General features: G+C 43.0%; 57 protein-coding genes and 1 pseudogene (2 of these 58 cut by a window edge). 21 read left to right on the forward strand and 37 right to left on the reverse strand.

From position 1 onward, the window contains the following. Nucleotides 1-37: the 3' portion of an endonuclease/exonuclease/phosphatase family protein gene (locus tag ACHZC4_RS11255; RefSeq protein WP_394753941.1), read on the forward strand. Its footprint begins 794 nt before the window's first position; only the last 37 of its 831 coding nucleotides appear in the window; its start codon lies off the left edge, out of view; its stop codon occupies nt 35-37. Further along, nucleotides 34-438 carry a hypothetical protein gene (locus tag ACHZC4_RS11260; RefSeq protein WP_394753942.1) on the forward strand — a complete coding sequence of 135 codons (405 nt, stop codon included), beginning with the start codon at nt 34-36 and terminating at the stop codon, nt 436-438. Before ACHZC4_RS11255 ends, ACHZC4_RS11260 begins: the two co-directional genes overlap by 4 nt. A gap of 295 nt (nt 439-733) precedes the next feature. On the opposite strand, the gene ACHZC4_RS11265 is transcribed toward ACHZC4_RS11260, so the two are convergent. Genes ACHZC4_RS11265 through cutA form a run of 3 tightly spaced genes read right to left on the reverse strand, consistent with a single transcriptional unit; the run spans nt 734 to nt 3428 of the window. Next, nucleotides 734-1252: a TlpA family protein disulfide reductase gene (locus ACHZC4_RS11265; RefSeq protein ID WP_394753943.1), complete on the reverse strand. Its 519-nt coding sequence runs from the start codon at nt 1250-1252 to the stop codon at nt 734-736. Next, on the reverse strand, nt 1249-3120 hold the full coding sequence (gene dsbD / locus ACHZC4_RS11270) for a protein-disulfide reductase DsbD (protein WP_394753944.1): 1872 nt from the start codon (nt 3118-3120) through the stop codon (nt 1249-1251). The genes ACHZC4_RS11265 and dsbD overlap by 4 nt, the downstream gene beginning before the upstream one ends. After that, nucleotides 3105-3428 (reverse strand): divalent-cation tolerance protein CutA, encoded by a 324-nt coding sequence (cutA, locus tag ACHZC4_RS11275; RefSeq protein ID WP_394753945.1) that lies wholly within the window; start codon nt 3426-3428, stop codon nt 3105-3107. Before cutA ends, dsbD begins: the two co-directional genes overlap by 16 nt. Before the next feature lie 100 nt (nt 3429-3528). Here cutA and ACHZC4_RS11280 point away from each other — a divergent pair, with 100 nt between their 5' ends. Then, nucleotides 3529-3966 carry an FxsA family protein gene (locus tag ACHZC4_RS11280; RefSeq protein ID WP_394753946.1) on the forward strand — a complete coding sequence of 146 codons (438 nt, stop codon included), beginning with the start codon at nt 3529-3531 and terminating at the stop codon, nt 3964-3966. 20 nt (nt 3967-3986) lie between these two features. Here the strand turns inward: ACHZC4_RS11280 and ACHZC4_RS11285 are convergent, their stop codons facing one another. Next, nucleotides 3987-4208: a DUF2892 domain-containing protein gene (locus ACHZC4_RS11285; protein ID WP_394753947.1), complete on the reverse strand. Its 222-nt coding sequence runs from the start codon at nt 4206-4208 to the stop codon at nt 3987-3989. A 329-nt stretch (nt 4209-4537) separates the two neighbouring features. Here ACHZC4_RS11285 and ACHZC4_RS11290 point away from each other — a divergent pair, with 329 nt between their 5' ends. After that, on the forward strand, nt 4538-7672 hold the full coding sequence (locus tag ACHZC4_RS11290; protein WP_394753948.1) for an efflux RND transporter permease subunit: 3135 nt from the start codon (nt 4538-4540) through the stop codon (nt 7670-7672). Nucleotides 7673-7974: 302 nt separating this feature from the next. Here ACHZC4_RS11290 and yeiP read toward each other — a convergent pair whose 3' ends face one another. After that, a complete protein-coding gene (gene yeiP, locus ACHZC4_RS11295; protein WP_394753949.1) occupies nt 7975-8541 on the reverse strand; it encodes an elongation factor P-like protein YeiP in 567 nt (188 codons plus the stop codon). Nucleotides 8542-8838: 297 nt separating this feature from the next. Between yeiP and ACHZC4_RS11300 the strand changes: the two genes are divergently transcribed. Then, a complete protein-coding gene (locus ACHZC4_RS11300) occupies nt 8839-9423 on the forward strand; it encodes a hypothetical protein (protein ID WP_394753950.1) in 585 nt (194 codons plus the stop codon). 44 nt (nt 9424-9467) lie between these two features. Here the strand turns inward: ACHZC4_RS11300 and waaA are convergent, their stop codons facing one another. The 7 genes from waaA to ACHZC4_RS11335 all read right to left on the reverse strand — a co-directional run bounded on the left by waaA (nt 9468) and on the right by ACHZC4_RS11335 (nt 14764). After that, nucleotides 9468-10742, reverse strand: coding sequence for a lipid IV(A) 3-deoxy-D-manno-octulosonic acid transferase (gene waaA / locus ACHZC4_RS11305; protein WP_394753951.1), 1275 nt, complete (start codon nt 10740-10742; stop codon nt 9468-9470). A 141-nt stretch (nt 10743-10883) separates the two neighbouring features. Then, complete coding sequence (rplI, locus tag ACHZC4_RS11310) at nt 10884-11330, reverse strand: 50S ribosomal protein L9 (RefSeq protein WP_394753952.1); 447 nt, start codon at nt 11328-11330, stop codon at nt 10884-10886. 44 nt (nt 11331-11374) lie between these two features. Continuing rightward, nucleotides 11375-12271 (reverse strand): hypothetical protein, encoded by an 897-nt coding sequence (locus tag ACHZC4_RS11315; protein WP_394753953.1) that lies wholly within the window; start codon nt 12269-12271, stop codon nt 11375-11377. A gap of 21 nt (nt 12272-12292) precedes the next feature. Next, complete coding sequence (gene rpsR / locus ACHZC4_RS11320; protein WP_087146867.1) at nt 12293-12520, reverse strand: 30S ribosomal protein S18; 228 nt, start codon at nt 12518-12520, stop codon at nt 12293-12295. Nucleotides 12521-12552: 32 nt separating this feature from the next. Beyond that, a complete protein-coding gene (rpsF, locus tag ACHZC4_RS11325) occupies nt 12553-13032 on the reverse strand; it encodes a 30S ribosomal protein S6 (protein WP_394753954.1) in 480 nt (159 codons plus the stop codon). A 196-nt stretch (nt 13033-13228) separates the two neighbouring features. After that, a complete protein-coding gene (locus ACHZC4_RS11330; protein ID WP_394753955.1) occupies nt 13229-14176 on the reverse strand; it encodes a hypothetical protein in 948 nt (315 codons plus the stop codon). 81 nt (nt 14177-14257) lie between these two features. Further along, entirely contained in the window at nt 14258-14764 is a 507-nt protein-coding gene (locus ACHZC4_RS11335) for a TlpA family protein disulfide reductase (protein ID WP_394753956.1), read from the reverse strand. A 550-nt stretch (nt 14765-15314) separates the two neighbouring features. Between ACHZC4_RS11335 and ACHZC4_RS11340 the strand changes: the two genes are divergently transcribed. Then, nucleotides 15315-15719, forward strand: coding sequence for a 6-pyruvoyl trahydropterin synthase family protein (locus ACHZC4_RS11340; protein WP_394753957.1), 405 nt, complete (start codon nt 15315-15317; stop codon nt 15717-15719). A gap of 41 nt (nt 15720-15760) precedes the next feature. Here ACHZC4_RS11340 and ACHZC4_RS11345 read toward each other — a convergent pair whose 3' ends face one another. From ACHZC4_RS11345 to ACHZC4_RS11365, 5 genes are all read right to left on the reverse strand, one after another. After that, nucleotides 15761-16381 carry a hypothetical protein gene (locus ACHZC4_RS11345; protein WP_394753958.1) on the reverse strand — a complete coding sequence of 207 codons (621 nt, stop codon included), beginning with the start codon at nt 16379-16381 and terminating at the stop codon, nt 15761-15763. A gap of 485 nt (nt 16382-16866) precedes the next feature. Next, nucleotides 16867-19296 carry an acyl-CoA dehydrogenase gene (locus ACHZC4_RS11350; RefSeq protein ID WP_394753959.1) on the reverse strand — a complete coding sequence of 810 codons (2430 nt, stop codon included), beginning with the start codon at nt 19294-19296 and terminating at the stop codon, nt 16867-16869. A 139-nt stretch (nt 19297-19435) separates the two neighbouring features. Beyond that, the gene (locus ACHZC4_RS11355; RefSeq protein WP_394753960.1) at nt 19436-21730 is read right to left on the reverse strand and encodes a 3-hydroxyacyl-CoA dehydrogenase NAD-binding domain-containing protein; all 2295 of its coding nucleotides are present in this window, start codon (nt 21728-21730) and stop codon (nt 19436-19438) included. Further along, on the reverse strand, nt 21730-22854 hold the full coding sequence (locus tag ACHZC4_RS11360) for a thiolase family protein (protein ID WP_394753961.1): 1125 nt from the start codon (nt 22852-22854) through the stop codon (nt 21730-21732). The genes ACHZC4_RS11355 and ACHZC4_RS11360 overlap by 1 nt, the downstream gene beginning before the upstream one ends. Nucleotides 22855-23091: 237 nt before the next feature. Beyond that, nucleotides 23092-23601 carry a Smr/MutS family protein gene (locus ACHZC4_RS11365; RefSeq protein WP_394753962.1) on the reverse strand — a complete coding sequence of 170 codons (510 nt, stop codon included), beginning with the start codon at nt 23599-23601 and terminating at the stop codon, nt 23092-23094. Nucleotides 23602-23736: 135 nt separating this feature from the next. Between ACHZC4_RS11365 and surE the strand changes: the two genes are divergently transcribed. From surE to ACHZC4_RS11380, 3 genes are all read left to right on the forward strand, one after another. Next, on the forward strand, nt 23737-24492 hold the full coding sequence (gene surE / locus ACHZC4_RS11370) for a 5'/3'-nucleotidase SurE (RefSeq protein ID WP_394753963.1): 756 nt from the start codon (nt 23737-23739) through the stop codon (nt 24490-24492). After that, complete coding sequence (locus ACHZC4_RS11375) at nt 24489-25148, forward strand: protein-L-isoaspartate(D-aspartate) O-methyltransferase (protein ID WP_394753965.1); 660 nt, start codon at nt 24489-24491, stop codon at nt 25146-25148. Before surE ends, ACHZC4_RS11375 begins: the two co-directional genes overlap by 4 nt. A gap of 402 nt (nt 25149-25550) precedes the next feature. After that, nucleotides 25551-27353: a hypothetical protein gene (locus ACHZC4_RS11380; RefSeq protein ID WP_394753966.1), complete on the forward strand. Its 1803-nt coding sequence runs from the start codon at nt 25551-25553 to the stop codon at nt 27351-27353. A 39-nt stretch (nt 27354-27392) separates the two neighbouring features. On the opposite strand, the gene glgA is transcribed toward ACHZC4_RS11380, so the two are convergent. Next, nucleotides 27393-28832 (reverse strand): glycogen synthase GlgA, encoded by a 1440-nt coding sequence (glgA, locus tag ACHZC4_RS11385; RefSeq protein ID WP_394753967.1) that lies wholly within the window; start codon nt 28830-28832, stop codon nt 27393-27395. 275 nt (nt 28833-29107) lie between these two features. Between glgA and glgX the strand changes: the two genes are divergently transcribed. The 5 genes from glgX to ACHZC4_RS11410 all read left to right on the forward strand — a co-directional run bounded on the left by glgX (nt 29108) and on the right by ACHZC4_RS11410 (nt 35864). Continuing rightward, complete coding sequence (gene glgX / locus ACHZC4_RS11390) at nt 29108-31195, forward strand: glycogen debranching protein GlgX (protein ID WP_394753969.1); 2088 nt, start codon at nt 29108-29110, stop codon at nt 31193-31195. Nucleotides 31196-31497: 302 nt separating this feature from the next. Beyond that, nucleotides 31498-32049 (forward strand): thioredoxin family protein, encoded by a 552-nt coding sequence (locus tag ACHZC4_RS11395; RefSeq protein WP_394753970.1) that lies wholly within the window; start codon nt 31498-31500, stop codon nt 32047-32049. Nucleotides 32050-32116: 67 nt separating this feature from the next. After that, the gene (locus ACHZC4_RS11400; RefSeq protein WP_394753971.1) at nt 32117-33289 is read left to right on the forward strand and encodes a phosphoglycerate kinase; all 1173 of its coding nucleotides are present in this window, start codon (nt 32117-32119) and stop codon (nt 33287-33289) included. Between the two features lie 154 nt (nt 33290-33443). Then, nucleotides 33444-33683 carry a DNA-directed RNA polymerase subunit omega gene (gene rpoZ / locus ACHZC4_RS11405; RefSeq protein WP_087143800.1) on the forward strand — a complete coding sequence of 80 codons (240 nt, stop codon included), beginning with the start codon at nt 33444-33446 and terminating at the stop codon, nt 33681-33683. Nucleotides 33684-33695: 12 nt separating this feature from the next. Next, complete coding sequence (locus tag ACHZC4_RS11410; protein WP_394753972.1) at nt 33696-35864, forward strand: RelA/SpoT family protein; 2169 nt, start codon at nt 33696-33698, stop codon at nt 35862-35864. 8 nt (nt 35865-35872) lie between these two features. On the opposite strand, the gene ACHZC4_RS11415 is transcribed toward ACHZC4_RS11410, so the two are convergent. From ACHZC4_RS11415 to ACHZC4_RS11445, 7 genes are all read right to left on the reverse strand, one after another. Then, nucleotides 35873-37345, reverse strand: coding sequence for a RimK family protein (locus tag ACHZC4_RS11415; RefSeq protein WP_394753973.1), 1473 nt, complete (start codon nt 37343-37345; stop codon nt 35873-35875). Nucleotides 37346-37458: 113 nt separating this feature from the next. Continuing rightward, a complete protein-coding gene (locus ACHZC4_RS11420; RefSeq protein WP_394753974.1) occupies nt 37459-37770 on the reverse strand; it encodes a hypothetical protein in 312 nt (103 codons plus the stop codon). A gap of 182 nt (nt 37771-37952) precedes the next feature. Beyond that, nucleotides 37953-38450 (reverse strand): hypothetical protein, encoded by a 498-nt coding sequence (locus ACHZC4_RS11425; protein WP_394753975.1) that lies wholly within the window; start codon nt 38448-38450, stop codon nt 37953-37955. Nucleotides 38451-38474: 24 nt separating this feature from the next. Beyond that, nucleotides 38475-39086 carry a hypothetical protein gene (locus tag ACHZC4_RS11430; RefSeq protein WP_394753976.1) on the reverse strand — a complete coding sequence of 204 codons (612 nt, stop codon included), beginning with the start codon at nt 39084-39086 and terminating at the stop codon, nt 38475-38477. A gap of 23 nt (nt 39087-39109) precedes the next feature. Beyond that, nucleotides 39110-39484 (reverse strand): copper resistance protein CopC, encoded by a 375-nt coding sequence (locus ACHZC4_RS11435; protein ID WP_394753977.1) that lies wholly within the window; start codon nt 39482-39484, stop codon nt 39110-39112. Nucleotides 39485-39635: 151 nt separating this feature from the next. Continuing rightward, complete coding sequence (locus ACHZC4_RS11440; protein ID WP_394753978.1) at nt 39636-40091, reverse strand: hypothetical protein; 456 nt, start codon at nt 40089-40091, stop codon at nt 39636-39638. 11 nt (nt 40092-40102) lie between these two features. Next, the gene (locus ACHZC4_RS11445) at nt 40103-40780 is read right to left on the reverse strand and encodes a hypothetical protein (protein WP_394753979.1); all 678 of its coding nucleotides are present in this window, start codon (nt 40778-40780) and stop codon (nt 40103-40105) included. Between the two features lie 242 nt (nt 40781-41022). Between ACHZC4_RS11445 and ACHZC4_RS11450 the strand changes: the two genes are divergently transcribed. Continuing rightward, the gene (locus tag ACHZC4_RS11450) at nt 41023-41478 is read left to right on the forward strand and encodes a hypothetical protein (protein ID WP_394753980.1); all 456 of its coding nucleotides are present in this window, start codon (nt 41023-41025) and stop codon (nt 41476-41478) included. A 26-nt stretch (nt 41479-41504) separates the two neighbouring features. Here ACHZC4_RS11450 and ACHZC4_RS11455 read toward each other — a convergent pair whose 3' ends face one another. From ACHZC4_RS11455 to ACHZC4_RS11470, 4 genes are all read right to left on the reverse strand, one after another. Then, nucleotides 41505-42797 (reverse strand): S8 family peptidase, encoded by a 1293-nt coding sequence (locus ACHZC4_RS11455; RefSeq protein ID WP_394753981.1) that lies wholly within the window; start codon nt 42795-42797, stop codon nt 41505-41507. Then, entirely contained in the window at nt 42794-43513 is a 720-nt protein-coding gene (locus tag ACHZC4_RS11460; RefSeq protein ID WP_394753982.1) for a hypothetical protein, read from the reverse strand. Before ACHZC4_RS11460 ends, ACHZC4_RS11455 begins: the two co-directional genes overlap by 4 nt. An 18-nt stretch (nt 43514-43531) precedes the next feature. Next, entirely contained in the window at nt 43532-44116 is a 585-nt protein-coding gene (locus ACHZC4_RS11465; protein ID WP_394753983.1) for an RNA polymerase sigma factor, read from the reverse strand. Nucleotides 44117-44243: 127 nt separating this feature from the next. Then, nucleotides 44244-44975, reverse strand: coding sequence for a TorF family putative porin (locus ACHZC4_RS11470; RefSeq protein ID WP_394753984.1), 732 nt, complete (start codon nt 44973-44975; stop codon nt 44244-44246). A gap of 403 nt (nt 44976-45378) precedes the next feature. On the opposite strand from ACHZC4_RS11470, the gene ACHZC4_RS11475 reads away from it, so the two are divergent. Continuing rightward, nucleotides 45379-45774, forward strand: a complete 396-nt coding sequence (locus ACHZC4_RS11475; protein WP_394753985.1) for a hypothetical protein — start codon at nt 45379-45381, stop codon at nt 45772-45774. A gap of 135 nt (nt 45775-45909) precedes the next feature. Here ACHZC4_RS11475 and ACHZC4_RS11480 read toward each other — a convergent pair whose 3' ends face one another. The 4 genes from ACHZC4_RS11480 to ACHZC4_RS11495 all read right to left on the reverse strand — a co-directional run bounded on the left by ACHZC4_RS11480 (nt 45910) and on the right by ACHZC4_RS11495 (nt 48426). Then, nucleotides 45910-46065, reverse strand: coding sequence for a topoisomerase DNA-binding C4 zinc finger domain-containing protein (locus tag ACHZC4_RS11480; protein ID WP_394753986.1), 156 nt, complete (start codon nt 46063-46065; stop codon nt 45910-45912). A gap of 155 nt (nt 46066-46220) precedes the next feature. Next, nucleotides 46221-46799 (reverse strand): DUF1566 domain-containing protein, encoded by a 579-nt coding sequence (locus ACHZC4_RS11485; protein WP_394753987.1) that lies wholly within the window; start codon nt 46797-46799, stop codon nt 46221-46223. Nucleotides 46800-47253: 454 nt separating this feature from the next. Then, entirely contained in the window at nt 47254-47886 is a 633-nt protein-coding gene (gene ycaC, locus ACHZC4_RS11490) for an isochorismate family cysteine hydrolase YcaC (RefSeq protein WP_394753988.1), read from the reverse strand. Nucleotides 47887-48042: 156 nt separating this feature from the next. Then, entirely contained in the window at nt 48043-48426 is a 384-nt protein-coding gene (locus ACHZC4_RS11495; RefSeq protein ID WP_394753989.1) for a DUF6632 domain-containing protein, read from the reverse strand. A 411-nt stretch (nt 48427-48837) separates the two neighbouring features. Here ACHZC4_RS11495 and ACHZC4_RS11500 point away from each other — a divergent pair. After that, nucleotides 48838-49609, forward strand: a pseudogene (locus ACHZC4_RS11500) (ion channel). Nucleotides 49610-49729: 120 nt separating this feature from the next. Here the strand turns inward: ACHZC4_RS11500 and ubiD are convergent. Genes ubiD through ACHZC4_RS11520 form a run of 4 tightly spaced genes read right to left on the reverse strand, consistent with a single transcriptional unit; the run spans nt 49730 to nt 53926 of the window. Beyond that, nucleotides 49730-51193 (reverse strand): 4-hydroxy-3-polyprenylbenzoate decarboxylase, encoded by a 1464-nt coding sequence (gene ubiD, locus ACHZC4_RS11505; protein ID WP_394753990.1) that lies wholly within the window; start codon nt 51191-51193, stop codon nt 49730-49732. Continuing rightward, nucleotides 51190-53229, reverse strand: a complete 2040-nt coding sequence (gene prlC / locus ACHZC4_RS11510; RefSeq protein ID WP_394753991.1) for an oligopeptidase A — start codon at nt 53227-53229, stop codon at nt 51190-51192. The genes ubiD and prlC overlap by 4 nt, the downstream gene beginning before the upstream one ends. Nucleotides 53230-53281: 52 nt before the next feature. Beyond that, the gene (locus tag ACHZC4_RS11515) at nt 53282-53746 is read right to left on the reverse strand and encodes an RDD family protein (protein ID WP_394753992.1); all 465 of its coding nucleotides are present in this window, start codon (nt 53744-53746) and stop codon (nt 53282-53284) included. Beyond that, entirely contained in the window at nt 53747-53926 is a 180-nt protein-coding gene (locus ACHZC4_RS11520; RefSeq protein ID WP_394753993.1) for a hypothetical protein, read from the reverse strand. It abuts the gene before it with no gap. A gap of 253 nt (nt 53927-54179) precedes the next feature. On the opposite strand from ACHZC4_RS11520, the gene pcnB reads away from it, so the two are divergent. The 4 genes in view from pcnB to panC are tightly spaced (at most 10 nt apart) and all read left to right on the forward strand, a layout consistent with a single transcriptional unit that may run on beyond the window. After that, on the forward strand, nt 54180-55544 hold the full coding sequence (gene pcnB, locus ACHZC4_RS11525) for a polynucleotide adenylyltransferase PcnB (protein WP_394753994.1): 1365 nt from the start codon (nt 54180-54182) through the stop codon (nt 55542-55544). Continuing rightward, on the forward strand, nt 55544-56056 hold the full coding sequence (folK, locus tag ACHZC4_RS11530; protein ID WP_394753995.1) for a 2-amino-4-hydroxy-6-hydroxymethyldihydropteridine diphosphokinase: 513 nt from the start codon (nt 55544-55546) through the stop codon (nt 56054-56056). The genes pcnB and folK overlap by 1 nt, the downstream gene beginning before the upstream one ends. A gap of 10 nt (nt 56057-56066) precedes the next feature. Then, on the forward strand, nt 56067-56858 hold the full coding sequence (panB, locus tag ACHZC4_RS11535) for a 3-methyl-2-oxobutanoate hydroxymethyltransferase (RefSeq protein WP_394753996.1): 792 nt from the start codon (nt 56067-56069) through the stop codon (nt 56856-56858). A gap of 5 nt (nt 56859-56863) precedes the next feature. Beyond that, nucleotides 56864-57312 carry the 5' portion of a pantoate--beta-alanine ligase gene (panC, locus tag ACHZC4_RS11540; protein WP_394753997.1) on the forward strand. The gene runs 394 nt beyond the window's last position, so only the first 449 of its 843 coding nucleotides appear in the window; its start codon is at nt 56864-56866; the stop codon falls past the right edge of the window.

The raw sequence follows: 57312 nt of genomic DNA on the forward strand, positions 1-57312 counted from the left end.
TAAAGTATCACAATTAAATTTGGAGAATGTGTCGTGACAATTAAAAATTTATGGGGGGAGATTAATAATCTGCCTAAAGTCAAAGCACCTGTAGCAGTTTTAAATGAACAAGCGCAATTTTTGTCAGACCTAACAGGGGGATTGTTAACAGGTGAGATTTCTCAGGTAGAACGATCTGGTGATCGCTTTATATATTCTTTTTATATACACGCCTCTTCATTAAATAATTATTACTATTTTGTTTTACGAATAGATCATGATATACATTTATACCCTCTAAATCTAACGACCGATAAAGATGATTCTCCTTGGGCTTCGTCTTCTGGAACGATATGCAATGATGTCAATGAATTTGAAATCGAACTCGGTAAAATATTTTCATCTTCAGTTGTACAGCGAGTAATTTCAGGTTTGTTATCCCAAATTCAAACGGCGTAAATTACTTTTATTCGGATGGTTCTGAATACGATTAAGTCTAATAATAAAATTATATGAGCTGAATTGACTGGTTAGCTATTTAAAATTGCCCACGATATAAGAGAAAAACATGATTGCCGCCTTACAAAACTGAACAGCTAAAGTCGCTTTGAATTTAACATATAAAACCTGTAACGGTGAAGAAAACATGATACTTTATTGCTAAACCACAATTGCCGAAGAAATCGTTAATATTTATGCACTGGATATTCTGACTACCGTGAAGCAAATTTCCAGTGCATTTTTGCACTTTATCTTATTGAACAAGCAACCCATCAATCGCTTCTTGCAACTGCACCTTAGTAATCTCCCCTGAATGCTGGAAAACCACATTGTTTTCTTTATCGACAATAATGGTATAAGGAATGGCACTGGCAAAATTGCCTAAATTAAAAGCCAGTTCAATACCGCCTTGTCCTGCTATTAACATCGGGTAATTAACCGGCAGTTTTTTGAGAAACTCTGCAACTGGCTCGGCATCATCAATAGCTATACCCAAAATTTGCACATTTTTATCGGCATAGTGTTTTTGTAATTCTACAAAAAGTGGCAGTTCCTCGCGACAAGGCGGACACCAGGTCGCCCAAAAATTAATGACGCGTAACTTATCCTTCCATTCGGAAATAGCGCGTTGTTTGCCAGTGTTATCTGGCAAACTGAATTCCGCTACCGGAATATATTTGGATTTGTTTAACACGGATACCGCTTTTTGTACGCCAAAACCTGTTGCCAGCGTGACTAAGCCAATAACAATAATAAGTAAGATTTTTTTCATAAGGTAACGCGATTTAAGGTTTTAAGAAATAGTTCGGCTTTTTGGTAGCCAATCACACGCAGAGCTGTTTGTTCCTGTTGATCCGTGCCAAAAAATAGCACACCGGGCGGACCCACCAGATTAAATTGGGCTAATAAGGCTTTATCATCTTCAGAATTTTTTGTGACATCGGCCTGAAGTAGCACGAAATCTTTTAATGCACTTTTAACTTGTGGGTCGGTAAAGGTATAAGCCTCCATCTCTTTACAAGATATGCACCAGTCGGCATAAAAATCCAGCATGACTTTCTGCTTACGGCTACTGGCCTGTTGCAAACGTTGCTCCAGTGCCTTAATAGACGTTATTTTCTCAAAAATAATGCCGTGCTCTTTGCCTTGCGCAATGTTTAGAGCCGAACCCTGCAAAGGCTTTAAGGGGTTGGTGTTGCCTAAACTAAAACCTAGCAACAATAATAAGCCGTAAGCCAGCATGATAAGGCCAACACCTTTCCACAGCTTACGCCATCCTGAACAGATTTCCGGTAACGAATCGGTAGCGTGTAAATAAACCGCAGAGATAATTAGCAATATTCCCCATAATAATAAAGGCATATCGGGCGGTAAAATGCGGCTTAGCATCCATACCGCAACGCCTAACATAAGCACCCCAAAAACAGCCTTAGTGGTGTGTAGCCAGTCGCCGGCTTTAGGTAATAATTTACCCGCCGAAGCGCCCAGGATTAACAAGGGAACCCCCATGCCTAAACCCATGACAAATAAAGCGCTGCCGCCCAAAATAACATTGCCGGTTTGGCCTATGTAAATCAACGCGCCCGCCAAAGGGGCTGCAACGCAAGGCCCCACAATAAGTGATGACAGCGCCCCCATAATCGCCGCACCCCACAACGAGCCATCACGGTATTTTTCGCTGGAATTATGCAGTTTGGCTTGCAGTGATTTAGGGACTTCCAAGTGGTAAAAATCAAACATAGACAGCGCTAACATTACAAATATTGCGCTAAAAGTAATGATAATCCAGGGTTGCTGAAAAGTGCTTTGTAAGTTACTACCAAATACAGCCGCCAATACGCCAAATACGGTATAGGTTGCCGCCGAAGCCAGCACGTAACACAGTGACATTAAAAAACTACGGGAAGCCGGAATATCTTTGCCACGCCCGACAATAAGCCCTGATAAAATCGGGATCATAGGAAATATGCACGGCGTGAGTGACAGCAAAAAGCCAAAGCCAAAGAAGCTCAGTAACGTCCCAAAAAGACTATCTTGGTGTAATGATTGTACAATTTTGTCCTGTTCAGAAAGTTCGGGTGCTGCTGCCAAAGGTTCGGAACTAAGGTTGGTTTGCATTTGCTCTGCTACCGGCAATACCAAATCCAGTTTTTTAATCATGGGTGGATAACACACGCCACGATCTGCACAGCCCTGGTATTGCGCTTCTAAAGTAATTTTATGCGCGGCTTTGCTGGTACGGATCAATGGCACATTAAAATCTAATACGTCATAAAAAATCTCAACATTGCCAAACGCTTCATCATGTTTAGGTTTGCCATGGGGGAGGGTGTACGCTCCTAACTTAGCATGGGCATTATCTGCAACACTGAGCTGTATTTTTTCCCGGTACAAATAATAGCCTTTAGCAAGCTTCCAATTCACATGTAGCGTATGGGCATCTTTAACCTCAGCCGAAAATTGAAACGCCTGATCTGGCGGCAATAGCTCATCTTGGCTGGCGCTAGATTGTAAGCCTGGGATACCTTTGAGTAATTGGCTAAGCGGATTGGGCTTGGTCGGCACTTGAGTGCTTTCCAGTGCCCATATCGCCTGATTAATCAATACCAAGAAACAGAAAAATATTATTTTGCAGGGCATGAGTTAATCCAATTTAAATAGTCAGGTAAACCCTGTTGCACAGAGATAGCAATAATTTCAGGGAGATCATAAGGATGGTGTTTGCATATTGCAGTTTCAATGGCAGGGTAATTATCCTGGCGTGCTTTAATTAATAACAGGCATTCCTCGGCACTTTCAATCTGTCCTTGCCAGCTATAAATAGAGATTAGGTTAGGCGCAATATTAACACAGGCGGCTAAACCTTCGCTTACCAACAGCCGTGCGATAGTTTCTGCGCTGTTACGATCCGGGCAGGTGCAAAGAATGAGTTGAACAGCGTCCGGCATTATTTAGGCCATTAAAATGTAAACTATGAATATTATCCTAGAAATTAAAAGCAATTACCCTTATATTTAGATCATTGTCTTTAACGCAGGTTTTGATTACATGAAAACTTTTCAGATTTTTTTTATTATGGTGCTTATTATACCGTTTGCAGAGATTTATCTTCTGTTGCAAGTCGGCGGTATGATTGGCGCATTTCCGACTATTTTTTTAGTGGTATTTACCGCTGTGCTAGGTTCCTGGCTATTAAAACAGCAGGGCTTTGCTACGCTACAACGTTTTCAGGCAAGTTTGGCGCAAGGTACATTACCCGCGTATGAACTTTTGGAAGGCGTATTGATTTTATTGGGCGGCGCATTATTAATAACGCCTGGTTTTATTACTGATACCATCGGCTTTGCCTGCCTAATACCGCAGATACGCGGCAAGATAGCCAAGTATGTTGTCGACAAAAAATTGATTCAGACAATACACCCTTTTCAACGAGCCAAAGCGGCTGAAAAAGATGTATTGGAAGGCGAATTCCGTAAAGAAGATTGAAGGTGTTCGCTTAGCAGTAATTAACTAATCACATCGTTGCTATTTTTGTTAAGCCCTGAATAAACCGGACACCAGCCGGAATAACCGGTGGCTACTAATGCTAAGCCCACCAGCAACAAAGTGATTTCAGCAGTAAATACGGAAATTACCAGCAACGCAGCGCCTCCATAAAGGCGATATTTTTTTTCTTTTTCGCCAACATTGTGTTCAAATTGCATCATGCGTTTAAAATCAAAACTCATCTCAATTTCCTCTTGTTAGTTGTTATTATTAGGTAAAAACATTAACTCGGTCTCATCTGACAGAGCTATCAACAATATACACAGATCGATAAAAGTGCAAGCGTTAAAGATGCAAAAGCTGTTTTTTATATGTACAGAAATCTGTTGTTAGCAAGATTTAAGGCTCAAACTTTATGATGCTGCTTATAACATACTGTTTTGTATGGGCTGTCACAACGTTTTTTCGTGTCTTTCGTGCTTTTCGTGGACAATTTTAATCCTTAATACTTCTGTGTTGTCGTTTTGCTAAATACTCCCCCGTTGTTTTTTTATGAGCTTGTCGTTTTCCAATGCTAGCCGTTCTGGTTCGTTTTTCCATACGCTATTACGGTGTTGTTATTGCCTTAGCGCTATTGATTTTGCTGTATGGTGCGTACCGGTTTACCACAGCGGGACTTGACATTTTTCCGGAATTATCCCCCAAGCAAGTTATTATTCAAACTGAATCGCCAGGGCTGGCCGCAGAACAGGTTGAAATATTAGTCACTCAAGCTATTGAAACATCTGTCAGTGGTTTGAAAGATATGCAATCCGTGCATTCAGAATCGATACAGGGTTTATCGGTAGTGACTGTCATCTTTGCAGAAAACACTGACGTTTACCGTAACCGGCAATTAGTGAGTGAGCGCTTGTCAGGTTTGTCGGCAAAATTGCCGGTAGGCATTACGCCGATTATGGTGCCGTTGTCTTCATCATCCGCCACTGTATTAACCATAGGTTTGAGTTGGGATGACAGCAACTTAATGCCCTTGCGCAGTCTGGTCGATTGGACAATAGTGCCACGATTATTGGCAGTGCCTGGCGTAGCCGATGTGAATGTGTTTGGTGGTGGCATTCAGCAATTACAAATTCAGGTTGATCCGGACAAGCTAAAACGCTTCAATTTGGCACTGGACGATATTGTTCACGCCGCATCACAAGCGGGTTCGATTCAAGGCAGCGGTTTTATTGAAAATCAAAACCAGCGTTTTACTGTGCAAATTACCGGACAACCCGTAACGCCTGAGCAATTTGCCAAAATTATTGTTAAGCGGGAACAAGAACGCAATATTACCCTCGGGGAAGTCACGCATATTACTTATGCAGAAGAGCCACCTATTGGTGCTGCGCAGATTATGGGCAAACCCGGTATTGTTATGATGGTGATAGGTCAATACAACGCCAATACGTTATCGGTGTCGCGCCATGTTGAGCAGGCACTGAAAGAATTTGAGCCTATTTTTAGCAAGCAGGCGATCCATTTTTACGCACATTTATTTCGTCCGGCTGATTACATCGAGCGTTCTTTGGCTAATCTGTCCGAGCATTTAGTTATCGGTGCTTTATTTGTACTGATTGTCCTGTATTTGTTTTTGTTTAATGTACGGGTAGCGTTGATTTCCATGCTGGCTATTCCGGTATCGCTAACCGGCGCTGTCATTGTGCTACTGGAAGCTGGCGTTAATCTTAATATCATGGTGTTAGGCGGTCTTGCTATTGCGCTAGGTGAAGTGGTAGACGATGCCATTATTGATGTCGAAAATATTTTCCGCCGCCTGCGTGAAAACCAAAGCTTGCCTCAGCCCTTAGCGATAGCGCAGGTTATTCACAGCGCCTCACTGGAGGTGCGTAGCTCGGTGGTGTATGCCAGTTTTATTGTGGCGTTGGTGTTTGTACCGTTATTAACGCTGGAGGGTATTACCGGACGTTTGTTCGCGCCACTGGGTTATTCTTATATTTTGGCGATATTGGTGTCTTTATTGGTGGCGCTTACCTTAGTGCCGGCGCTGTGTTACGCCTTATTGCAGCACAAAATGGATAAGGTCATTGAACCGCCGCTGATTCAGTGGCTTAAACCGTTTTACGGTAAACTATTAGCTGTTGTTTTTAAAAACTTTAAAGCGGTGGCTGCGTGTAGCTTGATTGTATGTGTGCTGGGTTTAAGTGCGCTTTTTAAAGTTGATAATAAATTTTTGCCAGAACTACGCGAAGGGCATTATATCGTGCATACCACCAGTGTTCCGGGCACATCTTTGCAAGAATCTTTAAGAATAGGCAGCAAGTTGACTGAGCAGTTCATGAAAATTCCGGGCATACAATCGGTTTCGCAATGGGCAGGGCGTGCAGAACGCGGAGCCGATACCTACGGCAGTCATTACAGCGAATATGAAGTGCGACTTGAGCCGTTGTCAGGTAAGCAGCAGCAACACATCAAAGATAGCTTACGCGCCATCTTGACAGATTTTCCAGGCATCGTGTTTGAAGTTAATACGTTTTTAACGGAACGCGTTGATGAAACCATTTCGGGTTATACCTCACCGGTAGTGGTCAATATTTATGGCAATGATTTAAATGAGCTGGATGCCAAGGCACAAGCTGTGGCAGCTATTATGCGACAACTTCCTGGCGCTGCCGATGTACAAGTGCGATCGCCGTTAGGCTCACCGCTATTGCAGGTTAATATCAATCTTGATCAACTCGGTTTTTGGGGTGTGTTACCGGCACAGATTACCGAGGTGCTACAAACGGCCTATGAAACCCATAGCGTTGGCAAAAATACCCAAGGTAATAAAATTTATGATATTGCCGTTACCCTAGCGCCGCAATTGCGAGGACAAGCCGAATCAATAGCTCAGTTAACGGTTAGAACGCAAGAAGGCATCTTGGTGAGCTTGGAACAACTGGCAGACATTTACCACGCTATCGGGCGCTACAATGTCCTACATCAGGGCGCGCAGCGTCGGCAAACGGTGACCAGCAATGTATTAAACCGGGATTTGACTGCGTTTATGGATGAGTTACGCGAGCGCGTGCTGAAAGATATCGCCTGGACACCAAGCACTCAGTCTGCAAATGGCCCGTCATCAAATCCATCAACGCTATCTACATGGGGCCTAAGTTATCCTGAATTTACCGGCGCGGCCATTGAGCAGGCAAGGGCGCGTCATGATTTGATTTTACATGCTTTACTGGCGGGTGTGGGTGTACTGATTTTTATTTATATTGCCATTGGTAGCGTGCGCCATGTGTGCCTGACTTTGCTCAACGTGCCGTTTGCGTTAATTGGTGGTGTGATTGCGGTATTATTGACCGGTGCAACCGTATCGGTGGGTTCTGTAGTGGGTTTTGTGACTTTGTTTGGTATTACCGTGCGCAACAGTATTATGTTGCTATCCCATTACCATTATTTAGTTGAGGTTGAAGGTAAAAAGTGGTGCATGGAAACTGCTATTGTAGGCGCTCAGGAGCGCTTTCCGTCAGTACTGATGACGGCTTTGGTAACTGGGCTGGCCATGTTGCCGGTGGCTTTTAATAGCGATAACTCAGGGTTGGAGATTATGGGGCCAATGGCGGCGATTATAGTCGGCGGGTTAACTTCTTCAACACTATTAAATTTATTATTGTTACCCAGTATGTTGCTGCATTACGGAAAATTCAAGTCATAAAACAATGGGGACTATTGTTTCCAAATAAGAAACTATTAATCAATGATTGCCTATATTGTCAACATAGAGTTAATTAGGTATATTACGCCCATACGCTGCAAATGTCCTAAAAATGCTTGAGATTTTATTTTGCAATTGCTGCTGGTGTAAGCAGGGTTGCATAAGCAATGTATTCATTACCTCCTCCTGGTATATACCACAAACAGTGACTCCTCATTGTCTTGTTTGACCTCTCAGTCCTGGTTCGTAAGAGCCAGGCTTTTTTTTGCCTGAAATACTGAAGTTATTAACCCTAATTGAGCTTAAGCACGCGACATAAACTTGCCGGTTTCAGTATTAATTTTAATGAGTTCACCGGTTTCCAGATACTCCGGTACTTGCACTTCAAGCCCTGTGGGTAAACGAGCGGTTTTAGTGCGTCCAGAGGCGGTTGCACCTTTAATGCTGGGAGGCGTTTCGATAATTTCTAGAATAACGGAGCTGGGTAATTCAATAGCAAGTGGCATATCGTCTATCAATAAGGCAATAATACCTTCAAGACCTTCGCTTAAGTATTGAATTTTGCCTTCCAATTCTTCACTGCTAAGACTGTACTGGGTGTAATCCTCCAGGTTCATAAAAATATAATTATCGCCATCAACGTATGAATACTGTACTTTGGCGCGTACGCAATCCGCTTCTTTAAGCATCTCGTCGCCTTTGAAGGTTTCGTCGAGCTTTTGGCCGGTTTTGAGATTGTTTAAACGAACTTTATACAATGTTGATGCACCCCGAGAAGTGGGATTACGTACTTCTATTTGTTTAATGCTGTGTGCCATACCATTGACCTCAACGACCAGTCCTTTTTTTAAATCGCTTGCTTTGAGCATAATTTTTCTTTGGGTTAAAATGCATGAATGATGTGAAAAAACATAAGAATTAGGCGGTAAAACCACCTGCTGCATTAAACATTATAGCGTAGGTATGATTTTTAGATGACCCCAAGTTACTTTGAAACGGTATCTACAATATCGGGCATGGTAATGTCCACTAAAAATAATTTGATTTATTGAATAACTGCCCTATATTCTTAATTTAAAGGATACCCAAAACCCTTATATTTAATAATGATATACGGATCCAAAAATACATATACACACCTCAACACACCTGAGAAAGGAATAAAGATGAAACTAAGCAGGAAAATTTTAGCAACTATTGCTGTCGTTGTTTTAACAGCGCAGGGTTGTTCAACGCAAGAAGTCAAACCCGATATTGCAAAGCCTGCATCTGAAGACAAATCGCCTTTGGATACCTCTAAACAAGAGCCTGCGCTGATTATTCGTAAAGGCGATCATGCTTTAAATTTAGTGCGGATTATGGATGGTGCGGTCTGTAAAAACGATCAGCAAGGCGCCAAAGGTGAATTTTTGCTGTATGCAGATCCGGCAGATATCGATCGGATTAAAAAGGACAAAGGCGAAAAGGTATTTAGTAATTTTGAACAAAAAATTGAAACATTTTCAGCTAGCGTTTTTGAAAAAATAATCAATACAACAACGCTTACTGAAGATCCGTTTGCATTAGGCGATTATGAAGCCAATCAAAAACTGGCAAAGCAAGTGGCAGATAATTTCAAGACCGAAGTTGGCAATAATATTGATGCATTTCAACAAGAAACTTCATTAACTATTGATATAGTGGCCTTTCCACCGTCTTTTACTTTTTATCATAAAGGCTGTGATATTAATAAAATGAACATGGCCGAATAATCCCCGAAAAGTTTTTTGAGAATAGAGCATTGCAATCAGTCAAATTAAGATAAGGGCAGCATTTCAATAATTTTTGCACACACGCCTTTGTTGTTTTCTACAAAGGCTTTACCTTTTGCAGCAAGTGAGTGCCGATAGTCTGGATGTTGATATAACGTCATAATAGTTTTTATAAGCGCATTATTATCCTGGCATTGTATGGCGGCATCCAATGCTAAAACACTTTCAGCAATGGCTTTAAAGTTTGCCATAAAAGGGCCAAACATAACCGGTACGCCAACCGCCGCAGCTTCTAGAATATTATGCCCACCAACCGGTACCATACTGCCTCCTACAAAAGCGACATCTGCTACGCCGTAAAATGTGCGCAACTCGCCTAGCGTATCCAATAAATAAACATCCGTATTCTTGTCAATACTGTCTTTATGGGTGCGCGTGGCAACTTTAAGTTGTTGGTAATCGCACAGTTTTTTTACATTTAAAAAACGTTCAGGATGGCGCGGTACAATTAGCAATAACAGCTCGGGAATAGTCGGTTTAATTTTCTTATAGATAGCTAAAAAGATGTCTTCTTCACCCTCATGGGTGCTGGCAATCAACCAAACAAATCTATTTTTAAATAATTGCGCTTTAATGGCTAGACCTTGTTCACGATTATCTGACGAGCTATTAAGATCAAACTTCATATTGCCCACTGTTTTAACGTGTTGGGGATTAACACCAATGGCAATAAACCGGTCGTTATCTTGCTGTGATTGGGCAAAAATTGTAACGTGCGCCAAAGCCGGTTTAATCAACACAGAAAGCTTTTGATAACCTCGTGTGGATCGTTCAGACAAGCGTGCATTAATCATATACAACGGAATGTTATTAGTAGCGCAGCTGAAAAAAAGATTAGGCCAAATCTCGGTCTCCATGATAACGGCCAGCTTAGGTTTAAAACACACCATAAAGCGATTAACCGCACCGGGAATATCATAGGGCAAATAAACATGCGTTACGGTGTCTTTCAATACTGCTTTAACGCGTGCAGAACCCGTTGGGGTTGTGGTGGTGACGACTATTTTTGTATTGGGATATTTTTGTTGTATTGTTGTTACCAGGGGAAACAGGGTTTCTGCCTCACCCACGGAAACCGCGTGAAACCAGATAACGTCTTGAGGATAAATGGCGCGGTAGAGTGCAAAGCGCTCATGCCAGCGTTGTCGATAAGCGGGGGCTTTAATGCTGCGCCATAATAACCGGCATAACACAAAGGGTATCATCACATAAAATAATGATGAATAAAGGATTCGCGTAAAATACTGCGCTATGGCCATCTTGGAAAAATCAATGCGACTATCTGCTCATGCGCTAATATTCGCAGAGGCAGACTATGAGGGGAGAGTTCGGGGAAATCATAAAAGTCGCAACCTTTATTGTTCAAAAGAAACAGCAAAGGTTGCGATTAATGTTGCTGATTACTCAGCAGTTACTTTGATAGTGATCGTCGCAATAACATCAGTGTGTAAATTAATATCAAGCGGGTAATCGCCAATGTGGCGAATAGTACCATTGGGTAAACGAATTTCTTGTTTACTAACAGCTACACCCGATTTAGTAATCGCTTCAGCAATATTATGTGTGCCGATAGAACCAAACAATCGGCCTTCATCACCGGCTTTATGCGCGATGACAACGGACAGTTTAGCCAATTCGTTAGCACGAGCTTGCGCCGCGCTAAGCTTTGCTGCTGCTGCTTTTTCAAGCTCGGCACGACGCGCTTCAAATTCAGCTATCTTTTGCACTGTGGCTGGAACCGCCTTGCCTTGTGGAACCAGATAGTTTCTGCCATAACCTGACTTAATAGTGACTTTGTCACCTAAGTTGCCCAGGTTTGCTATTTTTTCAAGAAGAATAACTTCCATCGTTTAAGGCCTCATTTTTTTCAGATGTTAACCAAACGGTTACGCTATTTGGCGTCTGTTGGTTCAAATTTATTTTTTCGTAAGTTCAGTAATCTGTCAGTCAAGCCAATTAAGGCAACGGCCAATAAAGTATGCGGTATTAAAATCATGACAACATACAGCACAGGCACGCTATAGCGTGACAAGCTTTTACCCGAAAACACAGTATGTAATATAGCCGCACCAATAAAAATATGATGTACAACCAGTACGATACTAATATTTTTAGCCATGTCGGAAATCATGCCAACATTTGTAAAAGCCATGCCGATTATCAGCAAGGTACTCAATGTAAAGCCTGGACGCGTACTGAGTGACAAAAATTCCTGTCTAAAACCACCTGGATTGTAGAGAATTGCTTGCCACCAGCGACCTAAAAACAATCCTAATAACAGCCCTATCACGCTACCGGCGGCAATAATCCCCGTCATATAACGGGAAAGTATTTCTATGGTGCGCTGGGTATTGTCAACCGGTGCAGTAGCTGGAGCCATTTGTATCAGTATCTGTTTCCACGTTGCGGTAGGGTCAACCATAAAGCTATGTGCTGCAATAACACCGATTACACCCAGAATTACCGCAATTTCAACGGCCAATGACAAATGCCGACCTTCCCGCAAGACGATGGATATCAGCCATATTGGCAACCAAAGTACCATGACATACGCCACGGCGAACTGAAAATTGCCCAGGATGAAAAAACCCATCAAACCGGCGGCAAGCGCCGCGCAGCCAAGAATATACAGGCCTTCATAACCACCGCGCCTTAATGTTACCAGAGCGACTGATGCTGAACTTACTACACTTACCGGTGGATACTTTAGAGACAACAACGCAAGACAGGAAGCCGCTATCATGGCTTGAATCCGACCTTGCATAATATACGCTGCTAAAGATTTCACAACTGTTGCTCTCTTAGCGGCTTATTCGTGTGCGTCGCAGAAAGGTAACAAGGCGATAAAACGCGCTCGCTTAATAGCAACGCATAATTGTCGTTGATATTTAGCGCCGGTACCTGTCACACGACTTGGTACAATCTTGCCTGTTTCTGTAATGTAATCTTTTAATAACTCCAAATCTTTGTAGTCAATCTGTGTGCCGTCTTCGGAACTAAAACGGCAGAATTTTTTACGTCTAATATTGCGGGCCATAGGTGTCCTCGTAATCCAATAAGTGAATGTTTTTATTCTGCAGGAAGTTCGTCAGCATCGGCAATAAGGGTTTCATCGAGATCATCAAGATCGATGGCGTCATCCTTAGTATCAGCTTCAGCAACTTCAACGGCGGCGGCTTCTTTAGCAGCGGCATCTTTGGCTCTAACTTCAGCCATTTTGTTTTCTTCCGCTGTTGATGTGGCAATAATAGAGGCTTCGGTAACGGCTTCTTTTTGCAATAAAGTCATGCTACGTAAAATGGCATCATTAAAGCGGAAACCACTTTCCAGTTCTACTAAAGTCGCTTGGTCGCATTCTACATTCATTAACACATAATGTGCTTTATGGATTTTTTTGATGGGATAAGCCAGATGTCTACGTCCCCAATCTTCCAGACGGTGGATAGTACCAGACGCCGTTTCAATGATGGATTTGTATCGGTCAATCATTGCAGGAACTTGAGAACTTTGATCCGGATGGACTAAAAAGACAATTTCATAGTGTCGCATATTTTTCCTTTCGGTGAAGCCTTCCAACTTTATTTAAAGCCGGTAAAGCAAGGATAGGGCTAATGCCCCAGTTGACCCGCTATTATATGCTTTTTTCAAGTCATTGAAAAGATCAGTATAAAATGATTTTCTTAATACTGAGTAATATACGAAAACCCAGTGCTGAAAGTTGCATTGGGTTTTCCAAAAAAGATGATTATTTTTTACACGTTGCTGGTGCAGATTTAACCGTACGTGCCGCCATTAGTTTTTCATATTTGGCTTTAACAAGGCAAGGGACTTGTGTGGCAGTTAAAGTGAAAGTACTAATCCAAGCGCCTGATGCACTAGGCTTTAAAAGTACAGGCAACCCGACGACAACACCGTTATTACTTTTAATATTTAAACGTAAAGACCTTAGTGCTGCCGCTTTTGCTGCTGTGGCAGCTGTTTTTTTGAATACCAATCGCCCTGCCATTGTTAATTTTTTGGCAGCCCATTTGGCGCTGTCGATATTAAACTGACTGATGACGTTCTTGGCTGACGCAGGGCGTGCAGGCCAGACAAAAATACTAGTGTTTACTGTATTGGAAAGTTGCGTAGCTCCTGATGCTGTAGTTTCTTTAGCCCTGAAAGTAGCCTTATAGTTTTTGTTCTTTTGTGCTGCTTTAGGCTTCCATATAAAATTGATCGCAGGCCGATTAGTGCTAGGGATGCTGTATTTTTTGGAAAAACGGTAACCTTTAGGAGCTAAAGGATTGGCCGTGTTGGTCAATTCCATCGCAAAATTATCGGCTTCCTTATCTTTTACAATTAAAGGAATAGTTAGCGGCACTTCACCAACCTGGACATTCCATTGAGTGTCAACCGGGAGGAGTACAGGCTTAGCATTACCTGCTAAATTTTTAAGATAGTCACGAAGACCGGGTATGACACCACCCTTTTGCCAAGCTTGAAAGGCGGCTGGTTTCACAGTGTCGCGCCCTCCCTCCTGACTGGTATGACAAAGGGTGCATTGTCCTGAAACCTTAAGTTCATCTGCATATTGTGGTTGCCCATAAGCATCAGCCGCCATCACAGTATTAAAGGCTAAGAATGCAACAGCAAGGATTTTTTGAGATACTTTTTTACTGAAAGCGTCTAAAAAATAATTCTTTTGTATCATAAAGATTCCTCAAATTAATAAAAAACGCTTGTATATAGCTGCTGCACCCATGGTATTGCAACCATTCCTAATAAACTGAATTTATTTTTTTGCCAATAATTCGGTAATTTTCTTTTCTAGTTCGGCGATATCGCCGGCTGTAAAACCATGATGAATATTTTGCACGACACCTTGCTTATCAATAATGAAAGAGGTAGGCATTGATTCCACCACAAACTTGTCAGCCCATTCGCCTTTAGCATCTGTTAAAACGGTAAAAGCAACAGGAATTTCTTTTAAAAACTGTTCGGCTTTGGTTTTGTCTTCATCTAAATTGATGGCGACGACCTCAAAACCTTGCGCTTTGAGTTTTTCATGCAACTTATTTAGTAGGGGAAACGAAGTGCGACAAGGCGCGCACCATGAAGCCCAAAAATCAAGATAAACCACTTTGCCGGCAAACTGGCTTAATGCGGTAGGTTGGCCTTGTTGCAGGGTAGGCAACGTAAATTGAGGTGCGGCTTGTCCTACTTCTGTAGCATTCGCGGTAATACTGAGTGCGCCAAGCAATACTGTAAAATAAATCTTTTTTATATTCTTATGCAACATAATAATTCCAAATAAAAAAATACAGTTAATGTAAAAAATAAAATTAAAAATGATAGGTCTACTATAGTGTATCGATATTAAGGTCAGCTTAAAATAGCTTCGCTATTTTCTGATGCGTTTTTTGTCTTACACCCAAAGTGAGTAGATAACGTAGTCACGGCTCTTACCAATAATTAAATAAAATATAATCAAGTATTTAGGGATAACGGTATTCCCCATAGGACTTATCTGCAGGAGTTTAATTTGCAACCCTAGCAATAGGGTTTAATAACAATAAGCACCTATTATGCCAAACAATATCTTATTGAATAATAATGAAAATACATTTTTAATAACAACCAAAAGCATACCTTAATTGCAGTCACTGCAATTAAGGTATGCAAAAATGAGTAGGTTTTTGTATATATTAAAAAATATCAGCTTATAACTCATTAATGAAAATCTGGCTAGTGGCATTGATTATCCTAGATGCACATTGAAATAATGCGTTATGTCGGCTTTTTTTCATAGTACACTTTACTTAAACCTCCCACTATTTTGACGGCAAATCATGTTTACCATTACTAAAGAAGTATATTTTTGCTACGGTCATCGCTTGATGAATCATTCCGGAAAGTGTCGCCATTTGCACGGCCATAGCGTTAAAGCAGCTATTTCAGTTGCGCAGGAACACCTAAATGATCAGGGGATGGTATGTGATTTTTCTGATATTAAGCAATGTGTTGAAGGTTATGTCAATGAATATTTAGATCACAATTTTCTGTTGTATAAAAATGATCCCATTGTGCCCGTACTGATTGAAAATAAAGAGCGTTTTTTGGCACTTGACGAACATCCCACTGCCGAAGTCATTAGTAAAATGATTTACCAATTTCTTAAAAAATCAGGCTTTAACGTTGTCGAGGTAGTGCTGTGGGAAACCGCCAGCGCTTATGCCAGCTACAAAGAAAGCTAATCTGATCAATTGGCAAAGAGATGCAATAGTGTGTATCTCTTTCAGGTAGGCTTATTTTTATGGCGATGCTGTAGGCTTGCAAGACCCACGATGCTCACCCCTAACCAGCCAACAGGTGCAGGTTCTGGCTCTATAGAAGGCTCTATGTTTTTTTCAAGCACAATATCCAAATTTTCGTGATTGACGATGCCATTCCAAAATCGAAAATTTAAAGTATCCGGATTATTGTAAACAGGGACATCAAAGTAACGGCATGTGCTGGTAAGCCTGATTTTTTCATACGGCAAGCCATTACATCCGGCATCAGCTGGCCATAAAGCAATTGACGGGGTTGTGCAATCCACCATCAATTGATTATGATTATCAAGTGAGTCAGTTTCAGCCAGTTTAAACAACGACAGGGAGTTATCCTGCGCCAAGAAAATAGCGGATGATTCAAAAGAGTTGTCAAAAAATTTGTTAACTAAAGTGACACTGAGGCTATTTTCTTCTAAAGCATTGGGAATGCTGAACCCCGTGGTATTACTTATAAATGATGTCCACTCAGACGGTATTGCGTTTTTTTGGAGGGCATTAACATAAATAACTGTTGCTAAAACCGGTTTAACTGCCGAAAACATAAGCATTACTGCAAAAATGTACTTAAATCTTCTTTTTTCCATAATGCGTTCCAGCGGAATAGATATTTGATATATTGGCTATAATTAAAAGGTAGCAAGACATCAAAAAACTCAATTTTTATTGGCAACAGCCTTGTATTTTTTAGATTTTGTGCTTAATTAAATTAAAGCACAATCTATGCCATTATTTTATTAAAAATAAAGTCGCCTTTATATCAAATAGTTGTATTTTCAACTAGCGCGCTCAATAAGAAATATTCCATTGCTAGTGCGGCATGTGATAAAAAAACAGACACTTTATTCAATAAAACACAGAGCGCTCAACATCAGGTTGATGAGTCTTAAGTATGGGAGATGATTTATACCGTACACTGCGTGATTCACGGTGGGCTTACAATTGTGGATATTGGAAACAAACACGCACAAAATAACCTGAACAATTTTTAACGTAGCTGCGAATTTATCCGCGCAATGCCAATGAATTCGCACCTACGGTTGTTCAATTATGTCGTGTTTTTTGTTGTTTTCTAGCGCACCGCCTCAGAATGGAATCCGTTGAGTTCTTCAGAGCTAAAATCATCCACACTAATAGCGGCAAATCGTGCGTGTTCGGCTGTTATAAAGATGTCATATTCTGTCTGATTAATAATAGCCTTGCTTAAGGCCTCATCAACAACGTTGATTAACTCCACTTTTGGTAACTGTTTTTGTTTTTGGGCTTGACGAAGCTTGGCTTCTACCGGCGCAGCCGCTAATACGGCTTTAAAGGCAATTTCAATTTTGCCGGTAGCATCGTCTGGGTTGTTATTGATATAAATTCCTTGGGTTAAACGATCACGCGCCGCACTTTCAGATAATAAAATCGTTGCCGTTCTATGAATTAAAGCATCGCTAGGCGGTGAATACGGCTTACCCAGCGGGAAAATAATACAACGCAACATCCACGCCAAAGGCCGCAAAGGCAGTTTCCAATAAATGGATAGTAAAGATTGCTGGGCGCGGTAAAGCGTGCTTTGGCAAGCCCAATGCACTAAAGGCAGGTCGTCTTTTGGCCTATTTTGATCCTCATAATGTTTTAGCACACAAGAGCATAAATACAGATTGCTTAAGGCATCAGCAAAGCGGCCTGATAAGCGCTCTTTGCGTTTAAGCGTACCGCCCAGTGTTAATAGTGCAAAATCAGCCAATAGCGCAAAGCCTACAGACAGGCGGGTAATATGTTGATAATACTGTTGAGTGTCTTTATCGCCGGGCGTTTTGGCAAAACGAGCATTGGTAAGGCCTAACCATAAAGCGGCGACTTTATTATGGCCAAAAAAACCGATGTGCTGGAAGAGTAAGCGGTCAAAATCTTTCAGATTATCCTGCTGTATGGCAGCCATTTCATGTTGTATATAAGGGTGGCAGCGGACAGCGCCTTGACCAAAAATCATCAAAGTGCGTGTTAAAATATTAGCGCCTTCCACAGTAATGCTGACCGGAATAACCTGGTACAAGCGCCCTAAATAATTGTTAGGCCCAAGACAAATACCCGAGCCACCCTGAATATCCATTGCATCATTAACGATACGGCGCATTCTTTCGGTGAGCTCGTATTTTAAAATAGCCGAAATAACCGCAGGCTGCTGGCCATCATCTAAAGCGGCATTGGTAACACAACGCGCGGCATCCAGAATGTAAGTTTCACCGGCCATGCGCGCCAAAGGTTCTTCAATGCCTTCAAACTCACCAATAGGTAAATTAAATTGTTTGCGGATTCGTGCGTAAGCGCCCGTGTTACGGCAGACTAGCTTACCCGCACCGACACTTAGCGCAGGCAATGAAATCGCTCTGCCTGTGCTTAGGCTTTGCATGAGCATTTTCCAGCCGTTACCGACTTGTGCCACACCGCCGATAATACAATCCATAGGGATAAACACATCCTTGCCGGAGTTCGGGCCATTTTGGAACGCTGAATTCAAGGGAAAATGGCGGCGACCTATTGAAATACCTTCAAAATCAGTCGGTATCAGGGCAACGGTAATGCCGATGTTTTCCAGGTTGCCAATGAGTTTTTCAGGATCGTAAAGCTTGAAGGCAACCCCTAACACCGTAGCGATGGGGCCTAAAGTGATATAACGTTTTTCCCAGTTTAGGCGTATGCCTAAGACATTGTCTTTACCCTTAAAAGACCCATAACACACAACACCGGTATCGGGTATGGCGCCTGCATCGCTACCGGCATGGGGGCCGGTTAACGCAAAGGCGGGGATTTCTTGACCGATTGCTAAACGAGGCAAATAAAAATTCTTTTGCGCATCGGTACCGTAATTGAGCAGCAGTTTTGCAGGCCCCAAAGAATTAGGCACCATCACCGTAACCGCTGCTGTGGAGCTGCGGCTTGCAATCTTCATCACAATAGCTGAATGTGCGGCCTCAGAAAATGCCAGGCCGCCGTAGCTTTTTGGGATAATAATGCCGCAAAATTTGTATTGTTTAATGTAATCCCAGACTTGTTGGGGCAAATCGTTAAGATGATGGGTAATCTCCCAGTCATCTAGCATGGCGCATAGGGTTTCAGTGGGGCCGTCCAGAAAAGCCTGTTCTTCCTGGTTAAGTTTTGCTATAGGCAACTTCTGTAAAATATCCCAATTAGGATTACCGGAAAATAATTCGGCATCCCACCAGGTATTACCGGCTTCCAAAGCCTCTTGTTCGGTTTTTGACATGGTCGGCAAAGACTGTTTCATCCACTTAAATAGCCAGCGGCTTATCAGAGGTCGCCGAATAACGGGTAGGTTAATCGGTATAAATACAGCTAAAGCACAGGCCCACAATACTTTATTGGCGGGTGTTAAGCCTTCAGTTAAAAGATAGCCTGCCAACAAAGTCGCCACTACCAAGGTTGCCACAGACAAACGAGTGCGGTAATAAAACAAAATAGATACGGTAATCAGCAGAGCCAATAGCCAGAACATCATTATTCTCCAAAGTGGGTTAGTTTGTTGCAATCATTCACTTCCCCTTTTTTTAAAAAGGGGAAGTGTCGATGCATAAAAGTGTGCGGGGTGATTTAGCGTATAACGGTATTTTAATCCCACATCCCTGTCATGCCTGTTAATTCCTTAACGGTTTGCCCGTTTTTAGCATGTGATCTAATCTAGCCAAAGTACTGGATTGCTTAACCAAGGTTAAAAAAGCATTGAGCTCCAGAGCAAGCACATCATCTTCGGACAAGGCTTCGGTGATATCACTATCGCCACCACTCAGCAAATTAGCAAGTTGCGTGGCGATATTAACGTCGTACTCCGATATTTTGCCCTGAGCCTGTAAACTTTTAGCACCCATAGTTAACAGAACTTGCGCCGTTTTTCCAGGTAAACGGTAGCTGTACGGCTGTGGCGGGCTATAGTCCTTACACAGCGATAACACTTTGCTTTTTGCATCGGCCAGCAAGCGGTTTTTATTCATGGTGATGCCATCGGTATGGCCCAGAAATAGCAACTCTTTGGCCTCGACAGCAGATTTTGAGACTTTTGCCAATGCGATTGTTTCAAATGCTTTGGCAACAGCGGGAATTGGGCCTTTAGGAAGTTTAGGAAACGTCATCCAACGGCGCAGATATTCCTTACAGCCCCCCCAGCCGGGTATTAAACCAACGCCCACCTCTACCAGCCCCATGTAAAGCTCAGCATGGGCTTGTACCGCATCGCAATGCAACAAGATTTCACAGCCGCCACCCAGTGCTAAGCCTGAGGGCGCAGCAACCGCAGGGAAGGGCGCATATTTTAAGGCTTTGTAGGTTTGTTGGCCTTGGGTGATAAGCTGCTCAACAGCTGCCCAGTCTTGATTATGAATGGCTTGAACCAATAAACCCAGATTAGCACCCGCTGAAAAATGTTCGCCTTCGTTATGAATTACCAGCGCTGAAAAATCAGTTTTGACTTTATCAATACTTTGTCTGATCAGCGCCATGCTGTTCATGTCCAAGGTATTCATTTTGCTATGAAACTCCAAACACACCACACCATCGCCTATATCCCACAAACTGGCAGAGTCGTTAGTTAATACGCTTGGGTGTTGGCGTTTGATATCGGCAAGCGTTAATATGCCTGGATCGTGTCGTACCGGCTGATATACGCCGGTTAAAGTGGCAAAATTAAGCTGCCCTGAGTTCACTAAATAAAGCGCCTGTTTTTCCCAAAGCAGCGGGGGAACAAGGCGTTGTTCGTCCTCAAGCCTGTCCACAAACCACTCTACGCCGATTTTATCCAGCAACTCAAACGGCCCCAGCGTCCAGTTATAGCCATCACGTATAGCCGCATCAATAGTCACGATGTCATCAGAAATTTCGGGTACCAAACTGGCCGCGTAAGCGAGTGTTTTGGATAGCACCTGCCAGGCATACTGAGATTCTTTATTGGGCAATGACAATAAAGTTTGTAGATTATTTTCTTTAAAAATTGGGGGTTTAGCGCTAGCTCTATATTCGCCGGTAGCTAAATCAATAGACTCTTTAACACGCTCGGCATTTAACCGATAAAAGCCGCCTTTACCTTTTCTACCCGTTAATCCAGCGGCTATCATTTCTTGTACGCGTGCGGGTAATTCACTAATGGCCTGAAAAGCATCTTCAGCGGGTAAAGCTTGGGTCATACTTTTTAAAATGGGCGGGATTAAATCCAGGCCGATTAAATCCAGCAAGCCAAAAATACCGGTTTTAGGTATGCCAAACGGTGTGGACATAATGCTGTCGGCTTGCTCAACGGTTAAACCGAGTTCAATGGCTTCCAGAATGCCACATTGCAACCAGAAAATGCCGATACGATTGGCGATAAATCCTGGGGTATCTTTGCATAACACACAGTTTTTACCCAGTGCAATGTCGGCAAAGTCCTTAACTTTAGCGACTAATTCAGGGCGTGTTTTAGCGCCTGCCACCAACTCTAAAAGCCGCATGTAACGTGGTGGGTTAAAAAAATGGGTGATCATAAACTGCTCGGCAAAACTGTCCGGCAGGCCATCTACAAGCACCGATAAGGGCAGGGTAGAGGTATTGGAAGAAATAACGCAGTCTTTATGGCATACCGAGACCAGTTTTTTATAAAGCGCCTGTTTGATCTGTGGCTTTTCGACAATGGCTTCAACAACCCAATCGACATCAGCGAGTAACGACAAATGATCTTCAATATTGCCCGGTGTAATAAGACGGGCGTTATTTTTGTGCATAAACGCAGCAGGCTCGGCTTTAAGCAATTTTTGTATGGCGGTTTCAGCGACAATATTACGGTTTGTTGCCTGCTCAGGAACGATATCGAGCAAATAAACAGGCACGCCCGCATTGGTAAATTGAGCTGCAATAGCTGCACCCATTACTCCCGCGCCAATGACGGCAACTTTATTAATGGCCATCAGATAGCCTCCAAAATTGTGGCGATGCCTTGGCCACCGCCGATACATTGCGTGGCCAAAGCGTATTGCTTACCTTCGCGTTGTAACAGACTGGCGGCTTTACCTACAATGCGTGCACCTGTTGCACCTAAGGGATGTCCCAAGGCGATAGCACCGCCATCTAAATTAAGCCGGTCTAAATTAATGGGTAATTCTTTAAGCACTGCCAGTGTTTGGGCGGCAAAAGCTTCGTTAAGCTCGACAATATCAATATCCTCCAGCTTTAATCCCGCACGTTGCAAGGCTTTATGGGTGGCGGAAACAGGGCCTATGCCCATGATTTCAGGTGCGCAACCGGACACTGCGGTGGCTTTAATACGCGCTAATTTGGTGAGCTTATGGGCATCGGCATAGTCTTCGCTACAGACCAACACTGCGGCCGCACCATCGGTAAGCGGCGACGAAGTGCCTGCGGTAACCGTGCCATTTTTTTGAAAAGCGGGTGCTAATTGCCCCAAATCAGCAGCAGTTGAATCAGGTCGCAAGCAACTATCTTTAGTCATACCGGCAATGGCGATAATTTCTTCATCTAATCGACCTTGCTGTTGCGCTAAATAAGCTTTTTGTTGGCTGGATAATGAAAAAATCTCCTGATCAATACGATCAATATTATAGCGTTGTGCCAAGTTTTCAGCGGTATCGCCCATGCCAATGTAAGCCTGCGGAAAGCGCTCATAAAGCCCAGGATTTGGCATAAAGTTATAGCCACCCATAGGAATACGGGTCATGGATTCAACACCGGCACAAATGAACACATCACCGGCATTCATTTGAATAGCGCCTGCAGCAATATGAATGGCCTGCATGGAAGAACCGCAAAATCGGTTGAGCGTCATCCCCGCTACGCTAACCGGTAGATCAGCCAAAAAAACCACTAATCTAGCCACGTTCATACCCTGTTCGCCTTCGGGAAATGCACAGCCGAGAATTAAATCTTCAATGTCATCAGGGTTGACACCGGTTTTAGCCATTAAACCTTTTATGACTTGCGCAACCAAATCATCTGGGCGTACTTTACTTAATAAACCTTTATTTGCAGGCGCAAACGGGGATCGGCAATAACCGGCAATAACGACGTTTTTCATGTGTGTTCTCCTTGGAATGATGTTTCATCGTTAGCCATTTACTATCAAGGCTAAATCAATGATGCTAGCCCATCACGATTTATTAATATGCGCAATAGACGCTTTTTTTTTAAGAATGTTCCGTTTTATGAATGCGCACAAGGCTTTTATAATTAAAATCGGGGGTTAATCGGAAGCATAGATTTTCAAATCTTTACCTTAATAATCCCACGATGAGCTGCGTTTTTTTCAGCTTGCCTAATAATCCTCATCATTTAAATCATCATATTTTTGTGCTAACTGTAATAGCACAATAACAGCCCCTGCGCCACCTTGCTTGGGTAATGCAGAGCAAAATGCCAAGACGTATTTATGTTGTCTTAGCCAAATATTAAGATTGTTTTTGAGTACCGGATGATTATCTGGTGACCGGTAACCTTTACCATGAATAATATGCACACAGCGCCTACCATTTTGTACGCTATCATACAGAAAACGCACTAATTGTTGTTTGGCATCATGACTGTTTAAGCCATGTAAATCAATTTCTGCATCCAACCCAAAATAACCTTGCCGTAGTTTTTTGATGACATTTTTCTGCAAACCCGGTGCACTAAAATGAAGTGTATCTTCAACGCTGAGTTTTTCAACATCAATGTCTACAGATGGCAAAAAATAATCGTCTAGAGTGGCCACGGCATGCTTAGGAACGGGGCTGGGTTTGGATTCTGGTTTTAATAGCACTTTGTCGCTAGTAATAAGGTGCACGCTGCCTATCATTTCCCTAAACAAGTGACTATCCTGTGAACTAATGGTTTTTTTTGACACGAAAGCTGATTTTATTGAACAGAGTTGCTAGTATGTTTGATTTTATAGCGTATTCCGCTTTAGAGCGATTGATAAATGCACATTTTGTTAAGTAATGATGACGGGTATTTGGCTGAGGGTCTTAACGCATTAGCAAATGCTTTGCGTCCCTTCGCGGATATTACGGTGGTAGCGCCGGATAGAAACCGCAGTGGCGCAAGTAACTCGTTAACGCTAGAAATGCCTTTACGGGCTTACCAAACCGAAAATGGTTTTATAAAAGTGGATGGCACGCCGACCGATTGTGTGCATTTGGCCATTACCGGATTACTGGAAAAAGAACCTGATATGGTATTTGCCGGTATTAATCACGGCGGCAATTTAGGCGATGATGTCTTGTATTCAGGTACCGTTGCCGCCGCTACTGAAGGCCGTTTTTTAGGGTTGCCCGCAGTGGCCATTTCATTAGTGGGTTATCCCGCCGTGCATTTTGAAACCGCTGCCCAGGTTGCCGTGACCTTATTGCAACAACTTATTGATCAGCCACTGCCTAAAGATACTATTTTGAATGTTAATGTGCCGGATATTCCGTTAAGCGATTTAAAAGGCTATCAGGCAACCCGCCTTGGCCAACGCCATAAAGCTGAACCGGTTATTACCAGTACTGATCCGCGCGGACGTTTGATTTATTGGGTAGGCCCGCCCGGTGCTGAGCAAGATGCAGGCCCGGGCACTGATTTTTATGCTATTGCTGCCGGTTATGTATCGGTAACTCCGTTGCAACTGGATTTAACCTGGTATGACCGTATCGCGCAACTACACGCCTGGTTGCCTAAAGAGCAGTATTCATGATGCCACATTTGCGCGGTATTGGCATGACCTCCCAACGCACCCGCGACCGCATGATTGCGCGTTTAAAAGAGCAGGGCATTACCAACCCGCAAATACTGGAGATTATGCGCAATACTCCACGGCATATTTTTGTTGACGAAGCTTTGGCCAGCAGAGCTTATGAAAATACAGCATTGCCGATTGGCTATAACCAAACTATTTCACAGCCGTATATTGTGGCTAGAATGACGGAATTGCTACTGGAACTGGGGCCATTACAACGTGTGCTTGAAATTGGAACCGGCTGTGGTTATCAGACGGCTATTTTGGCGCAGCTGGTTGATCATGTGTATTCGGTTGAACGAATTTTGCCCTTACAACGTAAGGCAATTTCACATTTGTGGGAATTAAAGATAAAGAACGTTAGCTATTTGCACAATGATGGGGGTTGCGGCTGGCCGGATTACGCGCCTTTTGACGGTATTATTGTGGCCGCCGCCCCGCAAATTATTCCACAAATATTATTACAACAAATGGCCATAGGGGGTGTTTTGATTATACCTATTGGCAACGATGATCGCCAAAAATTGCACCGCGTTACTCGAAATACAAACGAATTTAGTATCGAAGAGCTTGAAGCAGTTAGTTTTGTGCCATTTTTGTCGGGTCGAGAATAACGCCTTTAGGCAATGCGTCACATGTTGGCCTATCGTGTTTTAAGCACAAACATAGTTACCCGTAAAACATCGCTTTAACAGTGATAGCAATTTTTGCCGAAGCCAAGTAAGCTAAAAGGCATCAAAAACCATTTATTATTTATATAAAACAAGTAATAACAGTACGTTGGCCTATTTATAGGTATTAATACTCATTGTTAGACGGGTTTTCTTTGCTGTATAAATTGCAAAAAATGAGTAGAGATTTGTAGTAATGCCTTTTTTTCAGGTTATTGTGTTGCAGCAGGGCTTACTCTTTTATTTTACCGGTATATTTATTGAAATCGTGCAGGGCATTAAGTCATCATTCTAATTAGCAGAAGGATGGTAATAGTAATGCTCATAAAGGTATAGGGATTAATTATGAAATTGATACAGAACATAATCGTCGTTGTTTTTGGCTTTTGTTGGGGAACAGTCTCTTATGCAGCAAATGGCGCTCTCACGCTTAACAAAGCTTACCCTTACAGTCGTGAGCCCAGTTACATTGCTGGCTCGGGAACATGTCCCAAGCGCACTTTAGGCACGGATATCTATTGGGGGACGGATGCAGTCAATGGAAATAACGGTAGGCAGTTGGTAAGGTATACTGCGGCTGGTGCTAAAACACTTTATCCAAAATCCAATATTGATAATCTCAGCCCGAAAGGCAGAACCAATAAACCTTTTGCTTATAAAACCATTGATAATATATGGCCTTTGCCTGATGGCAGTGTTTTATTTGCTGCTCAAGACGCGAATAAGAATAGCTATTTGTATAAATTCAAAAATGGCAATGTAGGCAATAACCCAGTGGCCAAGGGCAGTATACCTGAGTATGGCAATAAGCAAGCCGTGCTGAATATGGGCGAACGACTAATTAAAGGCGCAGTGAGTCCCGGCCCTAATATCCGTACCTTGCACCATCGTTCAATATTAGTGGCCACCATAAACTGCGCCACCGTGCTGTTTTACGGGGAATACAATGTCAGTAAGGATAAACGGCTGGCCTTGTGGAAGTCTACCGATATGGGCAATACCTGGTCTATTGCTTTTGAATGGAATAGGCTGGCACAACAGACGTTTCATATTCATAGTGTGATACAAAATCCTTTTAATGGCTGGATTTACATTTTATTTGGCGATTACGATGCAGAATCGGCTATTGTTGCCTGGGATGGCAAATCACCCGCTAAACAGTCGGACAATCCATCACCGGCTCAAATGAAGAATTACCCAGGCTGGAAATCCATTGCCGGCTCAAAAAGGGTAAAAACTGGCGACTTAACTTTTACACCGCCAGCGCCTACGGGCACAGGCAAAGCCATTTGGATACCTGATGTAGATTCGCTTCAGGCGACAGATGATTTTACCGGCGGAGATACTCAAAAATCTAAAGGTGTTTTATATAGTCAACAGGCTAATTATGACCTGACTGGCTTACGCGCTACCGGTGCTATTCCTAGCTATAAAAAGGGTTTTTCACCCATACTGGGTACTAGAAGTGCCCAGAGTGGCAATATCTATTGGTCATCTTTTAGAATATCCAATAATACGTTGCCAGTGCCTGCTAAAGAAATTTACCTTTGGCGCTCCATTGATTCTGGATTACATTGGACACGGGATGTTAAGGCGCCTGTGTATCCAGAGGAAGGCGGTGATTTTACCAGTATACCTAGCGATATGTATGTTAATTCTGATTCGGCAGGTACGGACTATTTGTCCATTGTCGGCAGTTACCTTGAGTTAGTTAAAGGCGGCCTCAGATACGGAAGTACTGCGGTTTATAAAAATCCTGGTGCGGGTATACTTCCAGTTGCAAAGGCTGACAAGTACGTCAAACCTTCAACTAAGTTACTTCGGGTTCAAGTTATTGATGTACCGGTAGCCCATGGCGTAGGTAAAAATGACTCACCTGTCGGCGCTACAAACCGTAAGTTCACACTTGTACCCAATAGCTTAAAGCGCATAGACAGCAATATAGCAGGGGGCGGTACGGGTAAAGCTTCCATTTCGCTGCGTTTTGATGCCACGGGTGCTTTCCGCTTTACTGTAGCGGCTCTGGCGGCTACGAAGCCAGTTGAGTATTGGAAAGACAAGCTGGGCACTTATCAATTTAAATACACTATGCTGTATAAAGGCGTAAAAACAGCCCCGGCAACAGTAACTATTGTTTTGGTTAAATAAGATTAAACCGCGCAGCCTATAATCTGCGCGGTTTAAAAGTTAAAGTTGAATGTTTCGGTATAAATCAAGATAGTGCTGTGCACTTTGGCGCCAAGAAAAATCGCTGTGCATGGCATTTTTTTGCATGATTAGCCACGCATCAGGCAATCCGTACAATAATAATGTGCGTTTAATGGCTTCCAATAATGCGCTAGCGTTGGCATCGTTAAATACAATGCCGGTTGCCGTATGATTAACTATATTTTCAGAGAGGCTATCCACCACGGTATCAGCTAATCCACCGGTGTTTCTGACGATTGGAATTGTGCCATAACGCTGGCTATACATCTGGTTTAAGCCACACGGCTCAAAGCGTGATGGCATTAAGAAAATATCCACCCCCGCTTCAATAAGGTGCGCCAGCTCTTCATTATAGCCAATGGTAATGGCCAATTTATTAGGATAAACGTGCATTAAGTTTTGTAAACGCTGTTCAAAACTTTTATCGCCACTACCCAGTAATACAAACTGCACGGGCATAGCTAACAATTCAGGTAAGCAATCAATGATTAAATCGATGCCTTTTTGCTCAACCAAACGGCCGATTAAGCCCAGAACAGGTATGCTGCTATCGACGGGCAATGCCATACGTTTTTGCAGTTCTGTTTTATTGTGTTGCTTGTCAGCCAAGCTATCTGCGTTGTAATGCTGAGGAATATAGGTATCTGTTTCAGGATTCCAAAGGCTGGTATCAATGCCATTAATAATACCGACTAAATCAGGACTTCGGTGGATTAATAAACCTTCAAGGCCATAGCCATAAAGCGCAGTTTGAATTTCTAAAGCGTAGGTCGGGCTTACCGTGGTGATGCGATCGGCATAAACCAAACCACCTTTAATAAACGACAGCATGTCATGAAATTCTAGCCCTTCAGGATGCCATAACTGCCCAGGAAGATTTAGCGCGGTTAATACATTGGCAGGAAACAAGCCTTGATACGCCATATTGTGTATGGTGAATACGGTTGCAGGGCGATTGTCTTCCAGTGACAACAAGGCAGGAACAAGCCCCGTTTGCCAGTCGTTACAATGCACAATATCGGCTTTCCAGTCTAAGTAAGCTCTGTTCATGGCCACTTCAACAGCGATACGACACAATAGAGCGAAACGCTCGGCATTATTAGGCCAAGGATTACCCTGTGCGTCGACATAAGGATTACCCGGTTGTTGGTAGAATTCAGGGCAATCAACCAACCAAACAGTAACTTCGCTATCAGGCATGAATGTTTCAAGAATGTTGACATCACGATTATCCACCCGCAACGAACAGCGATAGCCAATGTCAGCAAAGGTTTTTGTCGCCTGGTAATAAGGCATGATGACTTTTATGTCTTGAGATAATTCAGCCAAAGCTTTCGGTAAGCTACCTGAAACATCAGCAAGACCGCCCGTTTTAATAAAGGGGTGCGCCTCGCTGGTAACAAAAAGTATTTTTTTCATATTATTTTTTTATAATTTTTCGTGGGTGATTTCTTGCGATTTTAACGACACTTTGTCTGAAACACCGAACGCTCTGTTAAGATACAACCGGTTTTAAGTGACTTTAATCGTCAGAGTATTGTAATTTAGAACTTGAATGAGATGTTGAGGAAAGATTAAAATTGCCGCCCAGAATCAGGCATTGTTATTAATAGCGGCGCTATATTGGGTAGTGGTAGGGTTTTAATCTGTCGCATAGAGATAAAAATGCAACCTGTTTAAACAATAGAAGAAGTATGAAAAACAAAAAACACGAATTAAAGTCTGGAACGCCCTATCCATCAGGATCTAAACTGGGTACGGGAGGGGTTAATTTTTCTATTTTTAGTCGTCACGCTACTCATGTCGAGCTATTGTTGTTTGAGAGTGCAGAAAGCGAACATCCATTTCAGGTAATTGAATTACAAAAAGAAATTAATAGAACCTTTTTCTCCTGGCATGTTTATGTCGTGGGATTAACGGTAGGTATCTGGTATGTCTGGCGTATGGACGGCCCTAATATCCGCACATCCGGCTTACATTTTGACAAAGATAAACACCTTATTGACCCTTGGGCGCGTGCAATCAGTCATAAAAAGTGGGATCGTGGGGCGGCGTGTCGAGCCGGTGATAATGGCGCTACCGCCATGCGCTGTGTGGTTGTTGATGAAAGCTATGATTGGGAAGGTGAAACGCCACTGCGTATCAGTAGTGAAAAATCTATTATTTATGAGCTGCATGTCGGTGGCTTCACTAAACACCCTTCTGCCAAAGTCGCTAATCCAGGTACATTTTCAGGGCTGATTGAAAAAATTCCGTATTTGCAAAGCCTGGGTATTACGCATGTTGAGTTATTGCCGATTATGGCATTTGACGAACAAGATGTGCCGCATTCAACAGCAGCACTGGGGTTAAAAAATTACTGGGGCTATAGCCCGCATAGTTTTTTTAGTCCGCATCCGGGTTTTTGTGTCACACCCGAACAATGTACGCACATCAAAGAGTTTCGCGATTTGGTTAAAGCACTGCACAAAGCCAAAATAGCGATCATCATGGATGTGGTTTTTAACCATACTTCCGAATCAGGTGTCGATGGGCCTATCATTAATTTTAGAGGCATAGGCGATAATATTTTTTATCACCATGACAAGTTTGATAAAAGTATTTTTCGTGATTACACCGGTTGCGGCAATACCATCAACGCGAATCACCCTTTGGTAACGCGCTTTATTATCAACTGTTTGGAGTACTGGGTTAAAGAAATGCACGTTGATGGTTTTCGCTTTGATTTAGCAAGCACATTATCGCGCGGTCAAGACGGCGAAGTTTTAACCGATCCGCCGGTGCTGTGGGGCATTGAATTATCCAAGCGCTTAGCTAAAACCAAATTAATTGCCGAAGCCTGGGATGCGGCTGGCTTGTATCAAGTAGGGAGTTTTCCGGGCTATCGCTGGGGCGAATGGAACGGCATTTACCGCGATGTAGTTCGGCGCTTTGTGCGCGGCGACAAAGGCGTCATTAAAGAGCTTGCTACGCGGATATGCGGCAGTAGCGATTTGTACGAGCATCAGGGGCGCTTGCCGATCAGCAGTATTAATTTTGTAACCTGCCACGATGGTTTTACCCTGCATGACTTATTAAGTTACAACCAGAAACACAATGAAGCCAATGGCGAAGATAGCCGAGATGGCTGCAATAACAGCCTCAGTTTTAATTGGGGTGTGGAAGGTGAGACTGATAATAAAGTCATTTTAGATTTACGCAGAAAACTGGCCAAAAATGCGTTTGCCATTTTATTACTCAGCCAGGGCGTACCTATGTTACTGGCCGGTGATGAAATTCTCCACTCCCAGCAGGGTAATAATAATGCCTATTGCCAAGACAATACTTTAAGCTGGATAGATTGGCAAAAAGCCGCCGACAATGCTGACATGCTGCGGTTTGTGCAATGTCTGATTAGTTTACGTAAACGCCATGCGTCCATCATGCGGCGACGTTTTTTAACCGGAAAAGTTATCGAAGGTAGAGACATAGCGGATATTACCTGGCACGGTAGCCAGATTAATAAACCCCAATGGAATGACGCTGATTCCAGATTATTGGCTTTTACCTTGGCAGGTTACGAAACAGAGGAAGCTGATCTACATATTGTTATGAATATGTCCAATCAGCAGGAAGCTGTTGAGTTACCGATAATAAAAGGCAAGGCATGGTGCGTTGCCCTGGATACGTCGCTGCCATCACCTGACGATATTATTGCACCAGAAAACCAGCAGCCAGTATTAACACCGCATTATGCAGTCCCTGCCCAGACGGTTGTGGTGCTGGAAAATAGAAATGTTTAAGCCTGACTATTGAGCGCCTTCAGTGCTTTTTATATGGAAATCCCCAGCAAAAATTTTGTAAGCGAAGTGTTGTGGGTTTCCAACTTAAGGCGGGACAGGTGAAAGTGTGCCGTTTTTGGTGAGTCATTCGACAAGCTCATGGAGAGCCTTGTCGAACCGTGAACAACAAACCCTTCGACGAGCTTAGGGCGGACGGATGTCCCGTCTTAAGTTAATAGTCAATTAAAGTTATAACACGCTAAGCTATTATCCATATTGCTTTGAAAAGCTATTTATATAACCCCCTGAAACAGGAGTAACTTATGGCCGCACTAGAACCCCCTGTGTGTGATTTTGGCAAAAAAGCCCCCGATTTTAATTTGCCCGGTGTTGATGATCGAATGTGGTCACTTGAGCAATGTATGGGCGAAAAAGGTTTACTGGTGATGTTTATCTGCAATCATTGCCCTTACGTGAAGGCAGTACATGAGCGCATTATCAGAGATACCCTGGAACTTAAGCAGCACGGGATTAATTCCGTAGCGATTATGTCTAACGATAGCATTAATTATCCGGCTGATTCTTTTGACAACATGAAGCAAATTGCCCTGCAACATGGCTATAACTTCCCGTATTTATGGGATGAAACGCAACAGGTCGCCAAAGATTACGGCGCGGTGTGTACACCGGATTTTTTTGGCTATAACGCCGAGTATGAATTGCAATACCGAGGTCGTTTGGATGCCAGTCGCAAGGAAACTGCGCCAGATGGTACAATACGTGAACTATTTGAAGCCATGGTGTTAATTGCACAAACAGGGCAAGGGTCGAAGCAACAAATCGCCAGTATTGGGTGTTCCATAAAATGGAAATAGGGTTGATCTTAGTTAGAGTTTAAAACTGAACAAAATTTACATAAACTGAACCAGTAGAGAGAGAAATATGTCGATTAAGAATATGGTTGATCTGGACTTATCCGGTAAACGGGTATTAATACGCCAAGATTTGAACGTGCCTATCAAAAATGGCCAGGTAACCAGTGATATTCGTATCCAAGCCAGTGTGCCCACCATTGAAAAAGCCTTGGCCGCCGGTGCTGCCGTTATGGTAATGTCGCATTTAGGTCGCCCCGAAGAAGGCCAGTATGACGAAGCATCGTCTTTAAAGCCGGTTGCTGAGCGCTTAAGCAGCTTGCTGGGTAAGCCGGTACGCTTAGAAAAAGACTGGATAAACGGCATTACCATTGCACCCGGTGAAGTGGTGTTATGTGAAAACGTGCGTTTTAATGTCGGTGAAGAAAAGAACAGTGATGCCTTAGGCCAAAAAATGGCCGCATTATGTGATGTTTTCGTTATGGATGCATTTGGCACAGCACACAGGGCACAGGCTTCCACCCACAGCGTCGCAAAATTTGCGCCCGTGGCGTGTGCAGGGCCTTTATTGGCCAGCGAACTGGATGCTTTGGGCAAAGCTTTGGAAACCCCTAACAAACCGTTGATTGCGATTGTCGGCGGTTCTAAAGTATCGACTAAGTTAACGGTATTAAAATCACTGTCTGAAAAAGTTGACCAATTAATAGTCGGTGGTGGTATTGCCAATACCTTTATCGCTGCTATGGGATTTCCGGTCGGTAAATCATTGTATGAACCTGACCTTATCGATGAAGCTAAACGCTTAATTGACGCTGCTAAACGCGCAGGTTCCGATATTCCTATTCCTACCGACGTTGTCTGTGCAAAAGAGTTTTCAGAAACTGCCGTAGCCACGGTTAAAAACGTGGCTGATGTGGAAGCCGATGATTTAATTTTGGACATTGGACCTGAAACTGCCAATAAATATGCCGAGTTATTGAGGTCTGCTGGTACTATTGTCTGGAATGGCCCTGTGGGCGTGTTTGAAATCGACCAATTTGGTAACGGCACTAAAACCATGTCTAAAGCGATTGCCGAAAGCAAGGCTTTTTCCATTGCCGGTGGGGGTGATACGTTGGCCGCAATTGATAAATACGGTATCGAAGATCAGATCTCGTATACTTCAACCGGTGGCGGTGCATTTCTTGAGTTTCTTGAAGGCAAAGAATTGCCAGCTGTTGAGATATTAAAGTCACGTCAATAAAGGTAGTTAGGTTAGTCGTAAGTCGTAACCCAACATTGGCAAATACTTAGTTGAGTTATGGCTTAGGCCTATTATGACCTTAACGCGAAACCCAACCCAAGAACCTATTGACCGGTTTACGCCGGTCAAGTTTTTTAATGAAAGAGGATTTAAAATGGCTAGAGTAACTATCGAAGATTGTTTGGAACACGTAGAAAACCGTTTCAAGCTGGTATTGTTGGCGAGCACAAGAGCGCGTCAATTAAGCCATGGTGCGACGGAATTTTTGCCGCGCGGCAAAGACAAAGATACGGTATTGGCATTGCGTGAAATTGCTGCCGGCCACGTAACCACAGAGAACATTAATCTGTTGCACCGTGTTGGTGAATCTTATGATCATGTCTCTATGTTTTAATATGTGATGCTTATGGTTGAAATGGCTGAAGTTCTGGAGTTTGAGCGTCCTGAAGACAAGTTGCTTCAGCGTTTATGCACGACTTTGGCTGGCTATCTTGACCAGGATCGGATTAATGACTGCATCCGCGCGTATGAGTTTGGCGCGGCTGCACATTCCGGTCAACGCCGTAAAACCGGTGAAGCCTATATCTGCCACCCCGTTACAGTAGCTATTAGTCTGGCTGAAATGCGCATGGATGCTGATGGCATTATGGCAGCTATTTTGCATGACGTGATTGAAGATACGGCCGTTACCAAAAAGGAACTTGCGGCGCAATTTAATCCACAAGTGGCAGAATTGGTAGATGGCGTTACCAAACTCACTAAAATTGGGAGCAAATCCCAGGCAGAAACACAGGCAGAAAACGTCCGTAAAATGTTTCTGGCGATGGGCAAAGATTTACGCGTTATTATGGTGAAATTGGCGGATCGTCTCCATAATATGCAAACACTGGGGGCTATGCCCGCAGACAAAAAACGCCGGATTTGCCGGGAAACTCTGGATATTTATGCGCCGATCGCCAATCGGTTGGGCATGAACAGTATGCGCCATAAGCTTGAATCTTTGAGCTTTGAAGAAATGTATCCCAGACGGCATGCGGTTTTAAATAACGCGGTTAAAAAAGCCCGTGGTAACCGTCGAAAAATTATCGACACTATCGAAAATTCTATAAAAAATCGCTTGCAAGAAGCTGGATTGGTAGGCGATGTCGCAGGGCGTGAAAAAAATCTGTACAGCATTTATAAAAAAATGCTGCACAAGAAAATTTCTTTATCCGATGTCTTTGATGTCTACGCCTTCCGTATTTTTTGTGACGATGTCGATACCTGCTACCGTGTGTTAGGCGTTATGCATAATCTGTATAAACCTATCCCCGGGCGTTTTAAAGATTATATTGCCTTGCCTAAAGCCAATGGCTACCAGTCGTTACATGCCATATTGATGGGGCCTTATGGATTGCCTATTGAAATTCAAATCAGAACCCATGAAATGCACCGCATGTCCGAATCAGGCATTGCTGCGCATTGGCTTTATAAATCCGAAGATGATAAATCACTAAAATTTCAGGATCGCGCTAACGAATGGCTACGGGATTTGTTGGAAATACAAAAAACTGCCGGTGACTCGCTGGAGTTTATTGATAATCTAAAAATTGATCTGTTTCCTCAGGAAGTATTTGTTTTTACGCCTAAAGGCGGCATTATTAAATTGCCTCGTGGTGCGACTATTATTGATTTTGCTTACGCAGTCCATACCGACGTGGGCAATGCCTGTGTTTCGGCAAGAATTGATCGGCAATTAGTACCGCTGCAAACTCGCCTTGAAAATGGCATGACCATAGAAGTGATTACTGCCGTTTGGGCAAGGCCGAATCCGTTGTGGTTAAGCTATGTGGCAACGGCGAAAGCGCGTTCCAGTATTCGCAATTATCTTAAAAACTTCAAACAGCTGGAAGCCATTAATTTAGGTCGGCGCCTGCTTGAAAAAGAGCTGCAAGCCTTGCATACCCAGTTAGATAGCATTTCGGAACAACGCATTAAAGAGCTGCTTGAAGTGACTGCCATGCCGTCATTTGATGCCTTGCTTGAAGATATTGGCTTAGGCAATAAAATGCCTTTTTTGATTGCTAAACGTCTGCTGCAAGATGACATTCACGCTAATATTAAGTTAGATGACGGCGATCATAGTCAAAAATCTCCTTTGGTTATTAAGGGAACCGAAGGTATGGTCATTAATCTGGCCAAGTGTTGCAGGCCTATTCCCGGCGATTCAATTATCGGTTTTTTTAATCCGGGCAAAGGCATTGTTGTCCATCATCATGAATGCCGCAACAGCAATATTGTCAGAAAAAAACACACCAGCTGGTTGGAAGTGGAATGGAGCAATGACGCTGTGGGTGATTTTCCTGCTGAATTACGCATAGAAATACTCAATCAGCGCGGCGCATTGGCGATAATTGCCTCAACTATTTCGGAACTGGATTCCAATATTGAGAATGTCACCGTGGTTGACCAAGATGCACATGTTTCGGTAGATTTAATTACCTTAACCGTTAAAGACCGTGTGCATTTGGCCAAAATCATGCGTCGCTTGAAAGAGTTGGCCATTGTGATAAAAATTACCCGCGTTAAAGCTTAGCAATATCCTCACAAGCCTTTACTGCGGTTTTCCATACGCCGCAAAAATTCCGCCATAACTAAATGGTACAGCTCTTCACCCAGATATTTATCTTCAATTCCGCTATCAATGTTAGGGTTGTCATTCACTTCAATCACATAGCCCTTACCATTTTTTTCTTTGACATCTACACCGTATAAACCATCCCCTATGGTTTGGGTGGCTTTAAGTGCGGCTTCCAGAACAAGTTTAGGGACATCAAAAGTAGCCATAGTGTCAAAATTGCCGCTATCTACACGAGTTTCGTTATGGCGATAGATTTGCCAATGGTTTTTAACCATGTAGTAACGGCACGCATACAGCGCTTTATTGTTAAAAACACCAATGCGCCAATCAAAGTCGGTATATAGAAACTCCTGCGCCAGTAACAAAGCCGATTGTTGAAACAATTCGGCGACTTTAATCTCAAGGTCTTTGCGGTCGGTGACTTTTACAATGCCGCGCGAAAACGAGCCGTCCGGAATTTTTATAATGACTGGAAAACCCGCCTCGCTTTCCACTTTGTCTAAATGCTGGGTATTACCGCGATGCAATATCCAGGTTTTGGGTGAAGGTACTTTGTGGGTACGAAACAAATCAGCAAGATAGACTTTATTGGTGCAACGTAACATTGAAGTTGGATCGTCTACCACGACTAACCCTTCGGCTTCGGCTTTTTTGGCGAAGCGATAAGTATGATGATCTATGCCGGTAGTTTCTCGAATAAACAGGGCATCAAATTCTGGCAAACGCGCATAATGTTGCGGGGAAATTAATTCTACTTCTATACCCAGTTGCCTTCCGGCATTGATAAATTTTTTCAGTGCTGCACGGTTACTGGGCGGCATTTTTTCACTGGGGTTTACCAGTATGGCCAAGTCGTAGCGGGCAGATTTTCGGGTGCGGCCTTTATGCCAGACTTTTTTGCTGAAGCGGTCTAAAGCGGTTGCAAAGATAGTTTCTTGGGCATCATTTAAATCGCGATGGGAAATGGCTGTTAAATTAGTGATTTCCCATTGCTGTCGAAAACTTAAGGTAATGGCCAATACCGGACACGAAAAACGTTCAAACAATAAACGGGCAAGTTCTTGGTAGGCCGAATCTGGCGTTGTGCCAAAATAACTTAACACGGTAACTTCGGTGGCTTTATCGCAGCTTTTTAATGCTTTTGCCAACGCTTGTGACAAGTCTTCAATTTGTAATTGGTACAGTGCCTGTTTTTCTAAATCATTAAGTACTTTAACGGATGGAATAACGTGATGGCTACGTGCCTCGGCCAGTAAAGAACAGTAATAACCATCGGAAAGATAAGAATAACTGCCGCAAAGATTAATAATACGAACGCGGTGTTCAGTTTCGTTCTGTTCGGTAGCCAGATAGCTTTCAAAGGTAATGACGTGATCGCTAGGGTAATAGGGGCTCCAGTCGGAAAGGCTATCCACAACCAGAAGAGTACGTGCCATAGTAAAAAATCCTTAATTTAGTAAGCTACAATTTTGGTATTAGAATGGCTTTTATACAAGGGTATTTGCCTATCCGTTGTTAATATTTCATTCTGAATGGGTAAATGAATATTTTAGCGTAATTTTGTTTTTTGCAGTCTATCCAATGCCTCAGATAAAATGATCCCAACCTTGTCCACAAATCCAGCCGTCTCATCAGTGATACCTATTTGTTGGGCAATACTTTGAATGAGTAGAAGTGTATTTTTCATGTGTTTTAAATTCCGCATGCTCTCCCAACTCATGGCTACAGAAATATAAAAAAGAAGTTGGGAGCAATCTTTAGTGCGATGTTCGTTTTCGACAGATTTTTTTAGAAGTGCCCATGAACCCAGCAAGTCGCTGAATATAGTTTTTTCGTAGTGGGGTGTTTGATAAAAAGCCATAACTCACCTACATCAAATGATTGAATATAGGGGCATAGCTTACAGAGCCCTTGCTGAATAAACACTGAACAATAAGAATTGAAAAAACGTAGAGACGCAATATTTAGCCTCTCTACGGGTACATCATTTGTCGAAAATACTATTTTAAAATCTGATAAATCTGAACGATGCTGGAGTTGTATTTATAGCTGGGTTTGAAATGATTGATTGGTAAACGGATTACCAGAAGGCCGAGCAATGACGTTAAAACCAAAATTATTAGCTTGATGGCAACTGTTGCAAGCGGTGGTTAAGCTGTCATAACCGGCACGAAACGCCCCCACGTTTTTAACTTTGATGGCCGCTTCTGTTTGCTCCAGAGGTGCTTTCATGTAAACGGCAATCATGTTTGGGATTGAACCCTTAATTTTGTCATGCGTTGGATGGTATTTGGCCAGATCATCCAAGCCTTCGTGTATTTCCTCCAGTTCATAATCAGCTAATTGCCAATTTTCAGCATCGCCCGCATACCAAAGTTTAATATGCCGAGTACTGATTTGCGCCATAAATTCACCTAAACCCGGTGCGTAGACAGTGTGTTCGTCTTCTGTATTATGGGTAGCACATGCCGATAAAATCAGTGTATACGATAACACAGAGGCAATGACCGCTAATCGTTTCAATGGATAAGTATGAGACATGAAACCCTCTTGAATAAGTGAATGTTAAGCCGCTGTATTAGGTTTAACAAAGCGTGGAACCAATACGGCCAGCATGACCACCAATGCGCCCATAAAGCCAAAAAATGAAATCATCGCCGTTTTTGATGCAGGTTCCACCACATCCATAGCTACCGTAATAGGAATGCGTAGCGCACTGATTTCAGATGGCGTGTGCAAGTCGGTATCATTGACTGTTAATACCACGGTGTAATTGCCTTTGGTTTTAAAATCCACAGTGCCAGTGATGACACCTTGCTTGGCCATAGTGGGTGGTGTTTCCAGCAGAACAGCGCCCTTGTCACCGGTAACTTTCATGCTGACTTCCTTGCGGCGCACATCCCTATCCAGCAAATCCACTGAGATGAGGGTTGTTCCTAATGCAGGCAGCGTGACACACTCCGGTGGCGGCATTTTTTTAGGGTCAACGGGTTTGCCTGGTTGCGTCTGGAAGGCGGCAAAATTGGCAACGTAGTAATCGTTAGTTTGCATACAGCCATACAAATCGTATTTACCGTCGGTGGATTTTCGAACACCGCCCAACGGAATTGATGCAGAGGCTGTGGCTGTCGTTAGCACTAATGCCGCTACCGTAAAAATTTTTGTTAATGAAGTCATGTTTGCCCCGTAAAGCCACTGCTTTAGTTTTTGATAGTAAACCGGCGAATACCGCTGACAATCAAGCCGTCTTCGGTAACGACACGGTAGCGGATCACGTAAGGACCCGGTGATAACGTGGGTGTAGTCGCTGTTAATTTACTGCGCGGCCCAATCTCTAAAGCCACATCTTTGTTATCCATGCGCGTACCTTTGCTATCGACTACCAGTAAAGATGGCGCACGTTCGCTAACATTACCGCTAAATGATAAGATAATTTTACCATCAAAATTGCTGATTTCGGCGTTATCTTGTGGCTGCCCACCTAATAAAATGCCTTCAGCATGGAGTGGCTGCATCAGCATAAACTGTGACATTATAAGCAGACTGACGGCAACTTTGCAGGAGTTGAATTTCATAAATTTCAGTTTAAGGTATAAAAATAAAGTAAGTTAAGCAGTGGGGCATCAAAAGAGGATTTTAATTAGGTTAACCCATCTTTGTGCTGTATCTGTGTATGTTACATTTATTTTACGTTGTATATCGTGCAAGAGTTAATAATTTTTCTTGCTAGGGAGAGGCGTAACCAAATAATCCAGCAATAAATAATACAACAGGATCGATTAACGGGTGGAATAGACCTAACATCAGAAAAAATAAGGTGCCGATAAGTAAAGGAGTCAATGCACGCAGAGAAAAATCTTGTTTACGCCATAAACAATGAAAAATCAGCCAAGTTGTAAACCAAACAAATAAGGCGAGAGTTTCTTTGCCACTGTAAGAACCAATGCTGCCGTCAGGACCCGTGCCGGTCGAGCCAGGTATCCAATGACCATAAGCATGTATTGTTTGATCCAGACCTTTTGTCAAACGCGATACATGATGAGAAATGACCAATGTTAAAAAACCCAGCAATGCGGATAAGGTAGCGCCAACAATAGGTCCTGAGTAGACGGGAATGTCCGATTGTAGTGTATCTAAATCCGTATCTTGACTGTGTTGATTTGAGTTTGATTTATTATTCATGTTATTCCCTGTTAAACAAAGCGCAATTTTGCCAAAACTAAACCAGACACAAAGCCCAGCATTAAGAAAAACCATGAGGCCATGATAATAATAGCGATAAATTGCTTAATGTCGTGACGAAAATGAATGCCATCTTTGTAGTAAAACAACGCGAAGCAGGCTACGACCATGAGAGGAAAAGGAAAAAGTGAGACAAACTCTTTAAACTCCATGAGTACTTTATGAAACTCAGGAGCGTTTTGCATTATCCATTCTTTAGGACCGTCTTGCCCACGATAACGCATATAAATCCAGTTACCACTTATAGCACCCAATAAATTGAGTGTTGTCGATCCTAGTGTCCATTTTCTTAGTGATTTATAATTTACTGTAGCACCCCGCAACAAGAAGTAAGCACGGTGTGTCATATACGTACTAACGACTAGCGCCGAAATTGTGCTAATACCGTGAACAGCGGCTTGCAGGGCATACTGGGTTGGAAAAAATAAATCCAGCCCACTTATCATTACCAGCAGTGCTAAAGCACAGATGGCTTGGAAACGAATTAAAGTTTTGGTTAATTGATGGGAATCAATAGCATCATGAGCCATAGCGGTTATTGTACCTGTTGTTGAGGCGTTTAATAGTAGTTGTAAGTCCGGCAAAATAAGGTCCACAATAGAAATTTTTCCGATTTTTCTACCTATCAAGCCTGCTTACAATTATCACTTATTAATGCAAGTTTGAAAACCACATGCAGCAATATACACGAAAGATAGGAAAATTTCCTGCATCGTTACAGTGTTTATGTGGTTGCGACAAAGTGTCAACATAACCTAGACATTAGTGAGTTTTAGGCTAGGCTTATGGATAGCCATTAAGGCCTCTTGTAAATAAATTACATATTAAGGGCTTTAATGAATTAAATATGTTCACTATTTTGGAGATTATTATGTTGAAATTGACTTCGTACGGCTTTATTTCATTGGCTTTATGCGCGGCTACCACAGTGGCATCGGCAAGCACACTATTGGTAAAAACCACTGCACCGGGTTTTGTCATGCAAGAATATGCGTTATACACAACCTGTACTTTAGATGACCAAGGCTTGCTGATAAAAACAAGTCGGTTAAATGGGCTGTCTTCAAAAAAGACAACAGTGGAGCAATTTAGTGTGGTGAGTATAAGAAAAGCGATTGCTGACGCTGCAACTGGCACTATAAAAAAGCCTGACGCGCAGATAGCCGATATGCCGTCAACCGTTTATCAGGGCTACTATAAAAAGGCGGGCGGCAAAATGACAAAAGTCTTTTTGTATGAGGATAGCGGTGCGCCAGAACAAAACACCTACAATGAAAGCGCTTCTGCTATGACACTGCGTAATTTTATGGATGCTGTTTGTAAGTAATAGCCTGTTATTTAAGTGAAAATAGTTTACTGACAGACATCGGTTTCGCATAACGCTAATGCAGCGCCATTGGCATTAATGCCGGGTGTGTAACCCTTTCCGGCCGGTAACTCAGATTTATGCAGTGCGGTTTGTGCTTCTGCTAAGGTTAAATCCGGCTTTAATTCCAGCAGTAAAGCAATAATGCCCGATACTTCGGCAGCGGCAATAGAGCTTCCGGAAATAAAATCGTAAGTGCCATAGGGTAGGGTGGTGAGTATTTTATCTCCTGGCGCTGCCAGCGCTGGCAGTAATGATTTGTCGGCGCTATCTCCTTGCTTAATGGATTGCACGGAAATAACATTTTTTAAAGAAGCCGGGAAGTTTTCATTAGCCGCTCCATGCCCCGTGTCGGCGGCAACCACAATCATACCGTCAGCAATAGCTTTATTTAACAGCAATTCCAATAGGGCATCCTGGGGGCCAGTCAGGCTCATATTTAAAATTTTAGCCCCCGATTTAATAGCGGTATTAACGGCCATTGCCAAAGTAAAGCTATTACAAGCTGCTTCGATAGCATTGGATTGTTCTGGCCAGCAGGCTTTTAAAGCAATTAGATTGGCATCGGGGGCAATACCGGTTATCCCGGTACCATTATCTTTTTTGGCAACCATAACACCGGCAACTGCTGTGCCATGTTTGTCATGTGAAAAGCTATTGGAAATGTCGCTGGCAAAGTTTTCGTTTTGACTGATTTGACCGATTAAATCAGGATGCTCTAAATCAACGCCGGTATCAATCATAGCGATGACAATATTCTTGCCCGTGGCTTTTGCGTGAACCTGATCAATATGCAGGGTACGTAAATTGGACTGGAGCTGAAGATAGGGGTCAGTACCACTGCCGGCACGGGTGTTAAATACATGCATATTTTGGGCAATATCCACCCGCGTATCTTGCGCTAAACGTTTTAAGACGTCCGCAACGGATACATTTAAAGGCACTTGGTAGACAATACAATGCACACCGACTGCTGTCATCGGCCACTCGGTGATTTTTTGGATATGATAATCGGCTGCAATATCGTCGCTAATGCGTTGGCTCCATGTTGAGCTGGCATAATCACCGCGTTTTATATACGCCGTCGCTGTACTTTGAATGCGATTGATCGATTGATCCTTAAAGGCAATCAGTAATAAATGATCAGCATTTTTTTGATCAAACAGCCCTGCTAATTCAGGTGTACTAGCAGCAGTAGTCAGTTTTTCAGCGTATGCGGGTAGAGCAAAAATCGATACTACCATAATGGCCAGCAATTGAGCCCTAAATTCTGGTCTCATGGTTTTTCTCCTTTAGCCTGTGTTTTTGATAACAATCCATAGGCAGGTTCAGCAAAAACAATATCGGCATGGCTTTTTAATTGCGGTAATTTATCCATAACGTGAGCCGCATCTACGTTTTTTTCAAAGCCTAGGGTATATAACGATTGTGCATCAGGACCGCTGATAATATAGCCTTGAACAGAAGCGACTATTTGCTCAATAGTTTGTTGCGAAGTATTGTTTTTAAAAATAACTTTTATTTCATTGGAATTACTGTGAATAGTTTTGCTATCAGATAAGGTTTGGTAGCCTTCGTGGCGCAGTGGATCTGTTAAAAATAAACGTGGCAACAGCACTGCTAATAATATAACTGCCGCTACGGCCAATGCCGACTGGGTTGAATTTGAAAATCCCACTTTAACCTTATTATGCCACTGAGCTGGTCGAATAATGGTTGCTACAGGGGCTGTTGGTGGGTGCTCAGCTGTTGCGTGTAGTCGCGTTTTCAAGCGTGCAAAAGACGCTTGCGAGTTTCCATTTGACACGTAAGGGTGATTTACTGCCACGGCTAAGCGTTGCAAACTAATAAGTTCACGTTTGCAGACAAGACAGGTATTTAAATGCCGCTCTACCCTGGTCAGCTCAGTGCTTTGTAAGGTTTTATTGACATACCAGGGCAGCAACATAAAAATAGCGTCATGGCTTGCAGCAGGGTTGTCATCTGTAGGTTTCATGGGAGTCCCTCAAGTAAGTTAGTTCATTAATCCTGAAGCGTTTTTATAATTGGTTAGATGCACTGCCAAAATTTTACGGGCATGGTGCATTCTGGTTTTTACGGTATTTTCAGGGCAATCCATTAACAAGGCAATTTCACTGTAATGCAGACCTTCAAAATAAGTCAGCTCAATAACGACCCGCTGATCTGAAGACAGTATCTTAAGTATTGAATCCAGCCATTCCCGCGTTTCCAGTTGTTTTAATTCGGCATCCTCCTCACCAAATAAGTCCCCTTCTATCTCCATAGCGTTCAATGAATCCTCATCAAAATGGCCTTGATTGCGTAATGCCTGCCGGGTTTTGTTGTAAGCAATGCCAAAAATCCACGTAGACAACTTACATTGATGATTGTACGTCGCCGCTTTTTCCCATACGGTGTACATCACATCATTAATGACCTCTTCGTTCAGATCTTCGCGCCACGTTGTACGACCAATAAACCGAAATAATCGAGGATAATAGTGATGATACAACTGTTCAAAGGCATTTTCATCGCCCGTGCAGATACGGTTGATTAAGTCGCTATCTTTCTGGTTATGTTCACTGCTATAGGTATTCAAGAAAATTTTCTCCAGCGTCACGTTATAATTTTCTGACTGTAATCTTACTATAGCAAGTGATAGGCTTTCTACTAGATGTATTGCAAAAAATTGATACAAGGTTCAATTAATAAAAATTATTTTTTATTTAAAAACCGAGTGAAATAGAGAAGACCACGCTGGAATCTAACAAAGGGGGATTATAAAGTTTGTGCATTTGTACTTCGGTAGCGTAATTAACAGATGTTTCAGTGGCATCCATATACCGTAAATCAACGGCTAAGAACTTGTAATAATAGGTGAAACCGGCGTTCCAATACGGATAATCCGAGCCCAGTGCCGCTTGGGTTTGGCTGTAACCAAAGCTTGCCGAAAACTCCAGGTTATCCAACACTGGGTATTTACCTGTTAGTTGATAATCAATAACGGAATGTCCTACATTGTAATAATCATCAGAAAACGAAATTCTGCCGGTAAATAGATCGTTATAATGTACAAACAGGTAGTATTCATTGTAATCTGCTGCATGACCAAAAACTTCGCCATCATATAAATACCGTGACCATTGCGCATCTATCCGCCATTTCTCTGCTAGCTTAAAGCTCCAGCCTAAATACGGGATAATTTCTACATGTGACGAGTCGGGATGCTCGTCAGATTCAAAATCAATATTTGAAACCGAGCTACCCAAGTACAAACCAGAGCTATGCTGATAATCAAGATTGGCTTGTGCCGCAACGTTATTATTGCTTTTAGTAAACCAGCGCTGAACATTATTGGTGGTCATCGTTACTGTAGCACGCAGTTTTGCGCAACTGGTCGCCGGATAAAGTAATAAAACCAAACACAGTATTTGAAGTGACAGTACTGCTTTCGGCATAATGTTAACCTTTTATTACAGTGTTCAGTACGGTGCAGGAAAGAATCACATATTTACTGATGCGCGTCAGGGCGGTTCTTTAAAAATATAAAGCCAAAGCTTAACATTTAAGATCAGTATGTTAAAAAATGTCCTACGCTAATAAACCGTCTACTTGTAGGTAGAAATCAACAAATTAGCTATTTATTATTAAAAGCTTTAATTATACCTACAATTTCTAAAAATTTGCTGACAGCAAAGTAAGCAATTGCTGATTGCCGAGTTTATTTCAATATTTGTAGCCACGTCCAGACAAAATTTTTTCAATTGAACCTTTCTCTGCTGTTTGCACATTAACAGGCATGTTAAACAGGAAATAATACGTTTGATAGGTCGTTTGTTAATTTTAATGTGGAGAATGAAAATGAAATTTAAAAAAGTAATCAGCTTAGCCATAACAACTTTAGTGCTTAATGCGGTGTTTATTGTTGAAGCCAGTGCAGAGTCAATTCGTTTAAGATGTGAAACCCGCACGGCACGTTCAAAAATATCGGTAGATGGTCGTAGCTTATCCAAAAATATGACTTATAAAGCCCAGGTTACTTCAGGCGGTGTCACGGTACTTTCTAAATTACCAATGAAGCGTCCTGTGGGCGGAGAAGTAGAATTTGATTTTGATAGCGATGGCGGGGATATCCGCGCGGGAGCAACGGCAATAAAGGCAGGGTTTATCAAGAAAAACCACGTTACTGCATCCATTGTCGATCGGGATGGCTATAAAGTAACGGATTCAGAAGCTTGCACGGCAAAGAAAAAATAAGTGTTATGCCGTTACTAACTTAAGTAAGGCATCATGTAATTGTTTGATGGTATCTTAAAGCGGTTCTGTTTTGAGCAATCACTTTAAAACAGAGCCCTTTAAGGTCGCCATTTTTGGACGTTGCTCGATAGGTTTTTATACGAGCTGTCTAATCATTTTGCATTTTGGATAAGCTGAGCAGCCCAGAAATTGCTTACCTTGATTATTTTCTCTTAATGCCGTTCTCAATACCATTTTTTTGCCGCATTTTGGACATAAAATATCATACGACTGAGATTTGTTTTCAAGCATTTTATTTATCGCGAATAATTTGTTTCCTCATAAGTTTAAGTTTAGCTGATGATTTAAGTTTGTTTTCTAGCAAGCGGGCAAACATAGCGATTCTAAAAGATTAACACATCCTATAGTGTGCTCTCAAAGGAAAATTGATCATTTAAAACTTTAGCTTATTTGCCATTACGTACCAAGCGTAAGTAACCACTATCATCCCTATGGCTTGGGACATCTAAGCCGTTGCTGAAGTTGACCACCCATGAAAAATTACCCAAAAGAGTATACGGAAAGACGCAAAACCAATCATCAGTTTCTGGGGATGATGTCCAAAACCAGCTATCAGGTGTTTGAGGAAATGCCGTTTGCACAATAGTGGGGACAGCGTAATCATCACCACATTGGCTGTGCTGTTTATCAAGCTTATTTATCTGCCCGTCAGTGCAATATACCAAAGATTTTAATTCATTATGGCTAGGTACTCGCCAATCTTTATAGCTTGCATAATCAAATTTTTCTGGCATGTCCATTGCCTTTTCCCACGAATACAAGGTTGCTGCACCTTGACATTGCGATCCATCCCACTTCTGCCCAACACTGCAACGCATCCACATCAACCCTGATTTAGGATCTTTAACCAAACCGTCTTTTACCTGATAAAGGCCTTCTGTCTTCCAGTTATCCGCATAGACTACTGACGCTGTTGACAACAAAGACACGCTTAAAAAAACCGTTTTCCATAGGGAGGTTTTCATTGTTCAGTTTCCTGCATTAAATTTATGGGGTTTGTTAGTTAATAGAGTTTTTTCGTTACTTTATTTTACGAAATAAGTCACAGATGCCTTAACTTCATGGATTATAAAGCAGGCTCAGTATAACTCATCTGTAGCGTAACTAGGAATGATGGATTACTCAAGATGAGGGCATTTATTATGTCATCGAAGCTAATCGAACAGTATTAGAAAGCAAAACAGGTGCAGCCCAAACTTCCCTAAAATGGGTCTTGTAATGCCGATGGAGTATTCATTGGTAGCAGCATGCTCGTGGCCGTGGTGATGAATGCCATGAATCGCACAAGCAACGCTTGGTGTAAATCATTATGAAAAATAAGATTAGGTGTCATAAAAAAACCTCCTAATAGCTTGTTATTACAAAGTATTGCAGAATAGTTTGTCCGTATAGATCGAATTGATCCATGCCAGTTTTAGCTTATTTTTTCCTGGCATCTTGCACTTTAAAATAGCTGGTCATCAGGTTGCGGTAATTAGGTAGATGATTGGATAACAGCGCGCCCAAGCCTTCCATGTCATTGCGCCAGTCGCGTTGCAGCTCACAGGCTACCGCAAACCAATTTATCAATTGTGCGCCTGCCTGCGACATTCTTGCCCAGGCGGCTTGCTGCACGGTGACGTTGAAAGTGCCGGAAGCGTCGGTGACCACAAATACGTCGTAACCTTCTTCCAAGGCAGATAGGGTAGGAAAGCTTACGCATACGTCAGTCACTACTCCGGCAATGAGGAGTTGCTTACGTCCGGTAGCTTTAACTGCTTTCACAAAATCTTCATTATCCCAGGCGTTGATTTGACCTGGCCGATGGATAAAAGGTGCATCGGGGAAACGCTCAACCAGTTCCGGCACAATGGGGCCATTTGGGCCATCGTCAAAACTGGTGGTTAGAATAGTCGGCAAGTTGAAGAATTTACCGATATCCGCTAAAGCAATAACGCTGTTCTTAAAATCATCAGGGGTAAAATCCTGTACTAACGAGATTAATCCTGACTGATGGTCAACCATTAACAGGGCTGCATCATCTTTGTTGAGTTTTTTATAGGGAACGGCCATGGTTTATTCTCCTATTGTTATGAAGATGGGGCTACCAACTGAAGCGGAACACTTAGTCAAGATTTGACTAAAGACGCATAACGCAACAACTCGGCGGCTTCTAAAAAGCGCATCAGGCGGTGTACTCGACACAAGTTCTTTGTTAGTAATCCGCAGTTATGCATCCTGACTTTTGGGAATCAAAATCCACAACACAATGGCGACCAAAAATAGTGCCGGAACATCCCCAAGCAGGTTTGCCCGTTCGTTTTCATCTGCAATAGCTTGAACCAGCATAATTGCGCCATGCACGATATTTACCCAGATGGTGAACCATATCAGGCTCAGGTGTTGCATTGGGTTTTTTGCGGCGCGGATGAGGAATACACCCAACGTGGCATATATGCCCATAATCATCTGCTCGTCTTCCGGTTGACGAGGCTCCCAGCCCCAGCCGGATGGCCAAATCCACATCATCATGGCATAAATGCCGAAAATAAAAATAACGCCAATAATCCAAAGAGCCACACTAAGATATTTGAGTTTTTGATCGGGTGTCATATTGACCTCTTGAGGTTTTATTCGCCTGATGATTGCTAACAAATTAATTTCTATCTTTAAATTTTATTTTGTCCTGTAATTTCGGGTTGTCAAGCTTGATTTTAAGGTCAATTTTAAATTGGCCAATATCTACCGTTGCACGAATAACTCTTGCGGCCAAGTCTGATCATGGGACAGCATGTTAAAGGTTATAAGCGTTGAGCCTTTTAAAAAGCGACCTAAATACTTATTATGTCATTAATAATTGTTCTAAATAATAAGCAATCATGAGGTCTTATGAAATTTAAACCAAAAAGCATGATTAAAACTAATCTCCCAAGGCGCTACGCCAAAGTCAACATTCTGGACGGCAGATTAGAAATTGACGACAGAGATGGCTGGTATTCGTATCTGCATGATCCTTATCATTTTATGTTAACCATTCCTTGGGCGGGTTTTACCTTGGTGGTTTCATTAGGTTATGTTGGAATTAACATTTTTTTTGCGCTGCTTTATCTAGCTGGGGGGAATTGCTTGGCGGGCGCAAAACCAGGTTCTTTTGCTGATGCATTCTTTTTTAGCGTACAAACACTGGCTTCCATTGGTTATGGCACGATTGCTCCTAAGACATTTTACGCCAATACCGTAGTGACGCTAGAAGCCCTTATCAGCTTACTGGTAATTGCTTTGGTAACAGGCTTGACCTTTGCCCGGTTTACAAAACCTAACGCCAAGGTTATTTTTACCCATAACGCTGTTATTTCAGAACATAATGGTATTCCGACATTGACTTTCAGGGCAGCAAATAAACGCCGAAACCAGATAGTGGAGGCAAGAATTAATGTCGATTTATCGATTGACCAGGTAACCCGAGAAGGTGAATCTATTCGCCGTTTTTATGAGCTTAATTTGCTACGCCAGCGTACTTCCAGCTTCAATCTCGCCTGGACAGTCAGGCATGTCATAGATGAAAACAGCCCGTTATTTGGAATGACATCAGATGCCCTCATTGCAGGCAAGGCCGCTGTTATTGTCTCATTGGTTGGTGGACGAAACAGTTGCCTACACTATTCATGCCCGGCATAATTATTTGGCACAGGAAATTCTATGGAACTATCGCTTTGCAGACATGCTGACAAATGATCCGAACGGGGACCGCTTTCTTGATTATCAGTATTTTGATACCGTGCTTCCCATAGAGTAAGCGCTAATTCTGCCCGTTAAAAGACAGACATTCATGCAAAGCGGACGATACCGTTAGGCTGGCAAGGCTTATTTCATAACCCGAAATTTAAGCACTTTCCACTTTGCCATGATTAAATTTTTATATCCCCAAAGACTCCCACATCTCATCCACCTTTTTAATCACTTGCGGCGACATAGCAATCGTGCGTCCCCATTCTCGCGTGGTTTCCCCTGGCCATTTATTGGTAGCATCAAAACCTACCTTAGAACCCAATCCAGAAACAGGCGATGCAAAATCCAGATAATCAATTGGCGTGTTTTCCAGAATAGTTAAATCTCTGGCCGGATCCATACGGGTAGTAATCGCCCAGATCACATCTTGCCAGTTACGCACATCCACATCGTCATCCACTACAATCACAAATTTGGTGTACATAAACTGTCGTAAATAAGACCACGTCCCCAGCATCACGCGCTTGGCATGTCCGGCGTACTGCTTTTTCATGCTGATAACCGCCATGCGGTACGAACAACCTTCCGGTGGCAGATAAAAATCGACAATTTCCGGAAACTGTTTTTGCAGAATGGGAATAAACACTTCGTTTAAAGCTACGCCTAATATCGCCGGTTCATCGGGTGGACGGCCCGTGTAAGTGCTATGGTAAATGGGCGCGTAACGTTGAGTGATGCGCTCTATGGTAAACACAGGAAAATGATCGACCTCATTGTAATAGCCGGTATGATCGCCAAACGGGCCTTCTGCTGCGGTTTCATCGGGGTAGATAAAACCTTCAAAAACAATTTCCGCACTGGCCGGCACTTGCAAATCACTGAGCAGGCATTTGGCCAATTCGGTTTTGCTGCCGCGTAACAAGCCTGCAAAGGCGTATTCCGACAGCGAATCCGGTATCGGTGTAACCGCCGCGAGTATAGTGGCAGGGTCTGCACCCAAAGCGACAGCAACCGGAAACGGCTGGCCAGGATGGGCTTTTTGCCACTCCTTAAAATCCAGCGCCCCACCACGATGCGCCAGCCAGCGCATAATGACTTTGTTTTTGCCAATCACCTGCATCCGGTAAATGCCCAGATTTTGCCGCTCTTTATTCGGGCCTTTGGTAATTACCAGCGGCCAGGTAATCAGCGGTGCAGCATCTTCCGGCCAACAGGTTTGGATGGGGAACACACTTAAATCAATTTCGTCGCCTTGGCGCATCACCTCCTGACACGGCGGCGAACTCACCAGTTTGGGTGCCATATTTAAGACTTGCTTAAAAATCGGAAACTTCTCCCAGGCATCTTTCATGCCTTTGGGTGGCTCCGGTTCTTTTAAATACGCGAGCAATTCACCAATGCCGCGTAATTCAGTCACCGATTCCGCGCCCATACCCATTGCCACACGGCGCGGTGTACCGAATAAATTACCCAGCACAGGAATATTGTAGCCGGTAGGATTTTCAAACAACAACGCAGGCCCGCCCATTTTTAAGGTACGGTCGCAAATCTCGGTCATTTCCAGATAAGGATCAACCGGCACGTTAATGCGCTTTAGTTCACCTTGCTTTTCCAGTTGCGCGATAAAATCACGCAGGTCTTTATACTTCATGCGGCAATGCCGTTGTGCCTTAACAGCGCATCAATATTGGGTTTGCGGCCACGGAAGTTTACAAATAAATCCATAGCATTATTACTGCCGCCTTTTTCCAGTACCTGTGTTAAGAAAGCATTGCCCGTATCTTCGTTAAAAATGCCCAGTTCTTCAAACAAAGAGAACGCATCGCTGGATAACACTTCTGCCCATTTATAGCTGTAATAACCTGCTGCGTAACCACCGGCAAAAATATGTGAAAAGCCATGCGCAAAACGATTGAAAATAGGCGGTTTAACCACAGATACCTGATTGCGAACCTGTTCCAGTATCTCGTAAATACGCCCGCCTTTTTCAGGGTCGTAATTAAGGTGAATTTTGAAATCAAACAACGAAAACTCCAATTGCCTGACCATAATCATACCGGCCTGAAAGTTTTTGGCGGCGATCATTTTGTCGAACAAGTCTTGTGGCAATGGCTCGCCGGTTTGGTAATGGCCGGAAATTAATGCTACCGCTTCGCGTTCCCAGCACCAGTTTTCCATAAACTGGCTGGGTAATTCCACTGCATCCCATTCCACACCATGTATACCCGACACGCCCAAATAATCCACCTGCGTGAGCATGTGGTGCAAGCCGTGGCCAAATTCATGAAACAAGGTGATAACTTCGTCGTGGGTCAATAATGCCGGATCGTTGCCTGTTGGCGATGAAAAGTTACAGGTCAAATACGCCACCGGTATTTGTATGCCGTTAGCGGTTTTTTTGCGGTTAACGCAATCGTCCATCCAGGCACCGCCGCGCTTTTTGGTTCTGGCGTATAAATCAATATAAAACTGGCCACGTAACTGGCCGGTTTTATCGTGAATCTGAAAAAACTGCACATCAGGATGCCAGCTGTCAAAGTCGGTAATTTCGCTGATTTGCAAGCCATACAATTTATTGACGATAGCAAATAAACCCGGTAACACGCGGGTAATAGGAAAATAAGTTTTTACCTGTTCTTCGGAAAACTTATAGTTATGCTCACGCATTTTTTCCGAATAATAGCCCATGTCCCACGGTTGAAGGTCGATCATGTTATAACGGTGCTGAGCAAAAGCACGTAGTTCAGCTAAGTCGGTGTGGGCTTGAGGTTTGGATTTAACGGCTAAATCTTGCAGAAAACCCACGACTTCATCGGCAGTGTCGGCCATTTTGGTGGCTAACGAGAGTTCAGCGTAATTATTAAAGCCTAACAGTTGCGCCTTCTGATGACGCAACGCCAGAATTTGCTCCATGATGTCGGAGTTATCCCATTGACCGGCGCTTGGGCCTTTATCGGAAGCGCGCGTGCAAAAAGCGGTATACACCTCTTCGCGCAGCTCACGTTTATCGGCATACGTCATTACGGCGGAATAAGACGGAAATTGCAGGCTAAGCAGCCAGCCGGTTTTATCTTCGTTAGTGGCTGCTTGTTGTGCTTGCGCCAGCGCTGATTCGGGCAATCCCGCTAAATCTTCTACATCGGCAATTAATTTTGTCCAGGCATTACTGGCATCCATGAGATTTTCTTCATAAGTGCTGGCTAGTTTTGACAGCTGTTGGCTGATATCCTGGTAACGCTGCTTTTTGTCAGCATCTAAATCCACACCGGATAACTTGAAATCTCTTAGCGCATTAGTAATGATTTTTTGCTGGGCAGTGTCCAGGCTTTTAAACTGCTCGCTTTCAGCAATCTTGCGATAAGCGTTAAACAGCTCGGCATTTTGGCCCATTTCGGTGCTGTATTGACTGAGCTTGGGCAAACACGCATTGTAAGCTGCGCGTAATTCGTCATTATTAAGCACCGAATTGATATGGCTGACCGGTGACCAGGCTTTATTAAGCTTATCATCAACATCTTCCAAAGGGTCAATCAGGTTTTCCCAGGTGTAATCACTCGTGGCTTGCAGATGCTTTTTGACAACCGCACGCGCATCGGCTAATAGTTGATCTATCGCAGGTTCGACATGTTCGGGTTTAATCTTGGAAAATAGCGGTAAAGTTGAATAATCGAGTAGTGGATTTGTCATAATTATAACCGGGTGGTAACTGTGATTTTACGGGCTATCAACGAATGTAAGCTTATTTGATGTTAGACTGTGGAAAAATGGCGGTTTTGGAAAGTCGGTCATGCCAACTGTATTTTTTTTTATCAAAAATTATCCAGATAAAACCCAGTCCACACACTAGCCAAGATAACAGCGCCGCAATAAAACGCAAGAACGCCTGATACCAGCTGAGGGGAGTTTGATCGAGAGTCAGCACTTTGAGTTTCCAGGCGCGTAAGCCTAAGGTTTGGCCACCATGTGTCCAAAACCAGCCATAAAACCCAAAGCTGATAAGCAATAAATACAGAGGATATAAAATCTGGCGAGAGGTGAAGGCTTCGCCTGCATTAAAAGGCAATAATAATGCAGTAGCCAAAAATAAAACTGCCAGCAGGAGCAAAAAATCATAAATAATGGCGGCCATACGCCGCCAAAAACCAGGTGGGGAGATAATCTCTACACCTGAGTTTTTTGGTTTCTTTAACGATAAACCAGACAATTAAGCTTTAAACAACATGAGTTTTTGACCAAAATACATCGCCATTGCCACCAGCGCACCCATCATGACCAGCGAGAATAAAAACGGCGGCCTATGAAACAATAGCACGAAAAAATCGGCTAAAAAAAGGCTGGTTAATAAGGGTTGGTTGATAAAGCCATCAAGAATCTTTTTGAACATAATGTTTCCTGTCAAGTGTACGGATGAAATCCTGTACAGATGTTTTAAAAAAGGGTTTACCTGACTTTATTTTATGAACGGTTATGTGTCAGGATTACTGATAAATCAGTGCCTGATTCTACTATATTAGAAACAAATATTAAAGAAACCTACCTTTTGGGCTAGAATGTGCTCCAGTGGTATTATTGCCCCATGATGAACAAAACAACTAAGGGTTAAAGTTATTCTAAATTTCTTCAAAAAATTTATTAATTTGGCTAAGCATGACGCTGAGCTTGTTGACGAGACAGTTGCTGAGCAGGTCAGAGTTTATTCCAGATCAGAGCATACTATTTCCAGGGCGCAAATCAGTGAAAATGCCTTGAAGGTATTGTATCGCCTGCAAAAAGAAGGTCATGAAGCCTATTTGGTCGGCGGTTGTGTGCGCGATTTGTTATTGGGCAGAGAACCCAAAGATTTCGACGTGGCAACAGATGCCAATCCTGATGAAATCAAACGCATCTTTCGTAACTGCCGCATTATTGGCCGACGTTTTCGCTTGGCGCACGTTCATTTTGGTCGGGATGTGATTGAAGTGGCGACGTTTCGCGGTGATGGCAACAAGCAACTGAATGATTTGCAAGTTCTGGACAGGGAAGGGCGCTTGTTGCGCGATAACATCTACGGCACTGTTGAGGAAGATGTTTGGCGCAGAGATTTTACTGTCAATGCCTTGTACTATCGGCTGAAAGATTTTGCGGTGCTTGATTATGTCGGCGGCATGGCTGACCTTAATTCAGGCACGCTAAAACTCATCGGTGATCCTGAGACACGGCTACGTGAAGATCCGGTGCGCATGTTAAGAGCGGTGCGTTTTGCCGTTAAACTGGGCTTTATATTGGATGTCGAGTGCCAAAAAGGGATTCACAGTGTTGTCGATCAATTAAGCAGTATACCCAGTGCGCGTCTTTATGATGAAACCCTAAAGCTTTTTATGTCGGGTTATGCATTGCAAACCTTCGAAATGTTAAGTCATTATGGTCTATTTAAAATATTATTTCCCAGCACTGAAAAAAATCTGATTAGCAAAAGCGGGGATGCGGCCAGGAAGTTAGTAACCCGGGCCTTACAAAATTCAGATGATAGAATCGCTGAAGGCAAAACCGTGACGGCTTATTTCTTATTTGCAGCTCTCTTATGGGAACCTGTGCAATCGCGTGCTAAGACACTGATGGCTCAAGGGGTAGGCGAGTATATGGCTCAGCAGGATGCCGCTAACGAAATTATTGCCAAACAGGTTAAAAGTACCGCTTTACCACGTCATATTACTATGGCCATGCGGGAAGTGTGGAGTTTTCAATCCAAACTTGATGTATGCGTCGGTTCTAAACCCAGCCGTTTAATCACCCATCCTAGATTTAGAGCCGGTTATGATTTTTTACTGTTGCGTGCTGAAACCGGTAGTGCATCACCAGAGCTGGCAGAGTGGTGGGGCAAATACCAATCTGCTGATGAAACCGAACAACGTGCCATGACTCAACCTCCGCGTAATGGATCAGCTACTAAGCCTAAACGCAAATACAATAAACGTAAACGCACTACGCCGATTAACTCAGGGACAGACACTTCAGAGCAGTGATGCAATACCGAGATGACTCAATAACACCTAAAATTACCGCCTATATTGGTATGGGCAGTAATTTGGCCGATCCGCTTGAACAACTCTATCGTGCCCGTGAAGCCATCGCGGCTATAGACGATGTAACAGATCTGGGAATATCAAGCTTTTATCAAAGCCCACCCATGGGGCCTCAAGACCAGCCCGATTATGTCAATGCCGTGATGAAGGTGGCCACGCAGTTGTTGCCGCTGGATTTATTGCATAAGCTGCAAAGCATAGAAAATGAGCAGGGTAGGGTACGCGGCGAACGTTGGGGTGCTAGAACCCTGGATTTGGATATATTACTTTATGGCGACCAGTCCATTAACTTAGCTGAATTAACCGTGCCGCATGTTGGCCTTGCCCAACGCGCTTTTGTTTTATATCCCTTATCCGAAATAGCCCCAGAGCTTAATATAGCTGGCAAAGGTGATGTCAAAGACTTACTTAAACGCTGTCCGTTAGCGGGCTTAAAACGCCTGGATTCATGAAGATGCAACCATGACAACATTGTTATCGATTAATGATTTAACTGATATGAAACGCCGTGGTGAAAAAATCACCTGCTTAACTGCTTACGATGCCAGCTTTAGCGCGGTATTGGATAAAGTGGGCATTGATGTTATTTTGGTAGGCGATTCGCTGGGCATGGTTATTCAAGGCCATAGCACAACGGTACCGGTTTCGGTTAAAGACATGGTTTATCATAGCCGTTGTGTCAGCCAAGCGCGGCAACGTGCCTTTGTTATTGGTGACTTACCGTTTATGAGTTATGCCACACTTCAAGAGGCGGGCAAAAATGCAGCGCGATTAATGCAGCTGGGCGGCGTACAAATGGTTAAGCTGGAAGGTGCGCGTATGGATTACGTTAGTTTTTTAGTGGATCAGGGCATTCCGGTGTGCGGCCATTTAGGTTTGTTACCGCAATCGATAAATCAATTAGGCCGTTATGCGGTGCAAGGTAAAAATACCCCAGATGCCGAAAAGATCAGCGAGAATGCCTACGCGCTGCAACAAGCGGGAGCGAGTTTGCTGGTTTTGGAGTGCGTACCCGCAGCGCTTGCCAAACAGATCAGCGAGCAACTCAGTATTCCGGTGATTGGTATTGGCGCAGGTGTAGACTGCGATGGCCAGGTTTTGGTATTGTATGACATGCTCAATATTGGCATTATTAAACGCCCGCGATTTTCTAAAAATTTCATGACAGATGTTAATAGCATTGAAGAGGCTGTTGCAGCTTACCATCGTGCAGTTAAAATCACTCAATTTCCCGCTCCTGAACATAGTTTTTAAGTTTAATGCAAACAGTTAATACAGTAGTGCAGTTGCGCGCTGCCATAAAAAAATGGCGGCTGGCCGGTGAAAGTGTCGCCTTTGTGCCGACAATGGGCAATTTACATGCCGGGCATTTAAAGCTGGTTGAAGCCGCCAAAAACTATGCAGATCGCGTGGTAGTGAGTATTTTTGTAAACCCCACCCAATTTGGGGTTACTGAAGATTTTGGCAGTTACCCCAGAACAGAAGCCGCCGATCAGGAAAAGCTGGCTAGCGTTAATACCGATTTAGTATTTTTGCCCAGCCTGGAAGATATGTACGCACCGGGTGCCCGTACTACCGTGGTTGTTGACGGCTTATCTACAGTGTATTGCGGCGCATCACGGCCTGGACATTTTGTGGGAGTGGCCACCGTTGTGTGTAAATTATTTAACATGGTGCAGCCGGATGTTGCTGTCTTTGGTGCTAAAGA

This window comes from Crenothrix sp. (assembly GCF_043729335.1).
Lineage (GTDB): Bacteria > Pseudomonadota > Gammaproteobacteria > Methylococcales > Methylomonadaceae > Crenothrix.

Excerpts from the sequence above, each read along its gene's own strand:
- ACHZC4_RS11265 (WP_394753943.1), bottom strand. The coding sequence starts at position 1,252 with ATGAAAAAAATCTTACTTATTATTGTTATTGGCTTAGTCACGCTGGCA.
- dsbD (WP_394753944.1), bottom strand. The coding sequence starts at position 3,120 with ATGCCCTGCAAAATAATATTTTTCTGTTTCTTGGTATTGATTAATCAG.
- cutA (WP_394753945.1), bottom strand. The coding sequence starts at position 3,428 with ATGCCGGACGCTGTTCAACTCATTCTTTGCACCTGCCCGGATCGTAAC.
- ACHZC4_RS11280 (WP_394753946.1), top strand. The coding sequence starts at position 3,529 with ATGAAAACTTTTCAGATTTTTTTTATTATGGTGCTTATTATACCGTTT.
- ACHZC4_RS11285 (WP_394753947.1), bottom strand. The coding sequence starts at position 4,208 with ATGAGTTTTGATTTTAAACGCATGATGCAATTTGAACACAATGTTGGC.
- ACHZC4_RS11290 (WP_394753948.1), top strand. The coding sequence starts at position 4,538 with ATGCTAGCCGTTCTGGTTCGTTTTTCCATACGCTATTACGGTGTTGTT.
- yeiP (WP_394753949.1), bottom strand. The coding sequence starts at position 8,541 with ATGCTCAAAGCAAGCGATTTAAAAAAAGGACTGGTCGTTGAGGTCAAT.
- ACHZC4_RS11300 (WP_394753950.1), top strand. The coding sequence starts at position 8,839 with ATGAAACTAAGCAGGAAAATTTTAGCAACTATTGCTGTCGTTGTTTTA.
- waaA (WP_394753951.1), bottom strand. The coding sequence starts at position 10,742 with ATGGCCATAGCGCAGTATTTTACGCGAATCCTTTATTCATCATTATTT.
- rplI (WP_394753952.1), bottom strand. The coding sequence starts at position 11,330 with ATGGAAGTTATTCTTCTTGAAAAAATAGCAAACCTGGGCAACTTAGGT.
- rpsR (WP_087146867.1), bottom strand. The coding sequence starts at position 12,520 with ATGGCCCGCAATATTAGACGTAAAAAATTCTGCCGTTTTAGTTCCGAA.
- rpsF (WP_394753954.1), bottom strand. The coding sequence starts at position 13,032 with ATGCGACACTATGAAATTGTCTTTTTAGTCCATCCGGATCAAAGTTCT.
- ACHZC4_RS11330 (WP_394753955.1), bottom strand. The coding sequence starts at position 14,176 with ATGATACAAAAGAATTATTTTTTAGACGCTTTCAGTAAAAAAGTATCT.
- ACHZC4_RS11335 (WP_394753956.1), bottom strand. The coding sequence starts at position 14,764 with ATGTTGCATAAGAATATAAAAAAGATTTATTTTACAGTATTGCTTGGC.
- ACHZC4_RS11340 (WP_394753957.1), top strand. The coding sequence starts at position 15,315 with ATGTTTACCATTACTAAAGAAGTATATTTTTGCTACGGTCATCGCTTG.
- ACHZC4_RS11345 (WP_394753958.1), bottom strand. The coding sequence starts at position 16,381 with ATGGAAAAAAGAAGATTTAAGTACATTTTTGCAGTAATGCTTATGTTT.
- ACHZC4_RS11350 (WP_394753959.1), bottom strand. The coding sequence starts at position 19,296 with ATGTTCTGGCTATTGGCTCTGCTGATTACCGTATCTATTTTGTTTTAT.
- ACHZC4_RS11355 (WP_394753960.1), bottom strand. The coding sequence starts at position 21,730 with ATGGCCATTAATAAAGTTGCCGTCATTGGCGCGGGAGTAATGGGTGCA.
- ACHZC4_RS11360 (WP_394753961.1), bottom strand. The coding sequence starts at position 22,854 with ATGAAAAACGTCGTTATTGCCGGTTATTGCCGATCCCCGTTTGCGCCT.
- surE (WP_394753963.1), top strand. The coding sequence starts at position 23,737 with ATGCACATTTTGTTAAGTAATGATGACGGGTATTTGGCTGAGGGTCTT.
- ACHZC4_RS11375 (WP_394753965.1), top strand. The coding sequence starts at position 24,489 with ATGATGCCACATTTGCGCGGTATTGGCATGACCTCCCAACGCACCCGC.
- ACHZC4_RS11380 (WP_394753966.1), top strand. The coding sequence starts at position 25,551 with ATGAAATTGATACAGAACATAATCGTCGTTGTTTTTGGCTTTTGTTGG.
- glgA (WP_394753967.1), bottom strand. The coding sequence starts at position 28,832 with ATGAAAAAAATACTTTTTGTTACCAGCGAGGCGCACCCCTTTATTAAA.
- glgX (WP_394753969.1), top strand. The coding sequence starts at position 29,108 with ATGAAAAACAAAAAACACGAATTAAAGTCTGGAACGCCCTATCCATCA.
- ACHZC4_RS11395 (WP_394753970.1), top strand. The coding sequence starts at position 31,498 with ATGGCCGCACTAGAACCCCCTGTGTGTGATTTTGGCAAAAAAGCCCCC.
- ACHZC4_RS11400 (WP_394753971.1), top strand. The coding sequence starts at position 32,117 with ATGTCGATTAAGAATATGGTTGATCTGGACTTATCCGGTAAACGGGTA.
- rpoZ (WP_087143800.1), top strand. The coding sequence starts at position 33,444 with ATGGCTAGAGTAACTATCGAAGATTGTTTGGAACACGTAGAAAACCGT.
- ACHZC4_RS11410 (WP_394753972.1), top strand. The coding sequence starts at position 33,696 with ATGGTTGAAATGGCTGAAGTTCTGGAGTTTGAGCGTCCTGAAGACAAG.
- ACHZC4_RS11415 (WP_394753973.1), bottom strand. The coding sequence starts at position 37,345 with ATGGCACGTACTCTTCTGGTTGTGGATAGCCTTTCCGACTGGAGCCCC.
- ACHZC4_RS11420 (WP_394753974.1), bottom strand. The coding sequence starts at position 37,770 with ATGGCTTTTTATCAAACACCCCACTACGAAAAAACTATATTCAGCGAC.
- ACHZC4_RS11425 (WP_394753975.1), bottom strand. The coding sequence starts at position 38,450 with ATGTCTCATACTTATCCATTGAAACGATTAGCGGTCATTGCCTCTGTG.
- ACHZC4_RS11430 (WP_394753976.1), bottom strand. The coding sequence starts at position 39,086 with ATGACTTCATTAACAAAAATTTTTACGGTAGCGGCATTAGTGCTAACG.
- ACHZC4_RS11435 (WP_394753977.1), bottom strand. The coding sequence starts at position 39,484 with ATGAAATTCAACTCCTGCAAAGTTGCCGTCAGTCTGCTTATAATGTCA.
- ACHZC4_RS11440 (WP_394753978.1), bottom strand. The coding sequence starts at position 40,091 with ATGAATAATAAATCAAACTCAAATCAACACAGTCAAGATACGGATTTA.
- ACHZC4_RS11450 (WP_394753980.1), top strand. The coding sequence starts at position 41,023 with ATGTTGAAATTGACTTCGTACGGCTTTATTTCATTGGCTTTATGCGCG.
- ACHZC4_RS11455 (WP_394753981.1), bottom strand. The coding sequence starts at position 42,797 with ATGAGACCAGAATTTAGGGCTCAATTGCTGGCCATTATGGTAGTATCG.
- ACHZC4_RS11460 (WP_394753982.1), bottom strand. The coding sequence starts at position 43,513 with ATGAAACCTACAGATGACAACCCTGCTGCAAGCCATGACGCTATTTTT.
- ACHZC4_RS11470 (WP_394753984.1), bottom strand. The coding sequence starts at position 44,975 with ATGCCGAAAGCAGTACTGTCACTTCAAATACTGTGTTTGGTTTTATTA.
- ACHZC4_RS11475 (WP_394753985.1), top strand. The coding sequence starts at position 45,379 with ATGAAATTTAAAAAAGTAATCAGCTTAGCCATAACAACTTTAGTGCTT.
- ACHZC4_RS11480 (WP_394753986.1), bottom strand. The coding sequence starts at position 46,065 with ATGCTTGAAAACAAATCTCAGTCGTATGATATTTTATGTCCAAAATGC.
- ACHZC4_RS11485 (WP_394753987.1), bottom strand. The coding sequence starts at position 46,799 with ATGAAAACCTCCCTATGGAAAACGGTTTTTTTAAGCGTGTCTTTGTTG.
- ycaC (WP_394753988.1), bottom strand. The coding sequence starts at position 47,886 with ATGGCCGTTCCCTATAAAAAACTCAACAAAGATGATGCAGCCCTGTTA.
- ACHZC4_RS11495 (WP_394753989.1), bottom strand. The coding sequence starts at position 48,426 with ATGACACCCGATCAAAAACTCAAATATCTTAGTGTGGCTCTTTGGATT.
- ubiD (WP_394753990.1), bottom strand. The coding sequence starts at position 51,193 with ATGAAGTATAAAGACCTGCGTGATTTTATCGCGCAACTGGAAAAGCAA.
- prlC (WP_394753991.1), bottom strand. The coding sequence starts at position 53,229 with ATGACAAATCCACTACTCGATTATTCAACTTTACCGCTATTTTCCAAG.
- ACHZC4_RS11520 (WP_394753993.1), bottom strand. The coding sequence starts at position 53,926 with ATGTTCAAAAAGATTCTTGATGGCTTTATCAACCAACCCTTATTAACC.
- folK (WP_394753995.1), top strand. The coding sequence starts at position 55,544 with ATGCAATACCGAGATGACTCAATAACACCTAAAATTACCGCCTATATT.
- panB (WP_394753996.1), top strand. The coding sequence starts at position 56,067 with ATGACAACATTGTTATCGATTAATGATTTAACTGATATGAAACGCCGT.